This is a genomic window from Methanobacterium aggregans (genome assembly GCF_017874455.1).
Taxonomy (GTDB): Archaea; Methanobacteriota; Methanobacteria; order Methanobacteriales; family Methanobacteriaceae; genus Methanobacterium_C; species Methanobacterium_C aggregans.
In genome coordinates, this window is sequence record NZ_JAGGLN010000004.1 from 115,343 (window position 1) to 173,013 (window position 57,671).

The 57,671-nt window shown below is 39.7% G+C and carries 53 protein-coding genes (2 of these 53 running past the window's edge); 20 read left to right on the plus strand and 33 right to left on the minus strand.

Annotated elements, in window-relative coordinates:
* The 3 genes from cobS to upp all read left to right on the plus strand — a co-directional run.
* Positions 1-650 carry the 3' portion of an adenosylcobinamide-GDP ribazoletransferase gene (gene cobS, locus J2756_RS07280; RefSeq protein ID WP_209584167.1) on the plus strand. The gene continues 142 nt to the left of window position 1, outside the view, so only the last 650 of its 792 coding nucleotides appear in the window; its start codon lies beyond the left edge, outside the window; the stop codon is at positions 648-650.
* 201 nt (positions 651-851) lie between these two features.
* On the plus strand, positions 852-1,403 hold the full coding sequence (locus J2756_RS07285; RefSeq protein WP_209584168.1) for a tRNA (cytidine(56)-2'-O)-methyltransferase: 552 nt from the start codon (positions 852-854) through the stop codon (positions 1,401-1,403).
* A 315-nt stretch (positions 1,404-1,718) separates the two neighbouring features.
* Entirely contained in the window at positions 1,719-2,354 is a 636-nt protein-coding gene (gene upp, locus J2756_RS07290) for a uracil phosphoribosyltransferase (protein WP_209584170.1), read from the plus strand.
* A gap of 65 nt (positions 2,355-2,419) precedes the next feature.
* Here upp and J2756_RS07295 read toward each other — a convergent pair whose 3' ends face one another.
* The 4 genes from J2756_RS07295 to rplJ form a co-directional block, all read right to left on the minus strand.
* Positions 2,420-2,914 carry a fumarate hydratase C-terminal domain-containing protein gene (locus J2756_RS07295; RefSeq protein ID WP_209584542.1) on the minus strand — a complete coding sequence of 165 codons (495 nt, stop codon included), beginning with the start codon at positions 2,912-2,914 and terminating at the stop codon, positions 2,420-2,422.
* Between the two features lie 69 nt (positions 2,915-2,983).
* On the minus strand, positions 2,984-4,141 hold the full coding sequence (mfnA, locus tag J2756_RS07300) for a tyrosine decarboxylase MfnA (protein ID WP_209584172.1): 1,158 nt from the start codon (positions 4,139-4,141) through the stop codon (positions 2,984-2,986).
* 135 nt (positions 4,142-4,276) lie between these two features.
* Positions 4,277-6,574 carry a phosphoenolpyruvate synthase gene (gene ppsA / locus J2756_RS07305; protein WP_209584174.1) on the minus strand — a complete coding sequence of 766 codons (2,298 nt, stop codon included), beginning with the start codon at positions 6,572-6,574 and terminating at the stop codon, positions 4,277-4,279.
* A 20-nt stretch (positions 6,575-6,594) separates the two neighbouring features.
* Complete coding sequence (gene rplJ / locus J2756_RS07310; RefSeq protein ID WP_209584176.1) at positions 6,595-7,077, minus strand: 50S ribosomal protein L16; 483 nt, start codon at positions 7,075-7,077, stop codon at positions 6,595-6,597.
* Between the two features lie 121 nt (positions 7,078-7,198).
* Here rplJ and J2756_RS07315 point away from each other — a divergent pair, with 121 nt between their 5' ends.
* From J2756_RS07315 to J2756_RS07330, 4 genes are all read left to right on the plus strand, one after another.
* Positions 7,199-7,996 (plus strand): ATP-binding protein, encoded by a 798-nt coding sequence (locus J2756_RS07315; protein WP_209584178.1) that lies wholly within the window; start codon positions 7,199-7,201, stop codon positions 7,994-7,996.
* 117 nt (positions 7,997-8,113) lie between these two features.
* The gene (locus J2756_RS07320; protein WP_209584180.1) at positions 8,114-8,365 is read left to right on the plus strand and encodes a KEOPS complex subunit Pcc1; all 252 of its coding nucleotides are present in this window, start codon (positions 8,114-8,116) and stop codon (positions 8,363-8,365) included.
* Positions 8,366-8,525: 160 nt separating this feature from the next.
* Entirely contained in the window at positions 8,526-10,073 is a 1,548-nt protein-coding gene (gene serS / locus J2756_RS07325; RefSeq protein ID WP_209584182.1) for a serine--tRNA ligase, read from the plus strand.
* Between the two features lie 82 nt (positions 10,074-10,155).
* A complete protein-coding gene (locus J2756_RS07330) occupies positions 10,156-10,344 on the plus strand; it encodes a hypothetical protein (RefSeq protein ID WP_209584184.1) in 189 nt (62 codons plus the stop codon).
* 341 nt (positions 10,345-10,685) lie between these two features.
* Here J2756_RS07330 and J2756_RS07335 read toward each other — a convergent pair whose 3' ends face one another.
* A complete protein-coding gene (locus tag J2756_RS07335) occupies positions 10,686-11,450 on the minus strand; it encodes a peptidylprolyl isomerase (protein ID WP_209584186.1) in 765 nt (254 codons plus the stop codon).
* Positions 11,441-12,565 carry a nucleotidyltransferase family protein gene (locus J2756_RS07340; protein WP_209584543.1) on the minus strand — a complete coding sequence of 375 codons (1,125 nt, stop codon included), beginning with the start codon at positions 12,563-12,565 and terminating at the stop codon, positions 11,441-11,443. The genes J2756_RS07335 and J2756_RS07340 overlap by 10 nt, the downstream gene beginning before the upstream one ends.
* 245 nt (positions 12,566-12,810) lie before the next feature.
* Between J2756_RS07340 and J2756_RS07345 the strand changes: the two genes are divergently transcribed.
* Positions 12,811-14,139, plus strand: coding sequence for a dihydroorotase (locus tag J2756_RS07345; RefSeq protein ID WP_209584188.1), 1,329 nt, complete (start codon positions 12,811-12,813; stop codon positions 14,137-14,139).
* A 269-nt stretch (positions 14,140-14,408) separates the two neighbouring features.
* Here the strand turns inward: J2756_RS07345 and J2756_RS07350 are convergent, their stop codons facing one another.
* Positions 14,409-22,895 carry an isopeptide-forming domain-containing fimbrial protein gene (locus J2756_RS07350; RefSeq protein WP_209584189.1) on the minus strand — a complete coding sequence of 2,829 codons (8,487 nt, stop codon included), beginning with the start codon at positions 22,893-22,895 and terminating at the stop codon, positions 14,409-14,411.
* Between the two features lie 363 nt (positions 22,896-23,258).
* Here J2756_RS07350 and J2756_RS07355 point away from each other — a divergent pair, with 363 nt between their 5' ends.
* Positions 23,259-23,438 carry a CooT family nickel-binding protein gene (locus J2756_RS07355; protein WP_209584191.1) on the plus strand — a complete coding sequence of 60 codons (180 nt, stop codon included), beginning with the start codon at positions 23,259-23,261 and terminating at the stop codon, positions 23,436-23,438.
* A 388-nt stretch (positions 23,439-23,826) separates the two neighbouring features.
* On the opposite strand, the gene J2756_RS07360 is transcribed toward J2756_RS07355, so the two are convergent.
* From J2756_RS07360 to J2756_RS07375, 4 genes are read right to left on the minus strand one after another with little or no spacing between them, the layout of a single operon-like run.
* Positions 23,827-25,062: a 4Fe-4S binding protein gene (locus J2756_RS07360; RefSeq protein WP_209584192.1), complete on the minus strand. Its 1,236-nt coding sequence runs from the start codon at positions 25,060-25,062 to the stop codon at positions 23,827-23,829.
* Positions 25,063-25,080: 18 nt separating this feature from the next.
* The gene (gene mvhA, locus J2756_RS07365; protein ID WP_209584193.1) at positions 25,081-26,499 is read right to left on the minus strand and encodes a F420-non-reducing hydrogenase subunit MvhA; all 1,419 of its coding nucleotides are present in this window, start codon (positions 26,497-26,499) and stop codon (positions 25,081-25,083) included.
* On the minus strand, positions 26,500-27,429 hold the full coding sequence (locus J2756_RS07370; protein WP_209584194.1) for an NADH-quinone oxidoreductase subunit B family protein: 930 nt from the start codon (positions 27,427-27,429) through the stop codon (positions 26,500-26,502). It lies immediately after the preceding gene.
* Between the two features lie 16 nt (positions 27,430-27,445).
* Positions 27,446-27,874 carry a hydrogenase iron-sulfur subunit gene (locus tag J2756_RS07375; protein WP_209584195.1) on the minus strand — a complete coding sequence of 143 codons (429 nt, stop codon included), beginning with the start codon at positions 27,872-27,874 and terminating at the stop codon, positions 27,446-27,448.
* Between the two features lie 584 nt (positions 27,875-28,458).
* On the opposite strand from J2756_RS07375, the gene sufC reads away from it, so the two are divergent.
* From sufC to fae, 3 genes are all read left to right on the plus strand, one after another.
* Positions 28,459-29,226 carry a Fe-S cluster assembly ATPase SufC gene (gene sufC / locus J2756_RS07380; RefSeq protein ID WP_209584544.1) on the plus strand — a complete coding sequence of 256 codons (768 nt, stop codon included), beginning with the start codon at positions 28,459-28,461 and terminating at the stop codon, positions 29,224-29,226.
* Complete coding sequence (locus J2756_RS07385; RefSeq protein ID WP_209584196.1) at positions 29,208-30,428, plus strand: SufB/SufD family protein; 1,221 nt, start codon at positions 29,208-29,210, stop codon at positions 30,426-30,428. The genes sufC and J2756_RS07385 overlap by 19 nt, the downstream gene beginning before the upstream one ends.
* 177 nt (positions 30,429-30,605) lie before the next feature.
* On the plus strand, positions 30,606-31,100 hold the full coding sequence (gene fae, locus J2756_RS07390) for a formaldehyde-activating enzyme (RefSeq protein ID WP_209584197.1): 495 nt from the start codon (positions 30,606-30,608) through the stop codon (positions 31,098-31,100).
* 206 nt (positions 31,101-31,306) lie between these two features.
* On the opposite strand, the gene J2756_RS07395 is transcribed toward fae, so the two are convergent.
* Both J2756_RS07395 and J2756_RS07400 read right to left on the minus strand, forming a co-directional pair.
* On the minus strand, positions 31,307-31,579 hold the full coding sequence (locus tag J2756_RS07395; RefSeq protein ID WP_209584198.1) for a PRC-barrel domain-containing protein: 273 nt from the start codon (positions 31,577-31,579) through the stop codon (positions 31,307-31,309).
* A gap of 18 nt (positions 31,580-31,597) precedes the next feature.
* On the minus strand, positions 31,598-32,200 hold the full coding sequence (locus J2756_RS07400; RefSeq protein WP_209584199.1) for an NTP transferase domain-containing protein: 603 nt from the start codon (positions 32,198-32,200) through the stop codon (positions 31,598-31,600).
* Between the two features lie 236 nt (positions 32,201-32,436).
* On the opposite strand from J2756_RS07400, the gene J2756_RS07405 reads away from it, so the two are divergent.
* A complete protein-coding gene (locus J2756_RS07405) occupies positions 32,437-33,288 on the plus strand; it encodes a zinc metalloprotease HtpX (RefSeq protein ID WP_209584201.1) in 852 nt (283 codons plus the stop codon).
* 356 nt (positions 33,289-33,644) lie between these two features.
* On the opposite strand, the gene J2756_RS07410 is transcribed toward J2756_RS07405, so the two are convergent.
* The 14 genes from J2756_RS07410 to mcrB all read right to left on the minus strand — a co-directional run bounded on the left by J2756_RS07410 (position 33,645) and on the right by mcrB (position 45,342).
* Positions 33,645-35,111, minus strand: coding sequence for a methanogenesis marker 14 protein (locus tag J2756_RS07410; protein ID WP_394357545.1), 1,467 nt, complete (start codon positions 35,109-35,111; stop codon positions 33,645-33,647).
* A 449-nt stretch (positions 35,112-35,560) separates the two neighbouring features.
* The gene (gene mtrH, locus J2756_RS07415; RefSeq protein WP_209584205.1) at positions 35,561-36,493 is read right to left on the minus strand and encodes a tetrahydromethanopterin S-methyltransferase subunit H; all 933 of its coding nucleotides are present in this window, start codon (positions 36,491-36,493) and stop codon (positions 35,561-35,563) included.
* A gap of 19 nt (positions 36,494-36,512) precedes the next feature.
* A complete protein-coding gene (gene mtrG, locus J2756_RS07420) occupies positions 36,513-36,764 on the minus strand; it encodes a tetrahydromethanopterin S-methyltransferase subunit MtrG (RefSeq protein ID WP_209584207.1) in 252 nt (83 codons plus the stop codon).
* A gap of 3 nt (positions 36,765-36,767) precedes the next feature.
* Entirely contained in the window at positions 36,768-36,971 is a 204-nt protein-coding gene (gene mtrF, locus J2756_RS07425; RefSeq protein WP_209584209.1) for a tetrahydromethanopterin S-methyltransferase subunit F, read from the minus strand.
* A gap of 12 nt (positions 36,972-36,983) precedes the next feature.
* Positions 36,984-37,706 carry a tetrahydromethanopterin S-methyltransferase subunit A gene (mtrA, locus tag J2756_RS07430; RefSeq protein WP_209584211.1) on the minus strand — a complete coding sequence of 241 codons (723 nt, stop codon included), beginning with the start codon at positions 37,704-37,706 and terminating at the stop codon, positions 36,984-36,986.
* A 12-nt stretch (positions 37,707-37,718) separates the two neighbouring features.
* On the minus strand, positions 37,719-38,024 hold the full coding sequence (gene mtrB, locus J2756_RS07435) for a tetrahydromethanopterin S-methyltransferase subunit MtrB (RefSeq protein ID WP_209584213.1): 306 nt from the start codon (positions 38,022-38,024) through the stop codon (positions 37,719-37,721).
* A 12-nt stretch (positions 38,025-38,036) separates the two neighbouring features.
* On the minus strand, positions 38,037-38,855 hold the full coding sequence (mtrC, locus tag J2756_RS07440; protein WP_209584215.1) for a tetrahydromethanopterin S-methyltransferase subunit MtrC: 819 nt from the start codon (positions 38,853-38,855) through the stop codon (positions 38,037-38,039).
* Complete coding sequence (gene mtrD / locus J2756_RS07445) at positions 38,855-39,562, minus strand: tetrahydromethanopterin S-methyltransferase subunit D (RefSeq protein ID WP_209584217.1); 708 nt, start codon at positions 39,560-39,562, stop codon at positions 38,855-38,857. The genes mtrC and mtrD overlap by 1 nt, the downstream gene beginning before the upstream one ends.
* Before the next feature lie 20 nt (positions 39,563-39,582).
* Positions 39,583-40,464: a tetrahydromethanopterin S-methyltransferase subunit E gene (mtrE, locus tag J2756_RS07450; RefSeq protein WP_209584219.1), complete on the minus strand. Its 882-nt coding sequence runs from the start codon at positions 40,462-40,464 to the stop codon at positions 39,583-39,585.
* Between the two features lie 56 nt (positions 40,465-40,520).
* Positions 40,521-42,176 (minus strand): coenzyme-B sulfoethylthiotransferase subunit alpha, encoded by a 1,656-nt coding sequence (gene mcrA, locus J2756_RS07455; RefSeq protein WP_209584221.1) that lies wholly within the window; start codon positions 42,174-42,176, stop codon positions 40,521-40,523.
* Between the two features lie 15 nt (positions 42,177-42,191).
* The gene (mcrG, locus tag J2756_RS07460; protein WP_209584223.1) at positions 42,192-42,941 is read right to left on the minus strand and encodes a coenzyme-B sulfoethylthiotransferase subunit gamma; all 750 of its coding nucleotides are present in this window, start codon (positions 42,939-42,941) and stop codon (positions 42,192-42,194) included.
* 2 nt (positions 42,942-42,943) lie between these two features.
* Positions 42,944-43,540: a methyl-coenzyme M reductase I operon protein C gene (mcrC, locus tag J2756_RS07465; RefSeq protein ID WP_209584224.1), complete on the minus strand. Its 597-nt coding sequence runs from the start codon at positions 43,538-43,540 to the stop codon at positions 42,944-42,946.
* A 2-nt stretch (positions 43,541-43,542) separates the two neighbouring features.
* The gene (gene mcrD / locus J2756_RS07470; protein WP_209584226.1) at positions 43,543-43,977 is read right to left on the minus strand and encodes a methyl-coenzyme M reductase operon protein D; all 435 of its coding nucleotides are present in this window, start codon (positions 43,975-43,977) and stop codon (positions 43,543-43,545) included.
* 33 nt (positions 43,978-44,010) lie between these two features.
* Positions 44,011-45,342, minus strand: coding sequence for a coenzyme-B sulfoethylthiotransferase subunit beta (gene mcrB, locus J2756_RS07475; RefSeq protein ID WP_209584228.1), 1,332 nt, complete (start codon positions 45,340-45,342; stop codon positions 44,011-44,013).
* A 324-nt stretch (positions 45,343-45,666) separates the two neighbouring features.
* On the opposite strand from mcrB, the gene mmp10 reads away from it, so the two are divergent.
* Both mmp10 and J2756_RS07485 read left to right on the plus strand, forming a co-directional pair.
* Positions 45,667-46,917 (plus strand): methyl coenzyme M reductase-arginine methyltransferase Mmp10, encoded by a 1,251-nt coding sequence (gene mmp10 / locus J2756_RS07480; RefSeq protein ID WP_209584230.1) that lies wholly within the window; start codon positions 45,667-45,669, stop codon positions 46,915-46,917.
* Positions 46,918-47,054: 137 nt separating this feature from the next.
* Complete coding sequence (locus tag J2756_RS07485) at positions 47,055-48,377, plus strand: methyl-coenzyme M reductase glutamine C-methyltransferase (protein ID WP_209584232.1); 1,323 nt, start codon at positions 47,055-47,057, stop codon at positions 48,375-48,377.
* 159 nt (positions 48,378-48,536) lie between these two features.
* On the opposite strand, the gene J2756_RS07490 is transcribed toward J2756_RS07485, so the two are convergent.
* From J2756_RS07490 to J2756_RS07515, 6 genes are all read right to left on the minus strand, one after another.
* Complete coding sequence (locus J2756_RS07490) at positions 48,537-49,349, minus strand: Mrp/NBP35 family ATP-binding protein (RefSeq protein ID WP_209584235.1); 813 nt, start codon at positions 49,347-49,349, stop codon at positions 48,537-48,539.
* Between the two features lie 109 nt (positions 49,350-49,458).
* Positions 49,459-49,836: a NifB/NifX family molybdenum-iron cluster-binding protein gene (locus J2756_RS07495; protein ID WP_209584237.1), complete on the minus strand. Its 378-nt coding sequence runs from the start codon at positions 49,834-49,836 to the stop codon at positions 49,459-49,461.
* Positions 49,837-49,879: 43 nt separating this feature from the next.
* Positions 49,880-50,464: a DUF134 domain-containing protein gene (locus tag J2756_RS07500; RefSeq protein WP_209584239.1), complete on the minus strand. Its 585-nt coding sequence runs from the start codon at positions 50,462-50,464 to the stop codon at positions 49,880-49,882.
* A gap of 203 nt (positions 50,465-50,667) precedes the next feature.
* Positions 50,668-51,750, minus strand: a complete 1,083-nt coding sequence (locus tag J2756_RS07505; protein WP_209584241.1) for a metallophosphoesterase — start codon at positions 51,748-51,750, stop codon at positions 50,668-50,670.
* Between the two features lie 111 nt (positions 51,751-51,861).
* Positions 51,862-52,773, minus strand: coding sequence for a methanogenesis marker 7 protein (locus J2756_RS07510; protein WP_209584242.1), 912 nt, complete (start codon positions 52,771-52,773; stop codon positions 51,862-51,864).
* Positions 52,758-53,291 carry a hypothetical protein gene (locus J2756_RS07515; RefSeq protein ID WP_209584244.1) on the minus strand — a complete coding sequence of 178 codons (534 nt, stop codon included), beginning with the start codon at positions 53,289-53,291 and terminating at the stop codon, positions 52,758-52,760. Before J2756_RS07515 ends, J2756_RS07510 begins: the two co-directional genes overlap by 16 nt.
* Before the next feature lie 439 nt (positions 53,292-53,730).
* Between J2756_RS07515 and J2756_RS07520 the strand changes: the two genes are divergently transcribed.
* From J2756_RS07520 to J2756_RS07540, 5 genes are all read left to right on the plus strand, one after another.
* Positions 53,731-53,943, plus strand: a complete 213-nt coding sequence (locus J2756_RS07520) for a TRAM domain-containing protein (protein ID WP_209584245.1) — start codon at positions 53,731-53,733, stop codon at positions 53,941-53,943.
* A 52-nt stretch (positions 53,944-53,995) separates the two neighbouring features.
* Complete coding sequence (gene comB / locus J2756_RS07525; RefSeq protein ID WP_209584246.1) at positions 53,996-54,664, plus strand: 2-phosphosulfolactate phosphatase; 669 nt, start codon at positions 53,996-53,998, stop codon at positions 54,662-54,664.
* 192 nt (positions 54,665-54,856) lie between these two features.
* Positions 54,857-56,014, plus strand: a complete 1,158-nt coding sequence (locus tag J2756_RS07530; RefSeq protein WP_209584247.1) for a TraB/GumN family protein — start codon at positions 54,857-54,859, stop codon at positions 56,012-56,014.
* 158 nt (positions 56,015-56,172) lie between these two features.
* Positions 56,173-56,385 (plus strand): DUF1922 domain-containing protein, encoded by a 213-nt coding sequence (locus J2756_RS07535; protein WP_209584248.1) that lies wholly within the window; start codon positions 56,173-56,175, stop codon positions 56,383-56,385.
* 53 nt (positions 56,386-56,438) lie between these two features.
* Positions 56,439-57,671: the 5' portion of a GTPBP1 family GTP-binding protein gene (locus J2756_RS07540; RefSeq protein ID WP_209584249.1), read on the plus strand. The gene runs 369 nt beyond the window's last position; the window shows 1,233 of its 1,602 coding nt (coding positions 1-1,233); the start codon lies at positions 56,439-56,441; its stop codon lies off the right edge, out of view.

Genomic DNA, 57,671 nt, shown 5'->3' on the forward strand with positions numbered 1-57,671 from the left:
GGTTCTGGCCCGTAATTGGAGGGTTCATTGGAATAATTGCAGGAACCTTTGGATTCTTCCTTCTGAATATGGTACAGATACCCCAAATCATTGCAGCTGCACTGATCTACAGTTTCATGATATGGTTCAATGGATTCCACCACCTCGACGGCCTCATGGACTTTGGAGATGGGATGATGGTCCACGGAACCCCTGAAAAGAAGATAGAAGTAATGAGGGACACAAGAATAGGCACCGGTGGAATGGCTTACTTCGTAATGGTGGCTCTGGTCACATTTTCAAGCCTAGGATCAGCCCCTGCAGCTTTGATATTTCCTGTAATCCTTGTATCAGAAGTAGCGGCTAAAATGGGCATTGTAACATGTGCAACCTTTTCTGAAGCATTTCCAGACGGCACAGGAAGGTTTTTCATTGAATCCATGAACAAAAAATTCCTGCTGCTTTCACTGGTTTTAGCTTCAACCATTGGATTTTTAGCCCTAAACATTACTGGAATAATTGGAATAATTGGAGGGCTGTTGGGTGGAACATTGATTGCGTTTGTGGCTCGAAGAAACTTCAAATGGGCAACAGGAGATATTCTGGGAACATCCAATGAAATTGGGAGAATGCTATCCCTGATAATCATCACATGGATTTTACTGGTTTAGATAACAATTGAATTTGATCTTAATGATATTACACTGAATATAAAGTGCATAGAATAAAATTTTGACTCTGAAAAAGCAGATTTAAACTACTATAAATTAAATTAAACTATAAATTAGGATTTTTATTGATAAATTAAATAAAGGATTGTAACAGACCATAACCCTAGATAGGTCAATAATTTTGTAAGGTTGGATAAAAAAATGGATAACAGTAAAGTTAATGTTTTAAGGCTTGATCACAGAAGGGTGAGGGATGCAAGGATAACAACACATGTATGTCTTACATCACGAGCCTTTGGAGCAGATAAGGTCATATTAAGTGGAGATAATGATAAAAAGATCATTGAAAACGTAAGAGATGTTGTGAAACGTTGGGGTGGAGATTTTGAGGTGGATTACCGTAAGAACTGGGAAAACCTCCTTGATGAATGGAAAAACTCAGGCGGTGAAATAGTTCACCTCACCATGTACGGAGAACCTGTTCAGGAAGTAACAAAGAAGATAAAGGAGTCTCCAAAGGACAAGCTTGTTGTTGTTGGTGGTTCCAGAGTTCCAACCAAGGTTTACCATGAAGCAGATTGGAACGTTTCCGTGACAACACAACCCCACTCAGAGGTTGCAGCCCTTGCAATATTCCTTCACACCCTTTTTGATGGTGCAGAGTATGATAAGGACTTTGAAGGTGGAAAACTGGAAGTAGTGCCTACAGCCCATGGTAAAAAGGTACTGACCCATGATAAGAATGCTGAGTGAACAATTGATGTTTCCCTAATGGGAAACTTCTTAATTTCAATTCTTTTCTTTAATTATTCGTTTAGTATTTGTTAATTAGTTTATTTGAGATTTTAAATCTTGGATTACTCCTTCTTTTTCATAAATTCTTAAAATCCTGTTAAGATTGGATCTTCATGTTAATTTAAGAGCTTCAACTTTCAAATTAAACGAACCGAACCATGTGAATTTCCATCCAAATAAATAAAGGAGTGGACAATTAAATTAATAGTAGTTAAAAATTCTCAGGTTTGCTTGAAGTACTTTTGAATTAGGTTTGTGAAGGGGGTTTGTTGCTTGATAAAGGTTGTTTCACATCCACTGGTGCAGGAAGAACTCGCTAAGTTAAGGAGTTCAGGTATTGATGGTGCAGATTTCAGAAGGGGAATGATTAAAATAGGCAGATGGATAGGTTACGAATTTGCAGAAACACTCCCAACAGAAGAATTCGAGGTTGAAACACCATTAGGAATTTCTAAAGGAATTAGAATAAAAGATAAAAATAATTTTGTAGTTGTGAATGTTTTAAGAGCCGCAATTCCCCTTGTTGATGGAGTACTCAGGGTTTTCCCCGAGGCAAAATGTGGGGTGGTTGGTGCCTGGCGCAGGGATGAACCACCATTTCCTGTGGAGGTCAACTACATCAAGCTGCCTGAAATCAAGGGTAAGATCGTTGTTGTTGCAGACCCAATGCTTGCAACTGGAAACACCATGACCAAAATCCTTAAAAAAATTGAAGAAACTGAAATTCCATTAAGAATGGTTGTCTTCAGTGTCATAGCTGCAGAGGAAGGACTGAAAAAGGTTTCAGAAGAACACCCTGAAGTTGAAATATACACCTGCGCCGTTGAAAAAGAGCTTAATCCTGACGGATACATCATTCCAGGCCTTGGTGATGCAGGGGATAAAGCATTTGGAAAGCCTTGTGGATGAATAACTTAAAAAAATGAAACATTGAATAACAAAATTACTGATTCACCATTAACTTAAGAAATAATTTAATATACTGACTCACCATGGGCTGAAGCAACTATTCCTGGAATTCCACAGACATTCAGGCGGTGAATAGCCTCCATACCTTCTTCCGGAAATGCTACAACCTCTGAAGAGATCAATCTGCTTGTTAAAAGTGCTGCTGCAGGTGGAGTTACAACGAAGATGGATCCATATTTGTCCAGAGATTCAACAGTTTCAGGACTTAACGCACCCTTTCCAATGTGCATTCTAACACCCATCCTGGATAAAAAGGGTAAGCTTTCTTCTATTTCTTCTTTGTTACTTGTTGTGGGCGATATTCCTGCAGGACTCATTGCAGTGTGCATAACAACTGCACCCTCAGTATCAAAGAGTTTCTCACCATTTTTTATGGATTCAACAAGTTTTGGAAGGGCAGCATCACGCCCCGTAAAAATTGTACCGTACAACTCTATTTTATCCCCTATTTTAAGATTCTGAATTGTTTCAGATATTATTGGGGTTTGAATCTTCTTTATAAACCATTTATCCTTATTCATGGTGATAAACCTCAAATCCAGTTTTAACCATAGTTTCTGTAAGATTCATTATTTTAGTTCTTTAAGGTCTTTAAGGAATGATTTAACATGTTCTTCCTTTACATGAGGCATGACTATGATTCTAACAGCCCTTGGATGGGATGATATTGAAACTGCCCATCCTTTATCCTTTAATTTTGCAGAAATATCTTCAGAAGACATTTTATCTGATTTAAAGGCAACCACGTTAAGTTGAGGTTCTGTAACCAGCTTGAAGTCTGATTCTCTGATTCCCTGTGCCAAAATGCCTGTAACTTCCATACAACGCCTTGCAACGTGAGTGTAACCCTTTCTTCCCATGTACTTCATGAGGGCCCATGTTGCTGCTGTGGATGCACCGGTTCTTGTACCAACTATTGTGGACTGCCTGTCCTCTGTCAGGTAAGGTGTTTCAACACTCATGGCTTCAAGGTACTTCTTTTCCCTGAAAAGAATTCCACCAGTGGGTATTGGTGCAAGACCCATTTTATGAGGATCTATGGTTATCGAAGATACCCCATCAAGTCTAAAATCAAATTCAGGAAAATCATAACCTGCTTCTTTAAGGAAAGGTATTGAAAATCCTCCAAATGCAGCATCAACATGCAAGTAAATATCCTTTTCAAGGCAAAGCTCTGATAATTCTTCTATTGGATCGATTTTACCCAGTTCCGTTGTTCCTGCAACCCCCACAACTGCAACAGTGTTTTCTGTTATGAGTTCCTCAACTGAACCCATCTTCATGCGGTAGTTACCATCCAGCTCTGCTTCACGGAGTTTCAGGCACAGCATGTCTGCCGCCTTCTTAAATGAAAAATGTGCAGATGTTGGAACTATTACTTCAGGCTTTTCTATGTGTTTTTTTTGTTGAGCTAAATTTCTTGCAGCCCTCATTGCCATTATATTGGCCTCTGTTCCGCCTGTGATGATATGGCCTAAAACATCCCTTTTCCCAAGGAGTTCACCCAACATGGCTATTACTTCATCTTCCATCATCTGGGTTCCCTTGAAGAGTCCAGGATCCCCAAGGTTTGACTCCAGAAACATTTTGTAGGCTTCAACTCCAACTGGATGTGGGCAGGTGCACATTGAACCCAGTATTCTACCTGATTTATGGGTCATGTCCAGTTTTTTGAACTTCTTGAGTGATTGAAGCACTTCTTCGTGTGATATTCCCTTGTTTTCCATTTCAATCCCTGAAAAAATGAATGATCATAGTGATTTTATATTAACTGTCTAAATTACCATCTTTAAAATAAATATTCCAATTTAAAAAAATAAAATGAATGAGGATTTAAACCCCTATTATATATCAAGAATTATTTATTCCTGTACAAGTTTTCTTGCAGCTTTTAAGAGCAGTTTTTTCTCAACACGAGCAACTACTTCTCTTACAGTTGGTACTGCGTCTGTGTTTGCAGATACACTTGTTATACCGAGTTCAACGAGTTTTTCAACAATGTCAGGCATGCTTCCTGCCTGTCCACAGATACTGGTTTTAACTCCGGCCTTGTTACATTCCTTAATAACATGAGATATGAGTTTTAAAACTGCAGGATGCCTTTCAGAGTATAGTCCAGCTACATTTTCGTTGTTACGGTCAATTGCAAGTGTGTACTGTGTTAGGTCGTTGGTTCCAAAGCTTACGAAGTCTATACCTTCTGCTATGAAGTCTTCGATTGTTAGTGCTGCTGCTGGTGTTTCAACCATCATACCGAATTCAATGTTCTTTTGTGGTTTGAGTCCAACAGATTCTGCTATTTTCTTGGCCTCTTTCAGTTCGTCTGGGTGCTGTACAAGTGGTAACATGATTCCAATGTTGGTGTAACCCTCTTCGTGGAGTTTTTTGATTGCCCTGAATTCTGCTTTGAGTATCTCTGGTTCATCAAGTTCTCTGCGTATTCCTCTCCAACCGAGCATTGGATTGTGCTCGTATGGTTCATCTTCTCCACCTTCAAGTGACTGGAATTCATCTGTTGGTGCATCGAGTGTTCTGTACCATACTGTTTTTGGGTAAAAAGCATCTGCAACCTTTAAAATGTTCTCAACAAGTACCTTTATTAGTTCATCTTCTTTTCCTTCCCTTATGAACTTTTTAGGGTGAACACCAGTTGTGAGCATCATGTGTTCAGTTCTCAGAAGTCCAACACCATCAGCTCCTGTTTCTGAAGCTTTTTTAGCAGCTTCAGGCATACTGACGTTGACTTTAACTTCTGTTACCGTTAAGAATGAAGGTTGAACAACTGTTGTTGTTGCTGCAGTCTCTTTGGTTTCAGAGGATTCATCCTTAATTTTTCCTTCAAATACAAGGCCCTTCTTACCGTCAAGGGTTACGATTGAGTTTTCCTTGAGGATCTTGGTGGCATCTCCAGTTCCAACAACACATGGTATTCCAAGTTCCCTTGAAACGATTGCTGCGTGGCAGGTTACTCCACCCTCGTCTGTTATTATTCCGTCTGCACGTTTCATTGCAGGCACCATATCTGGTGTGGTCATAGGTGTAACGAGTATGTCTCCTTCCTCAATTTTATCAAGTTCATCAGTGTTTTGAACAGTTTTAACAGCACCAGAAGCCATTCCAGGGCTTGCCCCAAGTCCCCTAACTATTATTGTTCTTTCAACTTCATCAGATGATTCTTCACCAGATTCTTTGTTGTTTCCAAGGGTTGTAACTGGCCTTGATTGTAGCATGAAGATCCTACCTCCTTCTATTGCCCATTCAGTGTCCTGTGGGAACTGGTAATGTTCCTGAATTTTTTTACCAATTTCTGCAAGTTTAGCTATTTCATAGGTGCTTAAAACTCGTTTTTCACGGAGGTTTTCAGGTACTTCAACCTGTACAGTTCTTCCCTTTTCAGGGTCACGTTTGAACATGGTCTTTTTATCACTGACTCTGTAATCAAGGATTTCCCCGGTATTCTTGTCGTACCAGCAGGTGTCTGGAGTTACAGTTCCTGAAACAACACCTTCACCAAGTCCCCATGCACCTTCTATGAGAATTTTCTCCTCACCTGTTGAAGGATGGACCGTGAACATCACACCTGCTTTTTCGGCGTCAACCATTTCCTGAACAACAACAGCTATGTAAACTTTTGAGTGGTCGAAATCATTCTCTTCCCTGTAAAAAATAGCTCTGGATTCAAAAAGAGATGCCCAACATTTCTGAACATATTTTACAACATCTTCCACACCTTTGATGTTAAGGTATGTGTCCTGCTGTCCTGCAAATGATGCTTCAGGTAAATCTTCAGCTGTTGCAGAGGATCTTACTGCAACGTATACATCTTCTTTACCGATTCGAGTACACAATGCATTGTATGCTTCCACTATAATTGCCCTTATTTCATTTGGCATCGGAGTGTCTGTTATTATTTTTTTAATAACACGTGCAGATTCCTGAAGTTCTTTGTTGTTGTTGACGTCTAAAGCATCAAGAATGTCCATTATTTCATCGAAGATCCCTGTTTCTTTTATGAATTTATCGTAGGTGTAGGACGTTACAACAAAGCCCGGAGGTACCGGTATTCCTGCGTGAGTTAGTTCCCCAAGGTTTGCACCCTTTCCACCTGCAACATCGACATCTTCCTTTCTAAGTTCTTCAAAAAATTCGACATACTTCATGCTAACACTCTTTTTACTGTTTATTTAACCAATTCTGCGCCTTCATCAACCACGATTCTGCATGTAACTGGGAATTTCATGGCAGCTCTTTTCAGTGCTTCTTTTGCATCTTTGAAGTTTTTCTTGTTCGTACGTATTGTTAGGACCTTCTGGTCAGCTTTCACTACTGCTACGGAACTGACTGCTTTTCCAAAGGCTTTTCTCATGCCGTCCTGAACCCTGTCTGCTCCTGCACCTGTTGCCATTGGGTTTTCCCTTACTATGTGATGTGGGTACACTCTTATCTTAAGGTGGTAGCCCATCCTACCTGATTTTCTCTGCATGTATCTGTTTGAAGCAATCCTTGCTGCTTCAAGTGCATTGTGAGATAATTGTGCTGGCTCTTTGACTTCAAGAGTCACTTTTAAAGGAAATTCGCCGGAGAGGTTTCCCATATCGTACTGAACTATCCTTGAACCCGGAATTTTCCTTATATAATCTTTTCTAGTATATGCTCTAACCATTAAATAATCCTCCTTTGTCAGAAATTTAAGTCTATAACTTAATAAACATTACCCTCAAATATACTCCCATCACACAATATAAAAAACCATCGAATAACCCATGAACTAGGTGGTGATCTTCATGAAAATTGCAGTAACTGGAAAAGGAGGGGTTGGAAAAACAACCCTTTCGGGCACTATGGCATGTATATTGTCACGAACTTATAAAGTATTCGCTATCGATGCAGACCCGGATATGAACCTTGCATCCAGCCTTGGAATACACAGCAAAATAACCCCAATATCCCAGATGAAAGAACTTATAAAGGATAGAACCGGAGCAGAACCAGGATCATCCTTTGGAGAAGTTTTTAAGATAAATCCAAAGATATCAGATCTTCCAGAATCACTCTCAATAAACTACGACCCTGAAGGCAGATTGAAGCTTCTGGTGATGGGAACCGTTGATAAAGGAGGAGAAGGATGTGTATGTCCTGCATCTGTGCTTTTAAAGGCAATTATGCGCAATCTTATCCTCAAAAAGGATGAGATCGTTGTGCTGGATATGGAGGCAGGTGTGGAGCACCTGGGCAGGCGTACAGCTGAAGCCGTTGATATCATGATAATAGTTGTGGAACCCGGACTCAAGTCTCTTGAAACAGCAGAACGGATAAAAAGGCTTGGGGGAGACATAGGTATCAAAAATATGGCCTGCGTTATAAACAAAGCCTCAAATCCTGATGAAGAAGATTTTGTGGTTGAAAAACTTAAAGAAATGAATCTTGAAGTGATCGGAAGCATTCCACGAGATCATACTGTTGTTAAGGCAGATATGGAGGGCAAAGCACTTGTTGATTATCCTGAATCTCCTGCTTTAAGATCAATAGAGGAAATTGCAGAAAATATTTTAAATCGTTCAATGAAAGTAGATAATGTATAATATATCATGATCATTCCAGGACCAAAATGGAACTTGGAGATGCATAATTCAGAGCTAATGAACTCGATAATTTATTAAAAAGAGTTGATTAAAGACGATTATTTTAGGGATGTAAATATGGATGTGAAAGCCAGAATAAAATTCAACTACCACAAAAAAGAAGAAGCGGAAAACGCCTTTAAATCATTACAACCAGACAACATTGGTTTTATAGATTCTCATGTAGTTAAAAATAGTTTTATCTGTGATTTAAAAAGTTCTTCCATTGGAACTTTACTTGCAACAGCTGATGATCTTCTTTTTTGTGAGATGATGGTTGAAAGAATGGCAGAGTTTGCATGGGTAAAACCACCCTCTAAGTCGAAATAGTAGTTTTAAAAATTTAAAGAATAAATATTAAGATTTAAAATTTAAAAAAAAATTATAAAATTTATTGTAATAAAAAAATGTGTCAGAACAGAATATTCAGAATATAATTGGACACTGCAACAGAAGATAATCGATTAGAAATAAAAAAAAGGTGGCATTGATGAAATTTACATTAAAAGGAGAAATTGTATTCAGCAAAGAAGCAGATGAAGCCACAGAAGAGATTAAAAGTTTCATAGAAGATGCGAACAACGAAATATTCCGGAAGGGAGTTCCAGAATCCCAGAAAGATGATGCATCAAAGATAGTTGAGTGGAACCTGAGTGGAAACACCCTAAAAGTTGAAATCGTATCCGGAAGAAGAGGAAGGGCACACGATGCTATACTTCGTGTTAAAAAACCATTAACACAACTTTTAGGACGCAAATACCATATAGGTGTGCGTAAAATTCTTGTTAAAGATTATAAAATTGAAATACCATCCCAAGAACCAATAGAAGTTGGTGACATGCCCTACGTCCTTGAATCTGAGTTCAAGGATGGTGAGATGGTTGTGAAGTTTGAGGAGCTCAACGAAGGAGACCTCAGAAAACACGTGGTTGACAGGGTTTTGAAACACCTTGAAACTGAAACTGCATCATCCACCATGGATGAGGACAAACCTTCAGACATACTCACAAAACAGGTCACCAAGATAGAACCTGGAACCATAGTATCAAAGAGTCCTGATCAGAAGTTCTTCTTTGATGGTGACCCTACAGAGGAAGCTGCAAAACGTGGCTGGGTTAAGAAGTTCCCTGCAAAGGGCCAGTGGTTCTACGGCCCTGAGATCGTTGCACTGCAGCGTGCACTTGAGGAGATAATTCTTGAAAACATCGTTTACAACCTGGACTTCATGGAGTGTCTCTTCCCAAAACTCATACCTCTACCTGTGATGCATAAGATGCGCTACCTTGAAGGACTTCCAGAGGGAATGTACTACTGTTCAGCACCAAAAAGGGATCCTGAAATCTTTGAAAAATTCAGGAACGAACTGGTAATAACAAAGGAGGTTCCAATCGACCTTCTTAAAGAGGGGCTGAAGGATCCATCTTACGTTATAGCTCCAGCCCAGTGCGAACCATTCTACGAGTTCCTGAGCCATGAGGTTGTGGATGAAACAGAACTTCCAATAAAGTTCTTCGACAGAAGCGGCTGGACCTACAGATGGGAAGGCGGCGGTTCCAAGGGACTTGACCGTGTCCATGAATTCCAGAGAATAGAGCTCGTATGGCTTGGAACACCAGAACAGGTGGACGAGATAAGGGATGCAACAGTTGACATATCCCAGAAACTGGCAGATGAACTGGAACTCCAGTGGTACACAGAAGTTGGTGACGACCCATTCTACCTTGAAGGCAGGAAGGTTGAGGAACGTGGAATCGAATTCCCAGATGTCCCAAAATATGAGATGAGGCTCTCTGTACCTGGTCAGGATAAGGGTGTGGCTGTGGTTTCTGCAAACGTCCATGGAACCCACTTCGTTGAGGGTTTCTCAATTAAAGAAGCCCACAAACACAGAGTCTGGACCGGCTGTACAGGTATTGGAATAACCAGATGGGTTTTCGGTTTCCTTGCACAGAAAGGTTTCGATAAGGAGAACTGGCCTGAAGCTGTCAGGGATCGTGTTGAAAGCATGAAAGTGCCTAAGATATTGACCTGGCCTTGAATTTAGCAAGCAATCCACAAAAACAACTTTATTTTTTCCATTTTTTATTTTAAAGTTATATTTATTTTAGAAACCTTTCTTCATGAAGAATAGTAAGGGAAATCCTGAAATGCTCAACCTGAAAAACTACATCGTTGGTTTGACCTTCGTTTTAATGCTCACAATTTTTCTACTGAAGAAAATACATGATAGAAATGCGCAGAAAAATAAACAAATAATGGAACATAAGGAACGAAAAGAACGGTTTAAAAACAGAAAGAGCAGAAAATAATGAAAAATATTTATTAAAATAATCATCAGAGGAATAATTATTATTTTTAATTAAAATTTAATGATTTGAATGGATTATATTATCTAAAATAAATTTAAAATAAAAAATTATTATAAAGAGTTATTATTTTTATTATAAAAGAAGCCTATTATAAAAGAAGCCCAAAAATTATTTTTAGAATTTAAAATAAAAAAATTAGATATTATGATAGTTTTTTACTGCTTTTAATTGGATATCTGGGAAAAAATATTAGAAAAATGGTTCAGAAAATGGATGAATTTTTCTACTGAAGAATTTTTGCATCCATTTAATCCCATTTAAGGAGTGTTAAGGTTCCCAGTTTACTCTTCAGCTTTGTCTAAAACTTCAGGAATTTCTTCAGTTTCAGTTTCTTCTTCTGGAGCTTTTTTCTCGAAAACATCTACGAATTCAACTTTCTCGATGGTTTCGATGTTTTCCCATACATCCCTTGCTATTCTGAATCTGGCGAAAGTTATGTCCATGTAGGGTTTGTTGTCGAATTTTGCCATTTCATCCATGGATATTTTGGCAACTCCATCTTCGATTGTGATCTCTGTTTTCTCTAAGTCGATCTTTGGGTTCGGGTAGTGGAGTTCTATCATGCTTTTGATTTTGGCTTCATCTTCTGCTATGATCTCTGACACTTTAACATGGTACTGGAGGCTTTTGCCTGCAAGTTCGTGGTTGAAGTCAACCGTTACACGACCGCCGCTTACGCTCCTTATTTTACCGGAGGTTCCTTCAGCTGTGATCACCATTCCAACTTCAGGTTTCATCCCCTGTTTCTTGAACTCCTTCATTGGTATGAGCTGTACAAGTTTTGGGTCCCTTTCTCCAAATGCTTCTTCTGGAGTTAGGTCTATGGTTTTCTCATCTCCCTCTTCCAGGTCGATAAGTTCCTCGTCAAGCCCTTTTAAGAGGTGTCCTGCACCTACAATGATTGGTATTGCACCGTAAGATTTATTTTCTACAAATATTCCTGCTTCTTCTGCCACCTTTTCATCGGTTGTGTCAAAGACGTCACCTGTCTCCTGAACCTTTCCGGTGTACTCTAATTTTACAAATTCTCCATTTTTCACTGGCATATCTCTAGCCTCCTGTGTGGTATTCTTTTTCGAAATTCTTTTAGAACTTCTTTATTCTTATATTTTAATATGCGGATTACAGATGGATATCTGTCTATATAGTTATGTATCATCTCCTTAAAAACACCAGCCTCCAGTGAAGATAAAACACGCTGCCTGTGGTGCCTGCTGAAACCCTGTGAAATTGCAGTTTCAACTTCTCCAAGACTGTAAAACGGCCTGTTTTCTATTAAAGATTTAGATGTTTTATCATCCATGAGTGCAAGGGATCTGAGCTCATCCTGGGAACTTTCATTCACCCTCTGGAGTATGCCATCTGCATCACGCAGGTTATGAAGGGGTGCCCTTCCAGCATCAATCTCCCTCCGGAGTACTTGAATGGTTTCAGATGGTAACATGTCCTCTGCATCTTCAAGATGCCCTGAAAGAACAGCTTCCCTTATTTTGGTTCCACTCACTCCTTCAATACGTTCAATAAAAATGAATTTATCCTTGAAATCGAATCCTATTTTTTTAAGGGACTTTGAAAGGGACACGATAACGTAATTGTCCTCATCAAGTTTTCCCTCCATTAGGATTTCCTTTGTCTGCATGTCTACAAATTTGTAGGGTTTGGGTGCCACACCATGGCCGTTACTTATCCTTGATAAGATTTCCTTAAATTCTGCTTCAAATTCTGGGAATGGTTTGTAGCCTCGGGGTATGTGATCTGCATCCAGTGCCTGGAAGGTTTTTGCAAGGCAGAGGGAGTACTGTCCTGAGCCCATTATTCCCATTGGAGGGCCTTCAACCACAATATCTGCACCAACGGCTACTGCTGCTTCAGCCCTGGCTTGGCGAGTCATTATGTAGGGAAGACCCCGGCCGCTACGCTCAAAGAGTCCTGGTACAACTGCAACGAATAGGCCGTCTGGAACCTGCTTTTTTGCCTCCATCATACAGTGCCTATGGCCATTGTGGAGGGGTGAGTACTCTGTGAAGTCTGCTATTATCTTAACTTCGTCTTTAACATCATCCTCGGGTTCCCCATATTTTGGTTCTGTTTCTAAATCTTTTTTAAAGATTTTTTTATCCCTTGAAATGATGTTTTTAACGAATTCTTCCCTTTCAAGCATGTAACTCATCTTTGTAGTTCCAGTTTTATTAATTAATCCATGATTTTATTTAATCAATAACTCATTTTAACGCATTAACTGATAAATTAAAATAATTACAACTTTTTAATAGTTTTAAGTTCATATATACTTACAAATATTTTTATAAGGTTTATAATCGAAAATTTATTATAAAACATAAGTATCATAACTCCAATTCAATTAGATAATAATTAAAATATAATTAGAAATTTAAAGGTGTTCCAATGTCGGATCTCGCTCTCCTAAACTGCAACATTCCTGGAATAAATGAAAACTGCACTGTCGAAGTTGAAAATGGAAAAATAAAGTCCATAAAAAAGATAGGACCCAAATGTGATAAAATCATTGATTTAAAGGGTAAGATTCTGCTTCCAGGACTTATAGATGCCCATGTGCACATGAGAGACCCAGGTTTAACCTACAAGGAAGACTGGAAGACTGGAAGCCGTGCTGCTGCCTCTGGAGGTTTTACAACTGTTCTTGACATGCCCAACACAGACCCTAAAACCACCACGGCAGAAAGGTTCAAGGAAAAGATTCAAATTGCAGGTTCAAAGAGTGTTGTGGATTTTGGGCTTCATGCAGGGGTTGAAAAACTTGATGAAATCCCTAAGATTGCAAAGCTGCATCCATCATCCTTCAAGATATTCGCGGATATTGTTGACAACGGTTTTTTAATGGATGCATTCAATGAAGTGTCCAAACTTAAATACAATCCTTCAACACAAGGACAAAAAGCTGAAAAATATCCTTTCAAACCATTAATATCTCTTCACTGTGAAGATAAGGATATTGTAAGGCACTGCACAGATAAGCTGAAGTTTGGGGGGGTTTCAGATTCAAAGGTTTACTCCAGGGCAAGACCTGCCCTTGCAGAGGAAGTTTCAGTTTCAAATATAGTTACAATGGCTGAACACTCCAATATTCATGTTCACATATGTCACGTCAGCACCAGTAAGTCGCTTGAAATCATCAGGAGGGCGGAACTTGCAGGGTGCATGGTCACATGTGAAGCAACACCCCATCACTTACTTCTTGATTCATCATCATTTGAAGAATTTGGTACCCTTGCAAAAACCAATCCTCCACTGCGAGATGGGAAATACAGGATCAAAATCTCCGACCTTGACAGCATTGACATAGTTGGTACGGATCATGCCCCACATGAACTTCTGGAGAAGGGCAGAGATGTTTGGAATGCGCCTCCAGGAATTCCCGGACTTGAAACTGCATTGTCGCTCCTTTTAACCCAAATAAACAGGAAGGAACTTTCATTTAAAAGGTTGATAAAGCTGCTCTCAGAGAATCCGGCTAGAATCTTTAACATACCCAAGAAGGGATCCATAAAGGAAGGAATGGATGCAGATTTTGTTGTTGTGGATATGAAAAGGGAAGGAGTTGTAGACCCTAAAACCTTCCAGAGCAAAGCTGAATACAGTCCATTTGAAGGTTTCCAAGTTAAGGGGATGCCTGTTATGACCCTTGTCAGGGGTAACGTGGTTATGGATGAGGGAGAAGTGTTTGAGAAGAAGGGGAAGTTCATCCACAGTTGAATACATTTTAACATATTTTTTATTTTTTTATCCCTTTAAAAAACAATTTTACAAAAAAAATAATCTGAAATAGTGATTATTTGAACTTTTTTTCAATGAAATAGAACTTAAATATGAAAATAACGTATTGTAATCACATTATAATTATGAAGATTTTTTTTATTAAATTTTCATTATAAAAAAATAATATTAAAAGGGAAACGCAAAAAAAGTATTCTAAACTTTTTTTACACTTCTTTTACCTTTTGTAACTCTTTTACCCTACATTTTTACCGTTTTTTAAATCCAAACCCCGCAACAATCATGAGCACGGCCAGTAAAAGTGCTGCAAGTGGTACAGCTGTTGGTTTCATTGGAACTGTTTTTCCATTTTTATCGGGATTATTTGGCACTGGCTGGGGAGTTACAATGACTCCTGCTACAGATGAAGTGGGATAAAGACTTGGGTCGTATGTTTCCGAATAAGCATGTGCATGGTTCTCTAAAGACCCTAAAACTTCAACACCACATTTGATTGTTAAAACTGCTGTTGTACCATTGGGAAGATCTCCAATTGTCCATATTCCAGTGTTTGGATCGTATGATCCATAGTTAGCAGTTGAAGATAAATATTTTAATCCCTTTGGAAGTTTATCCTCAACGTAAACCTTCACAGCTGTGTCAGGACCATGATTCTGCACTATTAAAGTGAAAATCACTGTTTCATGGATGTGAAGTTTTAGTGGACTGGCTGTTTTGGTTATTGAAAGCGCTGCGGCTGCAGGCACGTTCAGAGTCTTTGAATCGTTGTTATTTTCAGGGTTAGGATCGTACTCATTTTCTGCAGTTTTATTGACAACATTGGTTAAGTTTCCTGTTTTAAAAACCTGAGCAAGTATGGTTAAAGTTGAATTGAGCCCATTTCCGAGTGTTCCAACTGTCCAAACACCACTTGTTGAGTTGTAGAATCCCTGATCAACAGATGAAGATATAAATTTCAGACCATCTGGAAGTAAATCAGTTACAGCAACTCCTGTAGCTTCATCAGGACCGTAGTTGGTCACAGTAATTGTGAAGGTCACATTCTGAGTGTAGTTAGGTGTTGAGTTACTTGCATCTTTTTTAACCTCTATATCAGCTGTTTTAACCCTTATTTCATAGGAAGATGTTTTATCTTCTGTGTTGGGATCAGTTGTCTGGGATGAAACTGTTGCAGTGTTCGTGAAGTTGTCATGATTGGTTGCATTCTCAGTTCCCCTTAAAAGTACTGTTAAATTCTGGTTGGGTTCCATATTACCCAGTAAAATACTTCCAATCCACTGGTTCCATGTTATTCCATTGTCGAGGCTGAATTCGGGATTAAGAATAACTGATGGAACATTATCATTTAAAGTTACTCCAAATGCTGTTGAAGGTCCTCTGTTACCTAAGTTTATGGTGTAAGTTACAATGCCTCCAGGAATAACCGGGTTTGGTGTTCCTGTTTTCTCAACAAAAACATCAACCTGAGCCACTACTGTGGTGTTCCACTCATCAGAACTGCCTGCAGGATCCGTTGGGGAAGTTACATTCGCAGTGTTTGTAGCCACTATGCTGTTTAACTCCTCACCTGATGATGATGTGGCATTTGGAAGAATATATCCTCTTATCTGTATTACAAGGTCTTGGCCTGCTGTTAAAGGCTGTAACCATAGTAAATGATTGTTCCATTCAGTCCAAACTGTGCTGTATCCCACAACAAAGTACTCAACATTGGTGAGCACTCCTGGAACGTTGTCGGATATTGTCAGCTGTGATGAGTCAGATGGGCCATTGTTGTGTATGGTCAGTGTGTAGGTTATGCTATCTTTTCCAGCGGTTAAAGGTCCTGAAGGTCCTGTTTTTGTAATTATAAGAGAATCTTTGTTTCCAACGTCTGTTAAAACCGTACTCGTGTTATCCGATGGTAAGGGATCTGCAGTTGTTGATGTTACAGTTGCTGTGTTGTTTATCTGTCCTGAAGGTGCTGAGGAAGTAAGCGTTGATCTTACAGCGATTGTTACATTGTTTTCTGCACCAGGCATTATGTCTCCCAAGTTTAAGATCCATGAACCTGAAGGTATGTTGATCCATGATCCTCCATTAATGGAGTACTGTGGGTTAACAAGACGGTTAAACCATGGTACTAGGAAAGTATCATTTAACACTGCATTTACAGCTGTGTCTGGCCCTTTATTTATCACAGTTATTGTGTAGTTCAATGGTTCACCAGCATTCAAACTGGAGGGTCCAACCTTCTTAACTACGAGATCAGCACCTAAAACATGCACCTGAACATTTCCAGTTGTGTAATAATCATTTAGAACTCCAGGTCCTGAAGGCCCATCACTTCCCGTTCTTCTATTAGGATTATCTGAAGGTCCTGATGCGTAGGTTAAAACTGCAGTGTTTGTAAGGTTCATTCCTGCAAGGTTGTAGCCATTGTTCACGCTACAGTTGAATGTGAAAATTGCAGTTCCATCAAACAATGTCAGTAATGGTGACGAGAAAGTTAAAGTGTTGCCTGAAACTGTTAAGCTCCATGTTGGAGGTAAAACCTCTGAACCTGGGACGTAGGTTAAGCCTGATGGAAGTGTGTCCACCACTTGTACGTCGTATGCATCTGCTGTGCTTGCTGCTGTGTGTTTAACAGTTACTGTGTATGTGAACTGTTCTCCTGTGTTCAAATTGGTTTTACTGGCTGTTTTTGTTACCTGAAGGTTTGGTTCCACCACTGTGGCTGTTGCCTGAGATGACCCTCCATTCAAGTAATTTCCGGGATTCTGAGGGTCTGCAAAGTACATGTTAGCAGTGTTTGTGAGTGTGACCCCGTTCTGGTTTGAGAGAACATTTCCCACAAGTCCGTAGTAATCCAAATAAAGGGTTCCGGATTGGGTTGCATTGATCCAGCCAATGCTGAAGTTCAGTGTGCCAGTTCCAGAAACTTGAGGAACAGTGAACTCTGTTAAAACACCTGTTGAAGGAGTTAGAGTTGCACTTCCAGTTACATATGAGGTTCCAGTGGCCATTACATCGGTTAAATACATGTCCTCAGTAACCCCTGCTGGAAGGGTTATGGTTATCCTGTAATGTACCTGACCCCCTACAGAGGACTGGCTGCTGCCAACGATTACCTTGGAAATCGTTGGTTTCCTTGCAGTTACAGTTGCTGTTGAATTTGAGTATAAGTTGTTAAGAGCTCCTTGGAATGGATCGCCAGTTCTTTTACCATCATCTGCACCAGGATTTCCTGGTGTGGCGTTGTTTGTACCATGATCACCGGGTAATGTTGTTCCTGTGAAATTAACCGTGTTTGTAACGTTCTGGTCACCGTATTTAACATTTGGATTTACAGTGGCGTTGTAGGTGATATTCAGATATTCACCTGGCATCAACCTGTCAACTGTGATGTTAAGAACTCCTGCAGTTGAAAAGTCATGGAAAACAATTCCTGCATTGCTTGGAGTGATTATAAGGTGGTTGTAATCAAGTCCTGTGTAATCTGGAAGTAAAAGATCCAGAACCTGAAGGTTGTATGCTGGTGCTCCATTGGTTATATTGTTGTTTTGAACCTGAACCCTGAAAGTCACATTCTGTCCACCCTCAACAGAAGCTGATGGAACTGGACTTAAAACCTGTTTTGATGAGAATAACTGTGGCACAATCACATTTAGAGCAGGAGAACTGGTTGTGCTTGAACTGGTCTGTCCAGTAGCATTTTGATACGTGAATGTTAAACTGTTGGGTATGGTGTCCCCCCTCTGATTCTGACTGTTCAAAACAACTGCATTGAATATAATGGTTATAGTGCCATTATGAAGTCCATCAGTACCAGTATAAGTGATGTTTCCCAGATTAAATACAATATTTGAAGCTGTTGTTGGATCTATACTTTCAAATACGTTTACCTGGCTGAAGTTGAATCCTGTTGCAGTTATATTACCCGTGCTTCTTTTTATCTGGGCAGAACCATTCAAATATTTTAATTTAGAACTTAAAATATCATTTAAGTTAACATTTATTGTTTTTCCCTCAGGAACAGTTAAATTAAGTTGGTAGGTTACAACTTCGCCTATCATAACATTTGTTCCGGTGGAATCTGGTTCTGAAGTTGAATTTATTGTTTTAGAGGCACTTGGAGCAACCGTACTTATAGTTACATTGTTGGAAGTCACTGCAGGATAAATCCTGCTTTCACTGTAGCTTGAAGGTAGCGACCTGAAGCTCTGGATCGTTGCATTGTTGATGAAAGATGAATTGGATGGCACATCTTTCATTGCGTTGACCGTAAAGATGAATTGTAAGGTTTGACCAGGGTTGATAACTGTTGTATCATCGGCTGCAACTATGTTAACAGTATTACCTGTTATGGATATGTTAAATCCGGTTACTGGGGTGTAGCTGAATTTAGTTAGGTCGAAGAGTGTTGAATTCAAGACATCCGTGAGTTTAAGATTGTAGGCAGGTGATCCTCCATTGTTGGTCACGTTAAGGGTTACGGTCATCTTATCACCCCCATCAACTGTTGTTGGTGTGACTGATTTAGATACTGAAAGTTTTGGTTCAACGATTGTTGCAGTTTTTGTAGCTGTAAATGGTGATGCTGTGTTTTCATTCCATGTGAGGCTCACTGTGTTGGTTTTTGTTGGAACTGTGGCGTTGTTAATTGTTTGATTTAAAACCAGTGCCTGTAGATCTATATAAAATGGGTTGTTTGAAGTTGTACTGTTTGTTAAACCTGAAAACAGGAAGGTTATGGATTGTCCTGAAACTGTTACAGTTGGAATTGGAATTACTCCACTGAAGTTTGTGGTGTTAACAACATAAACTCCCGCGTACTGGAAACCATTTGGAAGAGTGTCAACAATTTTAAGGTTGTTAAAGACACCTGTTGGCATTGTTACAGGTATCCTGTATGTTACGTATTCCCCAACCGTAAGGTTGCCTGTTGTTCCGTGTATACTTGAGGTTAAGATGTTTTTGCCTATTGTGGGGTTTCCAGTTCGAAGTACAGCCGAACCTGAGTCAGTGTACTGCCTGCTGCTTGTATCAGGGTTTGTTCCATCCCAAGGCAGTGAATAATAGTTTGCTGTTGCAGTGTTGGTGTACCTTGGTCCAATCACAAGATCAGGCAAAATTTTAACCGTGAAGGTGAAGGTTTTTGTCTGTCCAACAGCTATGTCCCCACCAGTGTAAGTTACAACACCATTAGAATAGTTGTAAATAAACCCGGAAGCTGTTGTTCCTTCCGCAACACTTGTTAGATCGAATATCTGACTTCCGTTTGTTCCGTTTAATGGATCCGTTATAACCGTATTGTAGGCAGTTGAACTACCCGTATTTTTAACTGTGATCGTTACGGTTACAGTTTGTCCTCCCTGAACCGGATTCGGGCTGAAGGATTTAGTAACACTCAGTTGAGGTTCCACAACATTCACTGAAGCCGTCTTTGTTATTGGTGAGTTTCCAGGGTCTGTCCAGCTAAGTGTTGCACTGTTGGTTTTTGGGTTTCCAGGGTTGTGTGCAGGGTTTGAAGTGCTGTTTGCAACAATAAAGTCAAGATCTATGTAGAATATATTGTTGGAACCTGATGTTGTGTTGGATGTTCCTGAAAATAGGAATGTTAACACATTACCACTTTGGCTTAAACTTATGGGGGCTAAAGATCCTACATAAACTGGACCTGTTGTGTTTAAATAGTAACCAAGATATGTTAAGCCATTTGGAAGTGTGTCAACAATTTTCAGATTAGTTATCTGCCCTCCAGGAAGGGTTACAGCAAGTCTGAACCTTCCCTTTTCCCCGATTGTTAAATTATTTCCTGTGCTGATTCCAGTAATAGAACCAAGATATGATTTGGTGAATTGAGGTTTTGGAGTTGTTACTGTTGCTGTTGAACTGTAATCTGCAGGATTTGTCACATAATTTGGGCTTCCGGTTAGGGGTGATGATGTGTAATTGGTAACATTTGCCGTGTTTGTTAAGCTTTGATTTGGATATACATTGCCCAGCAGCGCTTGGTAAGTGATGATTATGGTGTCCATGTTGACATGAGCTGAATCATTTGCAGCGTAAATTGGATATAGAGTCCCAAAGTTTAAACCAGTTCCAAATAGGTCGCCTAATCCAGTAATATCTATAGATTGGCCGTTTTGGTATGTTGCAGTTACACCGGTTATGGACTGGACGTAGTTAGGGAAGAAAAGGTTCTTGAAGTTGTCAATTACATTAACGTTGTATGCAGTTGCATGCCCATCATTTTGAACTTTTATTGTGTAGGTTACAGTGTCTCCACCTTGGGCTGTGGTTGTGTTTGCAGTTTTTGTGATTGTTATATGAGGCTCCTGAGTTTTTAATGAAACAATTTTGTTGTCTGCGAATGTCTCCATGAAAGTGTTGTTGTACTGGATGTTCATCAAATTCGTGAGGTAAAGTGAATCTGCCATTGGTTCATTTGTAGCTGTTACAGTGAATAAAATGTGAACTAAACTCATTGGCTGTGTTGCATTGTAAGCATTTCCATAAATAAAGCTTAATGTGTTCTGAACAGGATCAACAACAAGGGTAGGAATTTTTCCTGTAAGAGCACTGAATGTGTCATCACCTGCAAGACTCCACTGACCCGTAGATGGCAAAGTTCCCTGGGCTACAGGTGCCTGACCATTTGAAAATCCGATTGTCCATAAAAATGGGAGCGGCAGGTAATCTGTTATGCTGAAATTTTCAAGGTTGGTTGTTGGTACAGAAACTGTGAGTGAAAATGTGACTGTGTCACCGGGTTTAACATGATTTCCCGCAATAGGATCTGAACCGTTGATCTTGTAAATAGATTTTTCTGCAGTTGGAGAAACTATCTGTATTCGAGTCCCACTTCCATCGGATACAGAACTGTTATTTTCAATAAGTTTTGCAGAACCTGTTACTGAATTTTTTATGTAATCATTTGAAACTATTGGATGGTTAGACGGATTTTCATAGTTCACATTTATCTGGGACCAGAAGTTAATTGAACCCTGTGTTGCTCCGTTGTTAACTCCAGTGTAATTACCCCCCTCCAGTACACCATCAACAAATCCATTGTTTATCAACAATTGGGATACATTGAATACAAGATAGGTTTCACCAGTTGTGCTGTTGTGGATCATCTGGAAAACCGATGAATCAAGAAGGTTGAAGTTCAGGTTGTAGGTTCCACTTGGAAGGTGTAACGTCAGGGTTGGTGTGTGTGATGCATCCTGAAGGAATGTTTGACCGTCACCAAGTGTATCATTTATCACGAGTTCTTTGAGTGAAAAGAAATCTGATACTTGGAAGTTGACTGTGTACTTCAGAATGTCCAGGGGTTTGTGGTTAGTTGAATTCGTTGTATCAGTAACACCCTTCTGCACTGCAAGTGATTTCAATTTTAGTGTATAACTGTCACTTGAGGAAACTGTGTTTGAAAGGTAGGTTCCATTGACTGTCGCGTTGTTGGTTGCATTGCTTGTTGCACCGGTCAATGGATCAAGTACATAATTTGATGTGTTGTCAAATTTTGGTGCGAAGACTGTGTACTTCACAACCCTATCTGGGCCAAGCACTCCAGTTATGGATCCAAAGTTGATTATGATTTTTCCACCAGGGGTTGTTTTTGATGGCTGCTGGATTACTGTTCCACCTGCCGGATCAACTATCTGAACAAACTGGAGGTTTCCAGGAATATTATCAACAAGGGTTACGTTGTTAACTGTTTGTCCATTTGCAATATCAACAGTTAACGTGTAGATCACAGGGTAGTTGGATCCTGTGGCTGTTTCCTGTTCATGGGCATCGCTGGTCTTTGTGAGTTTTATAACCGTTGGTGTTACAGGTGCTGTTGAACTTACACCCCGAAGTGGTGTGGTTCCTGTTGGTGTTGCACCGTAACGGAACACTGGGTATGCCGTTATGTTTAGAGGGACACCAAGTGTTGCATTTCCATCTATGGTTGCATTGAGGCTGAGTACTGCTTCAGGTTCCAGAGTTGTGAAACTTCCGAGGGGGTACTGGATTATCAATAGGTGTGAGCCAGGAGTTCCTGTAACAGTCAGCCCAGTAAGTGCATCAACCAATATTCCAGATGCTGGGAAGATCCCGTTATCTGTAACAGTCACACTTGATCCAAGGTAGGTCACAGTTGATGGGTTTAAGGTTACACCGGAAGGTGTTATGAGTTCAATGTAAGGACCGTAACCTGTAACATCTCCACCATCTTTGAAGCTCACCTGAAAGTTAAAGGTCTCATTTATAAATGTTGAATTTGGTGCTGTTACAGTTGCAACTGGTATTGGTCCCAGTTTGAAGTTTGCAATACCTACAAGATTTTCTGAAGAATTATTTGTTTCCGGTGTCACAGCAACATCTTTTGTTTCAGGTACGTGTCCTGTGTGGCTTGCTGTGACCATGAAATTTCTTTCATCACTTGAAAAGTTCAGTGTGTAAACTCCAGAAGCATCTGTGGTTGTGGTTCCAATGAAGTTACCGTTTAAAGAGTTAGCAGTAATTGTGACTCCGCTGAAAGGCAGTCCGTTGTCGCAACGAGTGACGTTACCTGAAATGGTTATGTTATCTGTTGAAACATTAGAAATATTATTATTTGTTTGATCATTAAAACTAGAATTGGTTAAATTAGCACTGGAATTAAAATTTGTGTTATTATTTGGCGTATCTGCAGCTGCTGCTGTTCCGCAGAGTGCCATTATTAATAAGAAAGTTGTGAACAGTAATATTTTAGTTTTCACAGATTTTATCCTCCTTAATATGAAACAGCTTGAAATTAATGCATTTTAAATATTATACTTGTTTTATAGCCGTAATATATGTTTAAATTTCCATGAAGTCTGTGAATGAAATTATTATACATCGTGCAATTAAGTAGGCCTATAAAACAACTATATTGTTTCTTTCATCATATTTAAAAGTAGTTACTTGTTCTACAGTCACCAAAAGCAGTTAAACATACACAAAGATAAAATAAGTATTAAATTATGATTAATAATGAAAATAAAATTAATATGAAGACATAATTTTAGAAAGGAAGTTACTATTTTGGAAAAATTATATCTACCCTTTAAAATATAATAGAATAAAATAAGGTGATAAAAATGTGTGAATCAACAGTTTACAGTACAGACGGCGAGAAAATCATGGAAGATGTGCTCCACATAAAAATTGAAGGGGAAAAAATTCATCTTGCAGATGTTCTGAACCAGGCAAAGGATATTAAAGGCAAAATCGTTGAGATAGACCTGGACAAACATGGAATATACATTGAACTAATTTAATTTAACTTTTTTTAAAATACATTGAATGAATCTATTGATCCTTTTTATTAACCATCCGGATATTCTCATTAAAAATATTATTTTTAAGTTTAACTTCTTTAAATCCAATTTCTGAACTTTTTAAATCATTATTTTTTTTAGTGTTCTTTAATTAAAGATTATTAATCCGCATTTTTCTAAAATAAATATCAATAGGACTTAAAATAAGATATTAAACAAATTTTATGTAATTAAATAAATTTTGGATAAATTATTCTTCTAAGATAAATTATGATAAAATAAGCAGTATATGATGATTAAGCTTAAAAAGATTTGACTCTTACAATGATTTCGTTTTAAAAATAAAAAAAATAGGTTTTGGTGGATGTTCCACCCTTTAAAACCATGTTTATTTGATGGATAATGCGTTTTTCGGACATGCAGGTATGCACTGGTCACAGAGTATGCAGAACCCTTTGAGGGGTACTTTTTCATCTTCTGTGAGTTTGAGCATGTTGTATGGACAAACTTCAACACAGTCTCCACATTGGGTACATTTGTCAGGGCTGTACTCTATCCTGCTTCGTTTGACGGTTTCACCATCAACGACTTTTTCTATCTCTGAAATTGAGAGTGCTCCTTCAGGACATGCAGTTGTACATGCACCGCAACGGGTACACATAGCAAATGCTGGTTCTCCATCGACTTTTGTCTGGGATGGAACTTCCATTCCTGTTTGGGTAACTACCCTCATTGCATCGTTAGGACAGGTGTTTGCACATGCACCTATGAAGTCACATTTGCTCTCGTCCCATACAAGTCCTTCTTCAGAAGCAGGTTTTGCTGGTCCGAGTTCAACTTCAAGGTCTATTGCATCCACAGGACACAATTTTTCGCACAGTCCACATGCTGTACATACTTCTGGGAGCTCCACTGATAATGAAGCTGGTTTTGGTGTTATGAAGTCTCCTGGACATTCTTCAACACATACGTTACAACCTATACAGGTGTCATCGTCCACTTCAAATTTGAGCATTTCCTTTGCACGTTTCACTGGCTTTTTAGCTGAGATGTAAACTGCATTCCATGGGCAGGTCTGTGCACAGACACCACATTTTATACAGGTTTCCTCATCTATTGAAATGCTTTCTCCAATTTCTGGAAGGGTTATTGCATCAACTGGACATTCTTCAACACACATTCCACATCCAACACAATCGATGATGTCTATAGGTCCTTCAAGTTCCACATCCATAGTTTTAGGCTCTTTAACGCCTTCAATTCCTATGACTTCAACAGGACATATGTCAGCACATTTCTGGCACATAACACAGTATCCTTCGAGTGGAATCTTTTCCCCTTCTTCAAGTTTCAGTGTTTTTGGTGGACAAATATCCACACAGTCTCCACATTCATTGCACAGATTTGGGTTGAACACTATACGAGTTTGGTTTTTACCGCTCTCATCAATTGCAAGTTCGTCAGTTTTCAATGCACCGGTTGGGCAGATATCCACACATTTTGGTTCATCACCACAGACATTGCAGTAAGCCACATCTTCAGGTGACACTACTATGGCTGCTGTTGGACATGTGCCTTGACATGCCCCGCATCTAATGCAGTCTTCCTTATTGACTACTATCATTTTTCTCACCTTAATCGGTTAGATTTTATTTATGAGGTGTCCCTCACTGTCGAATACTTCTACTGTTGCGAGTTTCATCTGTGTGTCAATTGTGTGGGTTGCACATGATAGACATGGGTCGTATGCCCTTATTACCATCTCCATTAAGTTGAAGATTTTGTCGTCTACTTCTACTCCCGGTTTTATGTAGTCTTTTGCAACTTTCTGAATACCCATTTCCATTGCAGGGTTGTTCTGGATTGTTGCAACAACTATGTTTGCTTTGGTTATTAATCCGTTCTCATCAGTCTGGTAGTGGTGGGTTAAGGTTCCCCTTGCTGCTTCCACTATTCCTACACCTTCACCTTCACCTGTAGGTCTTTCGATAGCATCTGGGAATTTCTGTCCGGATAAGTCTCCTTCTAATGTGTCAGCAGCAGATTCTGCAGCAGCTAAAAGTTCTATGAGCCTTGCCCAGTGGAACAGTAATGGTTCCTGTGCGTATCCAAAGTTTTCCCTGAATTCATTCAGGTATTCATTTGCCTTTGGTGTTGGCATTTTGTCTGCAACGTTGATCCTTGATAATGGAGCAACCCTGTAGATACCGTCTGGGTATCCTAAGTCTTTTATGTATGGGAATTTGAGCCAGGAGTATGGTTTAACATGTTCTGCCATGTAGTCGAGGTATTTCTCGCTTCCAAATTCAGCGTACATCTTACCTTCTTTGTCTTTCATCCTGACGTCACCGTTGTAAACATCCCATACACCGTTGTTAACCAGACCGCAGTGGTAGGTTTCTACGTAACCTAAGTCTTTAACAAGGTCTATGTTTTCCATGAAGATTGGTTTTGCTGTTTCAAGCGTTGCTTCAGCCAGTTCAATGTTCCTCTGTGCCTTTTTGAGGAGGTCTGCCTGGGTTTCTTCGTCGAGTTCTGTGGAGATACCACCGATTGTGGATGATGTTGGGTGAATTGGCCTTCCACCAACTGCTTTAACTATGTCTAAAGCATTTCTCCTGAGTTCTATTGCCTGTAATGCAAGTTCTGGTGCGTCTTTTATGATCTGGAAGACGTTCCTTGTTTTGTGATCTTTTCCTGCTATGAAGTCAGGTGCTGATAAGAAGTAGAAGCTGAGTGCGTGGGAGTGCATGAATGAACCCCAGTTCATCAGTTCCCTCATTTTGTATGCATCTGGTAAAATCTCATCATCTTTGAAACCAAAGCACTGATCTGCTGCTTTTGCAGCTGCAAGGTGGTGCTGTACATCACAGATACCACATATCCTTGGTACGATCCTTGATGCTTCCTCCACTGGCCTTCCCTGCAGGAATTTTTCGAATCCACGGAACTCCATAACGTGGAGTCTAGTTTCTTCAACATTTCCAGCATCATCGAGATGTACCGTGATTTTTGCGTGACCTTCAATTCTTGTCACAGGTTCCATTGTTAATTTAACCATTTATTTTCCCTCCTTTTGCATCTTCATTGGTATTAATGCAGCTGGGAGTGTGAATGTATAGAATGTTCCTACAATATCCTCTAACTCGTTTGCAACTTCTTCTGGGTCAACAGTTTTGTCTTCTTCAACACCGAAGTCAGATCCTATTGCACTTATCATTTTTGCGCCTTGATCAATGACTTTTCCGGTTGGTCCGTAGCATCCCCTACATGGAATACCTATTGAAGGACATTCTGCACCACATAGTGACATTGTTGCAGGTCCCATACATACCAGTCCCTGTGGTACAAGACAAAGTTCTTCTTCTGGTTTACCCAGTTGGAACTGCCTTATGATTTTGTCCATAGCCATTCCTTCTGGTGGCTTTTCTCTTGGACATACTTCACAAAGGTTTGTTGTTGGTACTGATATTTCTTCACCTTTGAGTAATGCTAAAACTATTTCAGCGACTACATCTGACCTTGGTGGGCATCCAGGTAAAGTTAAATCCACATCTATTGCTTCTGCAAGTGGCCTTACCCTGCTTTCAAGGTGTGGTACATCCTCTGAAGGGATTACTCCTTCATCGTTGTATGTACTTGGTGAGTTTATGTAAGCTTCTTCTATGAGTTCTTCAGTTGTGGAGAGGTTTCCAAGTCCTGGAATTCCTCCGTAAGCAGCACATGTACCGTATGATATAACGAATTTTGCCTTTCCCCTTAACATTTCTGCAAGTTCACGGTTTTCTTCGTTACGAATTCCACCTTCTACTATTAAAACGTCGATGTCATCTGGAACTTCGTCGTACTTTACGTCCATGAGCACTGGGCTGAATTCAAATTCTGCCAGTTCTAACACATCTAAAAGTGACTCGTGTAAGTCAGCAATAGATAAGTGACAGCCGGAACATCCGCCCAACCACATTGTTGCTATTTTAGCTTTTTCTGCCATTCTTTAAGCCTCCGTTTTATGCTTCAGCCGCTAACTGTTCTTTCAGTGGGGACTTACCCAGTCCCTTTATGCGGTTTACCATCATTGTAACGGTTTTTGCGAATTTTTCTCCTTCAGATGCTGAAATCCAGTCGTGGTGTATTCTTTCCCTTCCAATTCCTAGGTCATCTGCGAGTTTGTAGATTAATCTCATTCTTCTGTCTAATTTGTAGTTTCCTGCGTCGTAGTGACAGTCGCCCATGTGGCATCCTGCTACTAACACACCATCTGCTCCTTCCTTGAATGCTTTAAAAACAAACTGTGGTTCGATACGTCCAGAGCACATTACCCTGATAACTCGAACGTTTGGAGGATATTGCATCCTTGCGGTACCAGCAGTGTCGGCTCCCCCGTAGGAGCACCAGTTACAACAAAACATAACGATTTTTACATCATCCTCAGCCATAGAGTTTCCTCCTCGATTTAATTGATGTACTATCAATGTACGAATATTGTTGTACCATCAATGTACAGTATATGAATATAAAAAGAGTTATTATAAAGGTTACTTATAAAACAAAGTCGAAAAGGTTATATATTAGAATACCAATGGCATTGTTTTTAATACACATTAAAGAGGATATTATTTTCATCTGATATACATATGCGCAGCCCATTTTATTTAAAATCATTTTTAAATCCAATTTTGAGACTTATTGTGATTTAAGATGAAAAATTTTTCAATTCTTTCACTGCATTGGAAATTGATATTGATATTTGATTATCTGATGAAAGGGTATCCTATTAAAAATTTTAGATGAATGAATTTTTTTTAAAAGAAATATTTATACTATCATTTTGTTATCATCAACTCCATGAAATTGGCCAAAACCTACAAATAATACAGATCAGATCTAAAGCTGGATGACTTAAATCAAATTATTTATCTTAATAAAAACATAAAATAAGGTACTTTCAGTGTTTTTATTTTTTCAATAAATCTAAATTTAAAAAACACTCCAAGTTAAACCAAAAATGGTGGTGGTTGAACTGCTGCTTGAAATAACCGATCTAGCGGTTGAAGTTAATGGAAAAGAAATTTTAAGTGATATAGATTTGTATATCGAAAAGGGAGAAACCCATGTCCTTTTAGGACCAAACGGAACAGGTAAAAGTACTCTATTCATGAGCATCCTTGGATTTCCTAAGTACAACGTGACAAGAGGTGAGATAATCTTCAAGGGGGAGGACATAACCCACCTCACAACAACTGAGCGTGTTGAACTTGGTGTTGGTGTGAGTTTCCAGAACCCTCCAGCAATAAGGGGTGTCAGGCTCAAAGACCTTTTAAGGCTTGAAAGCAGGAAAAAGGGTATTGAAACAGATGAAGATGAACTGGATCCTGAAACACTGGCCCTTGCAAGAACACTCAAATTCGATGAGAAGTTCCTTGAACGTGACGTGAACCTTGGATTTTCAGGTGGAGAAGTTAAACGATCAGAGATACTTCAACTCCTTGCACAGAAACCAGATTTCATAATGTTCGATGAACCAGACTCTGGTGTGGACATTGAAAATGTGGAGCTTCTTGCAAGTGAGATAAACACTCTCCTTGAAAAGGATAAAAAACCTGGTCTCCGACAAAAATCAGGACTTTTGATAACCCATTTAGGTTACATCCTGAACTTCGTTGGTGCCAACAGGGCACACGTTCTCATGGACGGCAGAATAGCATGTTCAGGAGATCCAAATGAAATATTAGATGACATAAGAAAAGAAGGATTTAAAGGGTGTGTGAAATGTTGCCAAACACATTAGAACGTGCTGAAAAAGCTAAAAAGAAAAAAGCTGCCCTTGGAGAAGATGTAAACATCGAAGAGTTTGAAAGGGAAAATCCAGAGGAACATGAAAAAATAGACTCCCTTGAAGACCTTCCAAAAAAGGCCCAGGAAACACTCCTGAAGGTTGGTGTAGACCCATCAGGTGAGGGAAGAAGCGGTTCATTCCTCCAGATGGATCAATCAAACGTCTGCACAAACTGTCAGTCTGAATCAGTTGAACTCATGGGAATGAAACAGGCACTAGACAAGTACGACTGGCTTCAGGATTACATGTGGAAGGCAGTACAGGTTGATGCAGATAAATACACAGCCCAGACAGCTCTTGGAGAGACAAGTGGATACTTCATCCGGTCATTACCTGGATCCAAGGAAGTGTTCCCAATCCAGGCATGCATGTTCATAGGTGATGAGAACGTTGCACAAACTGCCCACAACATCATCATTGCAGAGGAAAATTCAGAACTTCACATAATAACAGGATGTTCAACAGGTTCAGATGTTCTGTCTGCAATGCACGTTGGTGTTTCAGAGTTCTACCTCAAGAAGGGAGCTAAGATCACCTTCACAATGGTACACAACTGGGCTGAGCAGGTGGAAGTCAGACCACGTACTGGTATTATAATGGGTGATGACTCAACCTACATCTCAAACTACATACTCACAAGTCCCGTTCGAACCATACAAGCTTATCCAACAGCTTACTGCCAGGGAGAAAACTCAAAGGTGCTCTTCCAGTCCATACTCAGCGGTAAGAAAGATTCCGTATTGGATCAGGGATCCAGGGCCATTTTAACGGGCAAAAATTCCAGTGCTGAGATGGTTACCCGTGCAGTTTCCAATGATGAATCCCAAATATACACAAGGGGACATCTTGCAGGAAGATCTCCTGATGTTAAAGGCCATTTAGAGTGTATGGGTCTCGTGTTATCAGATGATTCAATGATTTACTCCGTTCCAGAGCTTGAAGGTGCTGCAACAGACATGGAACTTTCCCACGAAGCAGCTGTTGGTAAAATAGCTGAAGAAGAAGTTTTATACCTCATGTCCAGGGGTTTAACTGAAGAGGAAGCAGCTTCCATGATCGTCAGGGGATTCCTGAGCATGGATATAACGGGTCTGCCACCAGAGCTTGCATCTGAAACCAAGAAGATGATAGACTTGAGTGTCAAGGGAATGTAAAAAAAATCAGATCCAACTGATTAACAAAACTTTTCATTCCGATTTTTTTTCTTTTTTTTAGAATTTCAAATTTTATGCATTAATTCACCTGGTAATTCAGTTACATGATCATTCAAAGACTTGAGTTATTTAAAAAATGATTTGAAAAGATTAAATGAAAAAGAGAGGTGTTTTGATATGTACATAAATGGTGAAGCTCTTATTGGAGATGGAAACGAAGTTGCACATATAGATTTGTTAATAGGTGACAAAGAAGGTCCTATAGGTCAGGCATTTGCAAATGCACTGGCAAATCCTGTGGAAAAACACACACCACTTTTTGCTGTTGTTGCACCAAACATGGTGTGTAAACCAATAACCATGCTCCTGCCTAAAGTCAGCATTCAAAACCTGGACGATACAACCAAAATATTCGGACCCGCCCAGAGAGCCGTTGCAATGGCAGTTTCAGACTGTGTTGAAGACGGAACAATCATGAAAGAAATGGTTGAAGATATATGTATACTCTGCGGTGTTTTTATTCATCCAGAAGCCGAAGATCCAGACAAGATCTATGAGTACAACTACGAAGCAACAAAGCTGGCAATAAAACGTGCTTTTGCAGATGAACCATCTATAGAAGAAATATTAGCTAAAAAAGATTCTTTAAAACATCCATTCTTCTACAGATAACTGTTTTGAACTTTTGAAATAAATTTTAATAAGATTTCTACACTTTTTTAAAATAGTTAATTCCTTTAATTTTTGATTAAATCTTTAATTTTAATTTTTAATTAAATTTATTTTTGATTATAAACTTGCAAAAATAGAGCTGTGTTACTTATGACATTATTTAAAGTATCTATCTGAAAATTTTCAGAAAAAATAAGGGTGAAAATTTATTCTGATATTATTATGAACTCCCCTACCTTCTCAACCTTACCAAAGGGCACTAAAAGATTGTCCCCTTTTTTCTTTGCACCTTTAACGTTGACGTTGCGACCTTTTTCCACTTTTATAACAACATCAGTTATTTTACCGGTTTTACCGTTTATTATGAGTTCTTCAAGTTCGCCCAGTATTCTTGCATTGTTCGTTGCAACCTGGTATCCTCTGATTTCACTCCATACCTTTTCTTCCCCTTTTATGAGTTTCCTCTCTTCAACAACCATACTATCACCTGCAAGTTTTCATTTATGAGTTTGCCTTAAAAGTTCCTCTAAAATTATTATGTCACTACAGCTATTAATATTTAAGGCCAACTCAACCTTCCCCATTATAAGAACTTCCTCATCTTGTTGCTTGTTGGTACTTCTTAATATATTTAATCCCGATGGAACCATATCTCCCATTATTATACTTGGTTTTAGACCATTTTCCCTGAAAATTTCAAGTGGAACTGCAACACACATTGCAGGTTTACCACATAATTCATAGTCAATGATCACTTCATCAATTGTTTCACCATCAATTAGAGGTAAATCCGATGTTATTGTAACTATAACCTCATTTTCATCTTCAGGATATCTTTTTGATATGAAGAATGCGAGGTCTTCAATGTAACCGTCTCCAGGTGTTTCAAAGACATCTACCCCAATTTTTTGGGCAAATTTTGAGGTTTTTGGTGTGTTTGGGCTGGTTGCAACAATGATCCTGTCCAGTTTGCTGGAGTTTCTCGCAGCTTCAATCACATGTTGGATCATGGGTTTTCCTGCAATTTTTATGAGGGGTTTTTCACCTTCAAGTATCATTCTACTGCCTTTTCCACCGGCCATTATCAAAGCTGTTATCATGTGATCCTCCAATTATTTCGGCACAATTTTGCAGAACTCTGCATCATCCAATTTTTCAAGTTACTGTAATGGTAAGATTTATATAACTCCTACCCTTAATATAACATTCCTTAGAGAAATTAGCTAAAGAGGGTATTCAAAGGATTATGTTCAGAAAGAAATTTTTTTTGGAATTATTTACTAAATTAACCACATATAACCCCTTAAAACTGAAAAAAATCACGTGGTGATATTTAATGTTTGAAAATTTAAAGACTGTTTTCTTACTCACGGTGCTCACCCTTATTCTCGTGGGTATAGGATACTTTATAGGATCATTATTTGGAATTGGACAATTCGGGGCACTCATAGCCCTTTTAATAGCTGCAGTTATGAACTTCACATCCTACTTCTTCTCAGACAGAATAGTTCTGAGGATGTACAGGGCAAAGGAAGTTTCAGAGGCAGAAGCACCTGTTCTTCATCAGATAGTTTCTGAACTTTCAATGAACGCTGGAATACCAAAACCAAGAATTGCGATCATTGAAACTGCAACACCCAACGCATTTGCAACGGGTAGAAGTCCAAGTAATGCAGTTGTAGCTGTTACAACTGGTATTTTGAACCTTCTGGACAGGGATGAACTTGAAGGTGTGATAGCCCACGAACTAAGCCATGTTAAACACAGGGACATCCTTATAAGTGCCGTTGTGGCAACTGTAGCCGGTGCAATAGCATGGATAGCCAACTTCGCCCAGTTCTTTGCATTCTTCGGCGGTGATGGGGATGATGCTGGTGGAATCCTTGGACTGATACTCATGAGCATATTCGCACCAATCGCTGCAATGTTAATCCAGCTTGCAATCAGCAGGTCCAGGGAGTTCAAGGCAGATGAAGGCGGAGCTAAAGTTTCAGGAAAACCATGGGCACTTGCAAATGCACTTAGAAAACTTGAAATGGGAATAAATGCTCGCCCTATGGATGCTAATCCCTCAACAGCCCACATGTTCATAGCAAACCCATTTGGAGGAAGGGGCAGTAGATTCGTCAAGCTTTTTTCAACCCACCCACCAATGGAAGAGAGGATACACAAGTTAATGGAGATGTGAATCCCTTAACACTCCCCTATTTTTTAAGTTTTTTGAAATCTTTTTTAATAAAAATTTTTTATAAAAAATAGTTATTTTTACAGAGTTTTACCCATTATAAGAAATTTTATGATGAAATGAGAATTTCATAGAAATATTTTAGTTCCAGTGCATCATCTTTTTTTTTAATGGAGAGTTTAAAACTAAAAAAATCAATTTATTAGTGAATTATTAATTCTGAAGTGTTAAACTAAATCTAAAAAATTAGAATGAATAAAAAAAATAGTGTGAAATAGGTTTTAAATTAAAAATAGATAATTTGAGTGTAAACTTGGCGAAAATATTACTAAAATCACTCTTTTTAAACTCAAATGAACCTATTTCTTCTGAAGCTTCCTTCTCTGACCCAATATACAAGGACCACCATGTCTTCCACCTACAGGAACCTTTGGAGTTCCTATTGAGTTCATACACCTTGCCATCATGGCAGATCCCATTCCAAGAGCATCAGAAACGAATATCACATCTTCAAAGTATTTTTTGGAATATTCAAGGATGAGTTCAGGTTTTTTGCCTGTGATCCCTGCCCTTCCAGTCACACCCAGTACAGAACCTTCTTCCACAACTCCTTCCTCAAAGGCTTCTTCTATGAGCCTTTTAACCACCATTGCACTCACATGGTCCAGGGTTGCAAAGAGGGTGTGTATCCCTGAAGCTTCGTAGATCTCATGTCCAAAACTGGTTAGTTCAGATATTTCATCCCCATTCTTTCCAACGTCACAGCCTATCAGGGTTGTACCTGCTGCATATGCTGCTTTAGGATCTACAGGTACAGTTCCAAACCTTTCACGACCCTCAGGCACCTTTCTTATGTCAACGTGTTCATGGGCTTCTTCAGCATATTTTTTGGCGGTTTTCCAATCTGCACCTTTTATTATTCCCTTTTTGTAGAGGTCCAGGGCTGCACCTCCTCTTTTATCCACCTTTTCTGTTCCACGGATTATTGAGTCGGATATTGCTCCTGCAAGTCCGCAGAAGTTGCCCACTGTCCTTGAGTAGGGTTCCTGGCTGTTGGTGATACGGCCTGCGAGTGTGGTTCCAAAGTCCATTGAAACACATGGATCCCTGAAGTCAACCTCAGTCCATTTTGCACCCAGCTTTATTCCTGCTGTAACTAATTCCCCTTCCATCTCATTTGCTACAACTGCCCTTCCAGTTGGTGGTAAAACACTCACAACTGCACCATCGAACATCACCTGATCTATGTAGGTGTATTCCTGGAGGCGTTCAGGGAAGTTTTCCTTACTCATTGCAGGGGACATCTTCCTTGGAGGTATTCCTGCTTCAAGACATCCATTTGCAAGGGCTATTATTAGGTCTCCAACCTCATCCGGTGAGGCAAATCCCGCTGTAACACCTGTTGATCTGACAACGAAGTCCAGATCTTTATTTATATCAACATGGGCCTTCTTCAGGGATTCAAGTATGGTGTTCTTTACCATTTCAGATACTGATTCCTTGGTGAGTTCAACCTTCCACACTGTTTCCCCAAAAACCTTTTCCCCTTTTTTTGGTGGGCGGATGTCACGCGTCATCTTCACTGTCTTATCAAGAAGGTAAGTTCTACTTGTTCTGAGGTTCGTGGCAGTTAATATGCATTTTGTGGTGGTGTTTCCAAGTTCAACCGATGCAACCACATAGTACGTATCCGGTTTCATTAAAAGACCGGATCCCGCTGTTTTTTTCATGTAAGACGTTGATTTGATATCTTCAATTCTTATGTAATTACTTTTGGCCATTATGGGTTTTGGACCCAATCCCAGTAGTTTAGCAAAACGTGACAAATGATACCCCCTAAAAAAATTAATATTTAAACTCTTTCTAAGGTATAAATTCATTTTAATGGTAATATAAATCTTGTGAAAAAATTTTTCATTCGATGCTCAATGAAGTCTCCTTGAAAACTCTCTCTAAAATATCATCTGGCAGATATTTCAATAGTTAAAACCCATCTTTATCCATTGGAAATCTAAAAAATTAATAAAAACTATTCTTTAATAAAAATAAAATATATCTGCAGGTTATCAGCGTGTACTTCCCTTCTCAGGCTTGTGACTCTTTTACGGCAATTTTGAATGGTTTCTTTGAAATTTTTTTAGAAAAAGGGGGATTGTGATTTTTATAGATTTTAATTAAAAATAGTACAAAAAAAATATAAAAATAGGTTATTTGACGACCTGAGTCATCAATTCACCTTTACTCCTATTTAACTCAACAATATTTTGTTACAGTTTTATAAGAGTTTGAACATTGGGTGTCCTTCAACTGCTTCAGTGCCTAAATCTTTGGCAGCTTCTGCTATGAAGATATCAGCCATTGCACATGCTGGGAAAGCAAGTTTTGCGTTTTCTATAGGTCCAAAGAGAACGAAGTCTCCACCTGCCATCTGCTGGACAAGGTTGGAACCTATGTCACAAACAGGCCATGCTTCTTTGTGTTCTTTTTTGTAGCCCCTGAGCCAATCCCATGCTGAAGGCACGTTGTGGATACCGCTTCCAACAGGGAATCCCCATTTGCTTTTCTCAACAAAGGAAGTTCTGACTGCTACACCTGCACCCTGTCCGAGTGGGGTAACTGCAGTGTCCATGAGTGGTTTATCGATTCCGCACTCTTCAGCCATCTGCATAAGACCTTTGTCTAATGTACTTCCACCATCTTCCCATATACTTACTTTACCATCTACTGTTGGTTCCATAGGGTTGAATCCTAGAACTATGGATGCTGTAAGGTCAGATTCTTTAACTGCTTCAAGTTCAGCAGCATCTGCAGCCATGTTTATGGAGTTGTATATAGCCCTGTCAGCTAAACCAACTTCTGTAGCATAGTTTGCACCTGCAACTCTTGCATCACCAGAGGTAGAGTCTATCAGGAATGGTGCGTCTGTGAAGTCACCTACAAATTCCAAATATTTAACAAGAGCTTCAGAAGTAGCTCCAAATACCTGTACTAAACAAGGGTTTCCTGTTACGTCAGACATTTCTTCCATGGTTTTTATTAATTCTTCAGCTTTCGCTTTGTCGAAAATTCCTGCTTTTTCATCTTCAATGATTTTGTGCCCACCGTAAAAGATGGTTCCTGCTAAAACAGTTGGATATTCACCTGGCTGTCCACCGACTTTAACACCAGCTATATCTAAAACAACTTGTTCTTTGTCAAATCTAAACATACGTAATCCTCCTATTAAATTAGACTCCACCAAATGCGGATAGGATTGCTCCTACTTTTACAACTTTGAATGCGATAAACAGGATTATGAGACCTATCATAATACCGTATAGGATTCCTATATCCCTGCCTATTTGTTGACCCATTCTCTGGGAGATTTCGCCGTAGTTGAACTCAACTTTTTCTTCAACATCGTCTAATCTCTCGTTTGCTTTGTTGAACTCGTCTGAAGGGACGATGACACGCGGTACAACATTTTTATCATCTGTCATAACTTATGCCCCCCTGATGATGACCCATACTACTGGTAAGCCTACAAGAAGCATTGCGAATACAAATCCTATGGCCATACCATAGATCCTTGTGTTTATTAAACCTGCAAACAACCTCTGGTCCCTACCAATCAACTGGGTACGAATTTTTATATCTTCTACAGTTTTTTTAATTCCTCTAACGTTAGGTTTGTTTGATATTAACATGTTTAACCCCCGTTATTTCAAGAGTAAGATGGTTCCAAGAGTTAAGATGAATGCTAAACCTATAACAAGTCCCTGAACTTTTCCAGCGTACATACCTGCAAAAATCCTCTGGTTTGCACCGATCCCTTTGATCTGTGTCTGTATGTTACGGATTCTTGCATCAATTAATGCTGTTTCAGGTGTTACTGGTTTAACTTCTTCACCTTCTTCCTCTTCACCTTCTTCCTCTGAGATCTCTATGACCATTGCTTCTTCTTCAAAGGCACCTGGATCTTTTTCTATGCACTCTTTTACTTTAGACTGGATAGATGCAGCGTCCTCAACATCTATGAGGTCCACTAATTCCAGCTGCTGCTGGAATCTTTCTATTCCTTCATCAGGTACGTTTTCAACGTATGGTATAGCTCCAGTTGCACCTAAGATGCTTCTCTTTTCTGGGTCAACACCATTTTCGTGTAGCGCCTGTATACTCTGACCGGTGATGTGTCCCTGCACCTCTGATCCACAGAGTATGAGGAACCTTATGTTCGGGTTGGATATTATGTTAGCTATGACCTTCTCGACTCCGAGGTTTTCGGTTTTGCATGGTCCTGCTATTGCTGCGCCTGCATCTGCTGGCACATCTTCAATGTGAGAAGCTAGTGTAACTGCTGCAACAGGGCTTTCTGGGTCTCCGACCACGTAGTCACCGTTTACGACAGGCCATCCTTCTGCGGGTGATTTTTTATCAGCCATTCTTTATACCTCCTATAATAATAGGGCGACCAGCAGTACAAGCCCTAATACAAATCCATAAACCATGTTGGTTAGTTTACCTGCTGTTACGTAAACTCCTTCCCTTCCAGGATAAGCACCGGGAGATACGGTTGTTGGATCAAGAGCGTGTTCAATATCGTCTGCCGCAATCTCTAATTCAGCTATTTGTTCATTTATAGTGTCTAATGATACTAATACGACGTCTCTGCCTAGTGCTGCTCCCACGATACCTGTGGAAGGGTCAAGAGTCAAGTTTGATTCAGGAGCTATTTTTATTAAAGGTAACATTTCTACCATTCTTATTCCTCCTTACTGCTCTTCCTCTTTTGGCCATAGTCCCGTCCATTTGACGGATGCTGCTTCATTCAATGATGCCTGTATAAAGGATCTGATTGAAATGAACCATGCTAAAGCACCAACAACAGATATTGTCACAGGTGCCCACAAGGTACTGGACGTTCCAATTGCAAGTAAACCTACTATTGCCATTGCCATAAATCCTGTGGTTGATGCGAGTTTTAAGGTTCTTATCTGGTTCTCGTTTGGTCCGAGACATGCGTTGAATGGGTGCTGTATTGCCATTGTGTTTAATATAAACAGAAGTCCTATGAATCCTGTTGATATGACTGCTGTAAGTATTGCTGACATGGAGTAACTTCCAGCTATTGCTGCTGAAAAACCGAATATGGATAATGCAGCTGCACCTGAAAGCTCAATTGTGCACCTTACAAGTATTGGTATTTTCATTTTAATGACTTTTTTACCAATTCCTGAAACTACTGCTCCAAGTACCATTGCAAGTACGAATCCGAATAGTGGTCCGAGTATTGTTGGTATTCCAGATATTAAAGCGCCTGCCATACCTGCAACTGCACCTATGATACCTATAGCTAGGGACATGTAACCTATTGAAGGCACACCTGTACCTAAACCGTAGCTTGCAACTCTTCTTATAGCGTCAGCTCCCCATACTATTGCACAAACTGCACCTAATGATGCAAAGAGTGGTCCAAGTACTGGGTTGATTGGAGTTGCGTAAATTCCTAAAAGGCCGCCTATTACTCCAAGTGCCAATGTTTTAGTTGGGGAAACACCTATTTCAGGTGCGCCTCCTGCTGCTGCTGACATTAGAAGACACCTCCTTTAATTAGTAGAACTGAAAAGATTCCTATTACAAGGGATGCTATAAGGCATGCTAATGCTCCACGTCCAAGCCTCTTGAATTTAGGGTCGTGGAATCCTTCAATTGTACCTCCTATGTTGTAGGAAGCTAAAACTGCGTTAACGAAGAACATGCCCACAGCGAATATTCCTGCAACTGTGGCAGCACTTAATGATGAGTATGATAGTCCTGCTGTGGTTAATGCACTGTTTAAAGCCCAATAAACCAGCCCACCACCGATTCCACCTAGGGCTGCTCCAATTAAACCGCTTACAAAACATACTGTTGGGATTCCGTGCCCTTCAGTACCTGGTGTTATGTATTTTTCCTGTTCGTATTTTGTTATTGGGTCGACTGCAACTTTTGCAGATGCAGGTACAACTCCAACACCCCATACGTAGATGAGGTTACCAATTAACATGGTTATACCTATCATGATCATTGAACCTACAGCACCTGCTGCTAGGATGAGCCATAGTGGTGATCCTGTCATTGATGCTGCGGCTATGAGACCTGTCATACCTGAACCTGCTGCAAGCATTGCAGTACCGGTTCCGACACCTGTAGCCGTTGCTATAGCTGCTGGAGCACCACCCACTGGTATGAAGTGTACACCTCCACCAATGAGAACGCCTCCAACTGTCATAGCGCCTATTAATAATAATGGGTCCATCATAAAACCTCCTTATATCCTCATTCTTTGTAGGGTCCGTATTTGGTTCTTGCAAAGACTTCTATTCTGTTGTTTAGTATGATCAGTAGTAAGATTATCACAAAGCTTGCGACTACTCCACCTGCTGCACCGAAAACAATGGTTGTCCAGAAACTGAAGAACACAATTGCTCCAAAACAGAAACCTGTTAAAGGTCCACCGTATTTTGCACAGAAGTTTACAACATCCAGTGAGTTCCTTGCACCGAGTTCTGCCTTAGTTGTTATGTCACCGTGGATAGCCACTGGTATACCTCCACCGAATGGGTAGGTCTGGTATTCCCTTTCTGCACCGTAGTGAACATCTCCTGTTGATGAGCCTATAGCACCTATTGTTATACCCCATAGCACTGCCAAGAGTGGTAGTGGGAACGGGTGGTTAAATCCTACTATATTTAACGTCATCATGTAGGATAATCCTACTATACAAAATGTTGTTATAAATCCATGGGCAGCTATTGGTCCTAATGTCTGTGTTATGACATCAAGGTAAACTGGCTGGTTGAACTGTGCTTCACTTACTATCCTTCCTAAGTAAGATGTTGCAGCATATGCTGTGTGTACTAAAGCTGCTATGAATCCTCCTGCAGCTATTGACATTATAACGGGTAAGCCTATTGCGCCCATTAGGACAAATGCTACAGAACCTGCTACACCTGCAAGTACACCCATTTGTACTGGTTCACCGGAAACAGCTTTGTTGAAGATCCTGTGTAGGTGTCCCATCTGGGGTGCGAGCTGAACCTGTGAGTTTGGGTTACTCATTGAACCTACGTCAGATTCTAAGTCCTCTGCAGCGCCTGCAATGGTTGCGGCAGCACCCATAAGAGCAACAACACCTAATCCTGTTATCATAGGGTCCATTTTATTTCCTCCTAAATTATCGTTAATAAAAAAAATAGGTGTTAAGTAACACCTATTTATTTAGCTGGAGAGATAAGAGCTCTTTCTCCTGCTGGTTCGAATTCTCTTAATGCACCTTTAGCGAATCCTGCACGTACTTCTGAGAAGTCAAATGCTAGGCTGTCGTCAGCAAATGCGATTTTAACCAGTGGGTTAAATACAAATGCGTCTTTACGTGCTGCGTGTGCAGATTGAGCTATACCTGCGTATTCTCCCTGGTGGCCCACGTTCATTGCGTAGTTTGGATAGTTTGGTCCTCTGAGTTCAAGTGGTAATCCTTCGTCTCCTCTGATGGAGAATACGTTGGATGCACCACACTGATCCTGAAGGTCGTATCCGTAGAAACCAAGACGTGAGTGCTGTTCTTTGTGTAAGTACATGGATAAGTACCATGCGCTTAAACCTGTCTGAGCGTTACCAGTTGCGAATCCTGTGGAACATCCTGCTGCAGCTGCTGCAACTGCGGCCCTCTGTGATCCACCGAACTGGGTCTCGAGAAGTGCTGGGTATTCTTCGTACTGTTCAAGTGAGTAGAAGGTTACTTCAGAACCTACGTCCAGTACTGTGTCCATGTCGTTTGGAGCTTCACATAGTCCACCGAATTTGTCTTCGACGTACTCTTTACCGTAGTAACAGAAGTCGTCAAGGATGTTGTCAGTGTAAGCAGCTGTTGCGTACTGTGTGAATCCAACACCACCGGACATGTATGAACCTAACCAGATCTGGTCGTATAACATTGCACCGGATGCAACAACGTCCAGACTTACCCTTACTGGGTCATCCATGTATTTCCTTGAGGACTGACAGATGTCAGCCAGGTAACCGAATGGAATTCCACCAGGTTCGTTTTCTCCCCTTGCTCTCCTCTGTGGTAGAGCTGTACCCATGTGTATAACTTCTGCGTGTTTTGCAGCAAATGCGAAGTCACCGGTTGCGGCTTCTCCTGCACACTGTTTGTAAGCAGAGATCATGGACATACCGATCTGCATAGCAGACCACCTGGAGGTTGTACCTCCATCACAGGTCCTTGAAACTATTGTTGGGATCCTGACAGCCTGCCAGATACCGTCGCCAACTTCAGCTTTAAGAACTTCTGCCTGGTCATCTGGGAACATTTTGTTGATGTCTATGACGTATGCAGAGTCTATTTCATCTGCTACTTCGTCGTTACCTGTGAATATTTTCACGTAACTGTCTGCAACAAGTGCAGGGTGGGTTTCCACCATGTGTTCCTGAACAACTGCTGCACCAGGCATTGAGTGGTTGACAGTTTCCAGGTAGTTTGTGATTGTTTCAGGGGAAACTTCTTTACCTAACCTTTTTTCGATAACACTGTGAGCTGTTCCTAATCCAACGATAACAGTTCTCCTGATATCGTCCCAGAACTGCTGCATTGCAGCGTTGTTTACGAAGTGGAGGTCGTCACCTTCAACAAATGTGTCTGTGGTTGAAACCTGGTAAGGCATGAGAACCCTCTGACCGAGTGGAGAACCAACATCTGGGTTGTACTGAGGAATTCCACGTTTAGCTGCTACTTCTTTACCAGCTTCTGCGAATTCCCTTTTCCTCTCGGATTGTTTCCATCCACCGAATGAGTAGAAGGTTGTTTTCTTTTCTTCTGGGGCTTCTTTGAATTTCTTATTTAAAGCTTCCATAAATTTTTTATCAGCCATAATTCCACCTCCTGATTATTCAGGACTGTATCCACCGTTTGATCTGGTTACGTGTATCCTGTGGAGTACTTCTACTGCGTCTTTGTCGTCTTTGTATGCTTCACCATCCATCCTGTAGATGGTTGTTTTTGATCTAAGGGTTGCTTCGTCGAGTGGTTCACCTAAAACAACAGGTTCGTCCAGTTCTTCACCGATCTGATTCTTTATAGCTTCAACTTTTCCGGTTTCTTTGTTCAAGACCTGTCTTCTTAACATGTCGAACATGAGACCGTCTTCGTCAAGCCTTAATGAGTGACCGTGCACACTTGCGCCCCTTATGCCTGTACGGGCTGGGTCAAAGAATTCTGTTTCCAGGAGTTCCTTGGAGATTTTCTCAAGGTCCCTTTCCCTTGCCTCTATGATCTGCCTTCCTGATAGTGTACCTGCGTCAGCACCTCGGTACCTGCATAGGTAAGCCCTTGATCTTGCGTATGGTTGAGCTGGTGCGAAGTACATTGAGTCAACAAACTGAATGTATCGTACCCTGTCACCGGCTTTTGCACCGTCGACTGGCTCGACCATTTCTCTTATAACATCATCTGGTTCGTCCATTTCTTCTAGTGGTGGGTGTACGCTGGGGTATTCCTCACCAGGAGCTCTGTGACCTAAGACTTTTACAACATCTTCGTCTGAGATTTCTCTAAATTTTTCAAGTTCGTAATCAGGGTTGCATAAATTCCTTCGATTCTGAGCAACCTGACTAGTTCCGGGATAAAATTGTGCCATATTCATGCACCTCCTAATGCTAATCTTACTTTTCTAATAATTTCATCCAACTTCTCTTGGGGACAGGTTTCTCCTCTGATAACGCCGCTTATGATATCCTTGATTTCACCTTTGGTTTTAGGTTCATCAGGCATAACGGCCCTTGTTTTGACACCTATCTTTGCAAAATCCTCAAAGTCAACGGGATATTCACATATTATAACGCATGGCCTGTTAACGTTCCTTAGAATCAGCCTAGCCTTGTAAATGATGTGATGTTTCACACCTCCAAGGTGTACAACAACAAGCCTGTGCCGTTTTATCTGCTCGATCTCCTTTGGAGTGAGTCCGAAAAGGCTTCCATGACCTGCTGATGGAGCGTCCTGTGGAACACCGCCGCCTGCATTTAAAACAAGTGTACTTGTCTGTATGTTAGCTTCCCTTAGAGCAAAGGTAATTTCACAAACAGGTTTAGTTATGTGCCTCCTTCCAGGAGACATTGCTATTGCCAAAACTTCACTTCCACACTGTGCAAATGTTCCTCTCTGGGCAATTCCTCCTCCTTCGCCCATTCCCATGGTTTCTCTGCAGTCTACAACATGTGTGGATTTTCCTATCATGGCTATTCTTTCCTTTTTAGTACTTTGGCTCTTTCACTGAGTTTTGCGTTCTGATCTGTTAAACCGATCATTTCATCTGGAACTTCGTCCAGTTTGTCTCCGTATTTTATCTGATCTGTCACTGTTTTCTGTTTCCTTATGAACAAACCCATGTGTATGTTGTATCCAAATGGCAGAAGTTCTTCGCATATCTCTTTTACTTCATCAATCGTTTCTTCACTGTTGATTTCCATTAGAATTCGTCCAGTTTTAATCTGTAAGTCAACTTCCTCACCATCAATCATTATGGTTCGGCGATCTGGGTTATCGGAGCCCTGAGGAAGTCTCTGTCCCTGAAGAACCATTCTTTTAACGCCTTCAATTTTTTCAAGATCATTTAACAATCTTTCTGTTGTATCCGCGCTTAACAACCTGTGTGGAAATATTTCAATGTCCATTTACTGTCTTACCCCCAAGTTTTGGATTTCAATTTAGATTTTGTCCTTTATGTCGACTGCTGCCTCCACGACATATTTAAGTGGTTCTCGGAATGCATCAACTTGGCTGAATACCTCTTTTATTAATCCGGAGGTTGCTTCTGGGGAGAACATCTGTGTACCTGCGTCTAATGCCATTGATGCTGCAACGCATGGTATAGCAAATCCTTTACTGTGTCTTGTAACGATGTGGTTACCGTTGAAGATACCTGGACCTCCACCACCATATATGGAGTGGCTGAAGAAGGAGAATCCTACAGCTGTACCTTCTACTCTACCAAAGTCTACACCTGGTAATCCAGTCTCAAATTCTATTATATCGTTGTAGTATAGAAGTGCTGAAGCAACACTCTGACAAGCTCTTGCAGCACCGGTACTGACCATTGTAGCGGCCATCATACCAGCGGAAGCATATGCATTCCATTTTGCTACATCGTCTGTGCCGTATAATTTGAATCCGTTGAGGTCTTTGTCTACTTTGATTACACCGTCAGCTTCTGCCCTTTCAACAAGGTCTGCTACGACTGAACCAACTGTACCTTCTTTACCGTTTGCTTTTACGAGATCGAACACTAAGTTGTCAGCGTTGAATCCCTGGTATGCAAGTCCTAAAAGGTGCATTCTTTCAAATGCTCCTACTGCATCACCCATCTCAAACATTGCAGCCTGTTCTAATATACTGGATAGAGCAGATGACTGCATGGTGTTTTTGAGGGTTGTTGCAACAACGTGGTTAACCATGATGTTCCTTAATGCGTAACCTGCACCTTCAAGTTTCTGAGGCACGTCAAGCATGGTTGCTAAGTTTCCACCCATGAAATCAACTGTCTGTGGGTATCTACCGAGTACTGCTGCTTTAACCATGTTTGCATCGTACATGTTAACGTCACAAACATCAATTATAGCCTGGATGAATGCGGATGCTGTTACTAATGGAGCTGCTGAGTATTCAGCTGCTGCTTCGAACCTTGCGGTTGGTATCTGTACAAGTATCCTTTTTCCACCTGCGAGTAACTGAACATTTGTGTTGTCGCCTGCTTCAACTTGTATCATTTCTTTTGCTTTTTCTGCTATGGCTTCTGCATTTCCCACTAGGTCAAGATCTAGTTCCCTTCCTAGGATTTTACATGCTTTTCCACCAATAGTTGCATTTCTTAAAGCTTTTTCGGTACCTTCTAAGTTTACAGCTACAGTCCTTTTAACTCCCTGAACGATTGCTTTAATTGCAGGGTTCTTTAATGGACTGAGGGCCTCGAGCGGTACTTGTTCTTCAACAAGATTGCCTCTGTCGTCGTACAAGTCGATCTTATCTTCAAACTTTGCCATTTTTTCCCTCCTGAGAATTCTGTACACCATTATCCGTACCAGTTTTCTAAAGACCATATGGTCATTTTACATTGAAAATCTTTCCAGGAAAAATCAGGGTGTGAGTTCACAACACTAATTTTAATCCATTGCAGATTCCCATGGTACAACTTTGATATACGAAACTCCATTTATTGCTTTATCTATTATTAAACTTTCTTCTTGATTCATATAGAAAGATTTATAAGGAAGTATAGCCTAAAATTTTTATAGTGCTTTTAATATTTCTTTTTGTTACTTTAAAATCCAAAATTACTTATTTTATATACTGAAAAAGTGAATATTATGCAGATAATAGCAGATGTGGGCGGAATACCCGGGAAAGATTGTAGAGGGTTCTGTAAATACTGTTACTTCCGAAAAGTAAAAGGAAATGAACCTCTTGGATGTAAAAACTGCTCACCCGGAAGAGTAGGATGTGAAAGCTGTACTACCGGGGTTAGGGAAACAAAGAACGAATTTATACCCCCATTTATGGTTTTAGGTTCAGTACAGAATTCCCTGATGATGGGAAATTACCATGACGCTGATCTGAAGGTAAATGTGAGTGGGGGTGGAGATGTAAGCTGTTACCCTCATCTAATGGAACTTACAAGTGGATTGAATCAATGGGACCTCCCAATACACTTAGGTTACACCAGCGGGAAGGGTATAGATGATTCAAAAATCGCAGCAGATTTAATTTCACTCGGTGTTAATGAGGTTACCTTCACTGTTTTCTCAACGGATCCCCATCTTAGAAGGGAATGGGTGTTGGACGATAAGCCTGAAGAGTCCATGAAGGCACTGGAGATATTCTGCCAGAACAGTGAAGTTCATGCCGCATCAGTTATCGTTCCAGGTGTTAACGACGGCGAGAAATTATTTGAAACTTGTGCCAAACTCGAAGAATGGGGTGCAAAGGCATTCATACTTATGAGATTTGCAAATAACCGTAATCAGGGGCTTGTACTTGGAAATGAACCCATAATTGAAGGTGTGGAATCTCACAGCATAGATGAGTTTGATGCGCTCGTGAGAAGTGTTAACAAAGAGTTCAACTTCAAGGTTACAGGTACTCCAGTTTGTGACCCTGAAAATGACACACCATTTGCAATTTCAAAGGATAAAAACAAGGAATATCTGGAAATACTCTCTGAAGTAACATCTGAAGCCACTATTCTTACAAGTAACGTTTCAGCACCATTCATTAAAAAAATAATTAAAAATATTGGGGCTGAAGACCTTGTAAACGTTGTTGCAGCAGAACAGGACATAGGCTGTCTCATAACCCATGAAGATCTTGAAAAAATCGACCTGGGGGATCTGACTGAAACTGTCCTGCTCCCAGGAAGGGCGTACGTCCATAATAAAAGGGCCCAGGAAATATTGAGCCGCGACGGTGTGGACAGAATCATTGCAAGGGGTCCTGACAAACTCTCAGTTGACGGGGAAATGAGTGGAACCCTTACACGTGAAGAGGTCCTGAAAAAAGAACTTATAGCCTTTGAGGATTTGATTGAAGCTATAAACTTCTTTGGAGTGAGAAAAAGTTGATAAAAGGATTAATTGAAGGGGCATTAATATTTTTTTAATCCTTATTTTTTATCTTAATACACTCAGAGATCATTCGTTACAGGAATTTAAGTATATGCTTGCTTTGGTACATTTATAAAGGTTACAGGTAGTCCAAAATGAATAAAAAAAAGCTTAAAATAACTGTTCTGACACCTGAATTCTACAATTATGGTGCCATGTTAATTGCTGGAATTTTAAAGGAAGCAGGTTATGATGTAACATTAAAAAAGGGTTTCAGCCAACCCATCCATGCAGATATTGTTTTTTTAAGCTTTCACTCCACGATACACCTCCTTAAGTACAAACATGACGTGGAGAATATAAAGGCAATGAAAGTCGTTGGGGGTCCTGTGAGCAGAGTTCCTGAGCTTGTTTTCCAAAATTTGTCTGTTGATATTGTTATGGTTGGAGAAGCTGAAGGAAATATTCTTAAACTTATGGCTGCACTCGAAGATGGTTTTAACGTTGAAAAATTGCGCCTTGTGAAAGGCCTGGCATTTGAGGATGCTGGAAATATTCAACAAACAGATCATGGTGAAAGAGTTTCAATGAAACGGCCTTTACCATTCATACCTCATGATATTTCTTCAGAAGACATAAGAGGGGCCAACGTTTACATTGAAACCCACAGGGGCTGTCCTGGAAGCTGTGCATTCTGTCAGGTTCCCTGTTTTTTTGGAAGGGAAGTCCGAAGCCGACCCCATGAAGATGTTATAAATGAGGTCAAGGCATTCTTAAAGGCAGGCGCAAAAAGAATTGCAGTGAGTGGTGGTACTGGAACACTTTATGGCAGCAATAAATTCCGAAACCTTGATGAACATGCTTTCACCCACCTTTTAAAGGATATAAGCAGTTTAACACGCCCTAAAAATCTTACAATACCTGATATAAGGGTGGATCTTATAAGTCCAGATATTTTAGAGGCCCTTCGTAACTACACAAACGGCTGGGTTTACTTCGGAATAGAATCTGGAAGTCCCCGCATTCTCAGGAGTATGAAGAAGGGAATAAAGCTGGATGATGTACGTGAAGCTGTTGAATTGGCCAGGAAGGAGGGACTTAAAATTGCAGGTTCATTTATAGTAGGATATCCTGGTGAGGAAGAAGAGGATTTCCAGGCAACAGTTGACCTTTCAGATGAACTGATGTTGGATGATTACTTCGTGAGCATAGCTGAACCCCTACCTGGAACAGTTCTTGCAGAGGAAATAAAGAAACTTCCAGATGAAAAAAACGCTCTTTTTCAGGATGCTGAAGAGTACAAAAGACAGGGTTTGAGTCTTGCAGAGGAGCGGGCCCTTAAGCTCATGATGGATTCCTTCGTTTTCAGGAGCATGCCTGTGCCCATGACTGAAAATCTATTCAAAGCCCTGTTAGATGAAGTAAAATCTCAGGGAGAACATATAAAAACTGTTACACCCTTAATAAAAGGATTATGAATAGTTAAAATAATTTTTATAAATTAATTTTTTTAAGGTATAATTTTTTCTAATGATCCAGATCGTGCAAAAATTTGTTTAATATTAATTTTAATGTTAAATAAAAAAATATAAAAAAATGAGAAAATGTGGAAAGGATTTGAATTCTTTTTGAAATCCTTAGTTCTCAAGGACTTCAACTATTTTATCAACGATTTTGGAAAAATTCTCAAGGAATTCCGGATTTTTGAGTCCTCCTTCATCTTCATTTTGATAGAGAGGTAAGGTTCCAAGGAGGGGTATGTTCAGTTCTTCTGCTAATTTTTTTCCACCATCCTTTCCAAATATGTGGATTTCTTCGCTGCAGTGGGGACATTTGAAGATTGACATGTTCTCCACAATACCGATCACAGGGATCTTTAGTGCCTGAACCATCTTAATGGATCGTTCCACATCATCCAGGGCCACTGAATGGGGAGTTGTGACCACAATAACACCATCAAGGGAAGGAATGGACTGCAAAACAGTTAAAGGCTCGTCACCGGTTCCTGGAGGACAATCAATTACTAAAACATCCAGATCACCCCATAGAACATCTGACAGGAACTGCCTTATTGCACCTGTTTTTTTGGGTCCCCTCCATATGAGGGGTTCGTTGGAGGGTAGAAGTATCTCAGTTGACATCACCTTAACACCATCATCTGTTTCAAGGGGTTTTATACCTTCTTCAGTGCATTGAAGTTCTGATATTCCCATTCCAAACATCTGCGGTATGTTGGGTCCGTGGAGGTCCGAATCCAGTATGCCTGTTTTAAACTTGCTCCCTGCAAAGGCGGATGCAAGACTGGCAGATACTGTGGATTTTCCCACACCACCCTTACCACTCATAACTGCAACCTTATGTTTGATCCGGCCCATGTTCTTGGTGATCTTAATTTCCTGTTCCATAACTGCCAATTTCTGTTTTTCTTCTTCACTGAGATTTTTTACCATGTTGAATCCTTCTTTAATAATTCATGTCCATTAAATCCATTTTGTTATTAAAATTATTATTCCTTATTAGTTAATTATGGTTTTTTTTAATTTAAACTTTCAATTAAGTTTAATCATGACTTGCTGTGCATGGTTCAAGTGATCCTGGCTTCAGATCTCCATTTTTCCACTGTTGAAAAGCTTGATTCACAGTTCCAGTAGCTCCCGAAAATACCTGAACACCTCCATTACTGAGCATTTCAACAGCTTTAGCTCCTAGATTCCCACAAACCACTATATCTCCATCGTTGACCAGTATGACTTCTGCAGCAGTTGCATGACCACCAGAATGTCTTCCATGAGTTTCAAAGGCTTCTAAGTCCATTACAATATCATCTTCAATTTTAAGAATTGTTAAGTAGGGGGTTTTACCAAAATGGGGACAAATTGGTGAATTTAACCCTTTTTCATCTTCTGTTGGAAAACATAGATTTTTAATTTTGAACATCTCCCATTGAATTTTTGAATCATCTCAATATTTTTTTTATATTTCAATCAGCACCACAGAGTGGTGCTCCACATTTAGGACATTTATTTTCCCTGCATGGTATTCCTGGAGTTTTTTCGGTTTCATATCCACATTTGGTACATTTACAAACCCTTGGCGGTCCTGCCATTCTTCCGGGGCCTCCAAAGGATCTTCTCATCCCCATTCCAGGCTGTCCCAGGTTCTGAACTTCTTCACTTTTGAGGGCTACTATTTCTTCAGAGCCACAGTCAGGACAGGTATCATATTCCTTGGTGGGACTGTGCCATTCAAAACCACATTTACTGCATCTATACCTTTTTTCGTCTGTCATACAGATTCCTCCTTTAATTTTTATAATTTTACCTTCCACAATGGCCTTTGCTATTTTTTCCCGCGCGGAGCTAAGGGTTCTGTGGAAGGTGGGCTGTGATATCCCCATGAGTTCGGCTGCTTTTTTCTGCTGGATTTTCTGATAATCCTTCAATCTTACAGATTCAAATTCATCCAGTGTGATTAAAATCGGCTCAACATCTGTGCCTTCCTCTGGTTTGAAGCATCGAAACTGGGGTTCACCAAATACTCGTCTTGATCTTCTCGGCCTAGGCATGTTATGAATATATATTCATAATTCTATTTAAAGGTTTTCTAAAAAGTAGGATCAGGAAAAATGAAGGTTCCAAAAAACTCCATATTAAATCATTTGAAAACTATTAGAAGTCTAAGGTGATTTTACGCCTGAATTTAATACCTAAAATACTCTTCAAAGTAAAAAAATTAAAAATTAAAGAAAAATGAAAATAAATAATAATTTTAAGGCCGTTTGGCTGGTTTTAAATGAATGGAAGTGATCTCACACCTCGATCCCAACCTCATTGGAGGCCCCCATGTCCCCGTACCCTGAGAAACGTAAAGTTTAGTGTCTTTGTAACTGTAAAGGCCTCTGAGATATGGAAACATAATTTTAACAAAAAGGTTAACGGGAATCATCTGTCCTGCATGGGTGTGGCCTGAAAGCTGGAGTTCTATTCCTGCATCATTTGCTGCTTCAACTTCCCTTGGAATATGGTAGAGGAGTACAGAAGGTTTTTCAGGGTTTATATCTATCTTCGAAAGTGATTTTTCAAGATTTTTGGTTTGGTAAGAATATTCCACACCAATGACTTGAATCCCCATACATTCAACCAATTCGTTTCGGAGAATTCTGAGGTTTATTCCCTCAAGAACCCTAAAAATCTCATCCATTCCCTCATAAAAATCATGGTTACCTGTTGCAAAAAATACTGGTGCTTTCAAATCGTTTATTGACTTAAATGTATGTTTATGAAGTCTTGCACTCCCATCAACCATATCACCAGTTATAAAAACCATTTCAGGATTCAATTTATTTGTTTCATGAACTATACGTTCCATATAACCCGAATTTCTTATTGAACCAATGTGAATATCACTGAGTTGAACCACGTTTAAATCGTTCTTCAGTCCATTTAAAGATATTTCAACCCTTTTTATTTCTAAATCCGAACTTTTTGATATGGAATAAACACTTACAACAGCTGTCAGAAAACCTATTATAATTCCTGCTTTTTCATGAGGTATTTTAATGAAAAATGATGTTAATCCATAGATCGCAAGAAAGGATATAAGATAAAATGAGATCCCCATCCATGCAGAGGCTGCTGTGTAGAACACACGGGTTAAATTATTTGAAACAGTTCTTTCAATTAATGCCGCTGCAGGGTAGGAAATAGATGCTATGACCATTAAAATGTAGAAGGTTGCATTATGGGAAAATCCTAATAGAAAGGCCATTGAATAAAAAATACCGTAGTTCAAGGCCAGAAACCCTAAAAAGAATACTGATATGAATGCCATGTACTGGAAGATGCTTCTCATTTTAGACCCCAATATTGATAATTTGGATGATGGTTGGACTATTTCTTAAAATCTTGTAAAAATAAAAAAGTTTAGGTTCATTTTCAGATCATGGGCGATTTAAGTGATGAATTAAATTATAGATGTTTCTGGAAGGAGTTTCACCATTGTGTAATCGTACATGAAGGATTTTTTTATCTCTGAAATATCTCCAAGTCTGTAATCGCTTACAACAACATCTGCAATATCCTCATGGAATTTTTCATAATCCAGTTTGACCCTTACACCATCAAGCTGACTTACAACAGGTACTGGAGAGTAAACCTCTTGTATTGCAGGTACCTGGTTTTCTATCTCAGTCTTAACGAGTATTGAGGGCACTATTGGTGGGTCATCTGCCATTTCCCTTCGTTTATTGTCCAAAATTTCTTCAACAACCTCAACAAGCTTTCTGAGGGCCCTTATGTTTTCTCCCCTTTTGAGTCTTCGAGGTATCCTTCCAAGACCTCCAACATATGCATCTGCACCGGGCAGTTCAGACACATCAAGGTCTGGAGCTCCTGTTACAACTATTGGTATGTCTATATCATCAAATAGATGAGTTTTGTTGGTTATGCACTCCCTGAAGCTTCCAAGGGCGAAGACTGCAAGGTCATGCTCTGCTATGAGGTTTTTTTCATCCTCAGATATTCTTGATATTTCCTTTCCAGCCCCCCTTGCGAGTCCTATCATGTTGTCCTTTGCACCGTAACGGCGCAGGTACTCCGAAATATCACAGGCAGAGTGTGGAAGGTGCTGCCTTGCAAGGGTTGGGGCAACTATGGCTATTTCTGTACCTGCCATTGGGGCTATTTTAACCTTTCCAAGAAGTTCCTTTGCCTTGGATTCAACCATTTTCACGTCTTCAATTGGAACGGCCAGTGTTAGGACAAGATCCATCTGACTCGTGGTTTCTTGAAGAATAAAACCTCCCAGATCTTCTATAAGCTCGTTCATTTCTTCGTGCTTGTGAATTCCACCCGTGTAAGTTAAAGTTTCATACATAATCTTTTCTCCAAGATGTTGTATCGTAATTTAGCCCTTTCTACAGGGTTTAATGGTGCATTTTTGTGGGAGGGTAGTTCAACAGCCCTATCTCCCATGGTACTTATTTCATCAACCAGTTCATCCTTCATATAATCTGGGTAAACCAAATAATCCTGATGTACAGATACTGTCATGAATCCCATATCTTCAACAATTTCCCCTAAGAAGTTTGAGTATACCTTAACTTTCATGTTTTCATTATCGGATGGATCCACTGAAGTGCCTGCCGTAGATTCACAGCCCACATCCTTAACAAGGGGTTTTGTTCCAAATACCTTTGAAATTTCTTTTAAACTTTCATTTATCTGTGAAAATGTGTTCACCTTGATCTTCAAAGATTTCATATTGGTATCTGTCTCTGAAAGTACAACTGCAATATCTGCATCTGTAGAATCTGGATGCTTCGTGACTTCAAAGTCCTGAACTCCTGCAAGTCTAAGTATCTCCTGACACATGGGAGTCGTAACAATCTTCATTTAACTTTAACCTCGATTAAACTCATGTATTCTGAATAAGTTTTAAATTCCTAGATGTTTTAAAAGGATTTATTTTATCCCAATTCTATCCATTGATTGATTAAGGTTTTATTAAAGTTCCTTTTATTATGTTTTGTGTTTAATGTTCAATTCAGATTCATCCCTCAAATCATCACAACGAATTCAAATCTGGATTTGAATGAACTGATTATGGTTTATCTATTGATTGCTTACTATGAAACTGAAATATATATTTATTTAATGGAAGGATTTAGGAATCTCTTTTCTGATTATCTAGTGGGACTGAGATAAAATCAAAACCAGCCCATGAAAGAGATTCTGTTGAGAACATGTGTTCTGCAAAATATTTATATAATTGGTGAAACAAAAAAAAATATGTATAAAGACTGTTTTAAGTTGGTCTGAGGATGTGAAGGAATTGTTTAGGGTAGATGAAAGTCCAAGTACAGCTCCAATTAAAGAAGGGGAAGAATACGAAGTTAAAATTGAAGATGTAGGTAAAGAAGGCGATGGAATAACTCGCGTTGAAGGTTTCGTCGTGTTCGTGCCGGACACTAAGGTCGGGGAAGAGGTCAAAGTTAGAATAACTTCTGTAAGAAGACGTTTTGCCTTTGCCGAGAAAGTCGAGTAATTATCAAGAGATCAAACTTTTTTTTAAACTTTTTACTATTTTTGGTGTTTAAATGAAGATTTCTTTAAGTTTAGAGAATTCAAATTCTAAGGATGTTACAATAATGGTTGATGCTCTACGCGCCAGCACCACCATGATCACTGCCCTTGAAAATTTTCAAACCATAATACCCGTTAAAAACATAGAAGACGCGGAAAAACTTGCCTCAAAGTACTGTGCTGTACTAGCAGGAGAAAGGGGAGGTGCAGCAGTGAAAGGTTTTGACACTGGAAATTCTCCAGTTGAAATTCAAAATTTCAAAGGGGAAATTCTCGTTCTCACAACCACCAATGGAACTCGGATACTTGAAGGACTGAAATCAAAAGCACTGGTAGGTTCCTTTGTAAATGCTGAATCCGTTGCAAAAAAGGCTCTTGATATCGCAGAAAACCATATCGATGTTGTTATGGCTGGTGTGAATGGAAGATTCGCAATTGAAGATTTTCTGGGTGCTGGAGCAATAATATCCAACTTGCAGGATCATGCCCTTGATGAAATGGCACTTGCATCTGTCATGGCTTCACAGAACAAAAATTGGGTAAATATTGCAGTTAAAACTTCAAAATCAGCTCAAGGACTTTATGAACTGGGATTGGGTGATGATGTTGACTTCTGTCTGAAATACAACATATACGACACCGTCCCAATGTACAAAAACGGGAAAATAAAGAGAAATTTATGAACCATACAAGAGCTTCAGTTTAAAATCCATGATGAAACGAAATTAAATATTCATAAATAATAATATATATTGGATCAATTGTATTGATAGTGTTGGTTGATGAAAAGTTTTTGGTTCAATCAACTTAACTCATTTTAATAAAAATTAATAGTGTAAACTCTTCAGAATTTAAAAGATCAAAGTGAGAAACAAATGGCACCAGAAAACCTTAAAATAATAGGTACAGCACATGTATCAGAAAAAAGTGTTGAAGAAGTCAGAGACACCATAATAAACGAAAATCCAGATGTTGTGGCCATAGAACTCTGTCCAAATCGTTACTACAACATGCTGGCCGAGAAGAAAGGGGAAACAAAAAAAGACCCATCAATACGTGAAATTATTAAGGGAGATAATTTAGGACTTTTTCTTGTGAGCAGTTTTTTATCATATTTCCAACGAAAAATTGGGGATGATCTGGGGGTTAAACCAGGTTCAGAAATGATGGCAGCCATAAAAGCTGCAGAAGAAACTGGTGCAAAAATAGCTCTTATAGACAGGGACATCCAGGTAACCCTCAAAAGGGCAATGAACCAAATGAGCATCTGGGAAAAGATGAAATTTTTCTATGGATTTATAGCCTCATTTTTTGCTAAAGATGATGAAATAGAAGATGTTGAGAGTATAAAAGAGGGAGACATGCTTGAAGAGGTTATGGAGTACTTCAAGGAAATGTCACCTAAAGCTTACCATGTTCTGGTCACAGAAAGAAATGCCTACATGGCCCAGAGACTTCTGGATATTGATGCAGAGAATGTTGTTGCAGTTGTTGGAGCAGGACATAAAGAGGGCATAGTTGAGTGCATGGAACATCCAGCAAACATTCCACCTCTCCAAGAGTTGATGACACTCAAGGAGTCAAGAATCTCATTGGGAAAGGTTTTACTCTTCTCAATACCTGCAATATTCATTCTGATATTCATAGGAGCATTTTTAAGTGGTATAAACATTAAAACAAGCCTTTTTCAGTATGTTATGCTTACGGGAGGACTTGCATTTCTTGGATCGCTTCTGGCAGGATCTAAGATATACTCTGCAGTAACTGCATTTCTTGTAGCACCTGTAACTGCAATACACCCTCTTCTTGCTGCAGGATGGTTTGCAGGAATAGTTGAAGCCAAATTCAGACACGTTTCAATGGAAGATATGCACAACATCACCAAATGCGAGAGTTTCAGGGAGCTTCTTCAGAACAATCTTTTCAGGGTGCTCCTCGTTGTGGTTGGAGCCAACATTGGATGTTCCATAGGCACCTTCATATCCATACCAGACGTTATATACCCCCTGTTCAGCAAGATAATTGGACTTTGAAGAACATAGTCAATGCTAATTGCTTTTTATTATTCAAAACTTTTTATTATTCAAAAAAAACAAGGTTATTCAATTAAAAAAAATATCTCATTACCATGGAACATTATATAAATGAAGATCAACTACTACCTAAGTAACTGAGACGAGAAGTGATCTTAATGTATTTAGTGTTTAGATGTGATTGTGGCCGTGCAATATACGCTAAGGAGGGTACGGCACGTAAAAAATGTGTTTGCGGTAAAAACCTTAAGGTTAAAGAACGCAGAATATTTGCTAAAACAGAAACAGCGGAAGATGCCTCTGAAATGGTCAGAAAGCTTCAGGAAGAAAAATATGGAGGCGCAGTCTTCACAACAGCAGATAAAATTTAAAAATTAATATTAAATTCCCCCTAATAAAACCAAAAAATCTAATCTGAGTTCCCATGACTGATAATATCTACGATATTACAAAAAAGGGCGAAAGGCAAAACATAGAATTTAAGGAAAACCTTAATAGAGATTATCATCTCAAAAAAGAAAGGAAACAACAGCTTGCAAGCCAGATGAAATATCGGATGGAGCTGGGAGATGGTGAAGCAGTTTATTTTATAGGTGTTCATGATGATGGACATCTAATTGGTCTCTCCAGAGAAGATTTTGAAGAAACTCTTTTTGTACTGAAATCACTGGCAGAGGAAGTTGATGCTGAAGTTTTAGACATGGAAAAACATCCAGCAGAACATGGAGATGTTGCAAAGGTTCTGATCAGCAGATCCCACGATCCAAAAAATGAGCATATGCTGGTTGGGGTTGCAGGACACGTGGACCATGGGAAAAGCACACTTGTTGGGACATTAACCACAGGAACACTTGACACTGGCTCCGGAGGAACCAGAATATTCCTGGACGTTCAGAAACATGAAATAGAACGAGGACTTTCTGCAGACCTTTCATTTGCAGTTTATGGATTCTGCAATGAAAAGCCTGTACGCCTTAAAAATCCACTTAACAACAGGGAAAAATCCAAGATCGTTGAAAAATGCGAGAAAGTGGTTTCATTCGTGGACACTGTTGGACATGAACCCTGGCTTCGAACCACAATAAGGGGTATCGTTGGTCAGAAGCTCAACTACGGCCTTCTGGTTGTTGATGCATCCCAAGGACCCACACACATCACAAAGGAACATCTTGGAATTATACTGGCAATGGAAGTTCCTGTGATCGTTGCAGTGACCAAGATCGACACTGCAACTGACGAGAGAGTTCTTGAAGTTAAAAATGAAGTTTTCAAGCTTCTGAAACTGGTTGGAAGAATTCCCTACATGGTAAAATCATTTGAAGATGCAGATTTCGTTGCAGAAAACATGAACCAACACATCGTACCTGTTTTAAAGGTTTCAGCAGTTACAGGTGATGGTCTGAAACTCCTGGACGAACTTTTTTTAAGGTTGAAAATATCTTCAAAGGATGAAGATCTGAAAAAACCGTTTATGATGTACATAGATAGGATATATTCAGTTACTGGTGTTGGAACAGTTGTAAGCGGCACGGTGCGGCAGGGAAAAGTTAAAAAAGGAGATAAAATTCTTCTTGGACCAAGTGGAACTGGTGAATTCATGGAGATCAGTGCAAAATCCATTGAAATGCACCACTACAAAAAGGAAACTGGTGAATCC

Bases quoted from the DNA above. Each gene is read 5' to 3' on its own strand.
- mcrC (WP_209584224.1), bottom strand. From the start codon at position 43,540: ATGATAGGAAAATCCACACATGTTGTAGACTGCAGAGAAACCATGGGA.
- mtrG (WP_209584207.1), bottom strand. From the start codon at position 36,764: ATGACAGATGATAAAAATGTTGTACCGCGTGTCATCGTCCCTTCAGAC.
- J2756_RS07360 (WP_209584192.1), bottom strand. From the start codon at position 25,062: ATGATAGTAGTCAATAAGGAAGACTGCATTAGATGCGGGGCATGTCAA.
- mcrG (WP_209584223.1), bottom strand. From the start codon at position 42,941: ATGGCACAATTTTATCCCGGAACTAGTCAGGTTGCTCAGAATCGAAGG.
- J2756_RS07500 (WP_209584239.1), bottom strand. From the start codon at position 50,464: ATGCCTAGGCCGAGAAGATCAAGACGAGTATTTGGTGAACCCCAGTTT.
- J2756_RS07345 (WP_209584188.1), top strand. From the start codon at position 12,811: ATGTCGGATCTCGCTCTCCTAAACTGCAACATTCCTGGAATAAATGAA.
- fae (WP_209584197.1), top strand. From the start codon at position 30,606: ATGTACATAAATGGTGAAGCTCTTATTGGAGATGGAAACGAAGTTGCA.
- J2756_RS07535 (WP_209584248.1), top strand. From the start codon at position 56,173: ATGTATTTAGTGTTTAGATGTGATTGTGGCCGTGCAATATACGCTAAG.
- J2756_RS07515 (WP_209584244.1), bottom strand. From the start codon at position 53,291: ATGAAGATTGTTACGACTCCCATGTGTCAGGAGATACTTAGACTTGCA.
- J2756_RS07320 (WP_209584180.1), top strand. From the start codon at position 8,114: ATGGATGTGAAAGCCAGAATAAAATTCAACTACCACAAAAAAGAAGAA.
- J2756_RS07355 (WP_209584191.1), top strand. From the start codon at position 23,259: ATGTGTGAATCAACAGTTTACAGTACAGACGGCGAGAAAATCATGGAA.
- J2756_RS07330 (WP_209584184.1), top strand. From the start codon at position 10,156: ATGAAGAATAGTAAGGGAAATCCTGAAATGCTCAACCTGAAAAACTAC.
- J2756_RS07510 (WP_209584242.1), bottom strand. From the start codon at position 52,773: ATGTATGAAACTTTAACTTACACGGGTGGAATTCACAAGCACGAAGAA.
- mtrC (WP_209584215.1), bottom strand. From the start codon at position 38,855: ATGTCAGCAGCAGCAGGAGGCGCACCTGAAATAGGTGTTTCCCCAACT.
- serS (WP_209584182.1), top strand. From the start codon at position 8,526: ATGAAATTTACATTAAAAGGAGAAATTGTATTCAGCAAAGAAGCAGAT.
- mmp10 (WP_209584230.1), top strand. From the start codon at position 45,667: ATGCAGATAATAGCAGATGTGGGCGGAATACCCGGGAAAGATTGTAGA.
- J2756_RS07370 (WP_209584194.1), bottom strand. From the start codon at position 27,429: ATGGCAGAAAAAGCTAAAATAGCAACAATGTGGTTGGGCGGATGTTCC.
- J2756_RS07400 (WP_209584199.1), bottom strand. From the start codon at position 32,200: ATGATAACAGCTTTGATAATGGCCGGTGGAAAAGGCAGTAGAATGATA.
- rplJ (WP_209584176.1), bottom strand. From the start codon at position 7,077: ATGGTTAGAGCATATACTAGAAAAGATTATATAAGGAAAATTCCGGGT.
- J2756_RS07495 (WP_209584237.1), bottom strand. From the start codon at position 49,836: ATGTTCAAAATTAAAAATCTATGTTTTCCAACAGAAGATGAAAAAGGG.
- J2756_RS07385 (WP_209584196.1), top strand. From the start codon at position 29,208: ATGTTGCCAAACACATTAGAACGTGCTGAAAAAGCTAAAAAGAAAAAA.
- J2756_RS07285 (WP_209584168.1), top strand. From the start codon at position 852: ATGGATAACAGTAAAGTTAATGTTTTAAGGCTTGATCACAGAAGGGTG.
- mtrH (WP_209584205.1), bottom strand. From the start codon at position 36,493: ATGTTTAGATTTGACAAAGAACAAGTTGTTTTAGATATAGCTGGTGTT.
- J2756_RS07505 (WP_209584241.1), bottom strand. From the start codon at position 51,750: ATGAGAAGCATCTTCCAGTACATGGCATTCATATCAGTATTCTTTTTA.
- mtrE (WP_209584219.1), bottom strand. From the start codon at position 40,464: ATGGACCCTATGATAACAGGATTAGGTGTTGTTGCTCTTATGGGTGCT.
- J2756_RS07340 (WP_209584543.1), bottom strand. From the start codon at position 12,565: ATGCTTGAAAGGGAAGAATTCGTTAAAAACATCATTTCAAGGGATAAA.
- J2756_RS07335 (WP_209584186.1), bottom strand. From the start codon at position 11,450: ATGCCAGTGAAAAATGGAGAATTTGTAAAATTAGAGTACACCGGAAAG.
- J2756_RS07405 (WP_209584201.1), top strand. From the start codon at position 32,437: ATGTTTGAAAATTTAAAGACTGTTTTCTTACTCACGGTGCTCACCCTT.
- comB (WP_209584246.1), top strand. From the start codon at position 53,996: ATGAAGATTTCTTTAAGTTTAGAGAATTCAAATTCTAAGGATGTTACA.
- mtrD (WP_209584217.1), bottom strand. From the start codon at position 39,562: ATGGACCCATTATTATTAATAGGCGCTATGACAGTTGGAGGCGTTCTC.
- mvhA (WP_209584193.1), bottom strand. From the start codon at position 26,499: ATGGTTAAATTAACAATGGAACCTGTGACAAGAATTGAAGGTCACGCA.
- mtrA (WP_209584211.1), bottom strand. From the start codon at position 37,706: ATGGCTGATAAAAAATCACCCGCAGAAGGATGGCCTGTCGTAAACGGT.
- mtrF (WP_209584209.1), bottom strand. From the start codon at position 36,971: ATGTTAATATCAAACAAACCTAACGTTAGAGGAATTAAAAAAACTGTA.
- J2756_RS07530 (WP_209584247.1), top strand. From the start codon at position 54,857: ATGGCACCAGAAAACCTTAAAATAATAGGTACAGCACATGTATCAGAA.
- J2756_RS07315 (WP_209584178.1), top strand. From the start codon at position 7,199: ATGAAAATTGCAGTAACTGGAAAAGGAGGGGTTGGAAAAACAACCCTT.
- J2756_RS07395 (WP_209584198.1), bottom strand. From the start codon at position 31,579: ATGGTTGTTGAAGAGAGGAAACTCATAAAAGGGGAAGAAAAGGTATGG.
- mcrD (WP_209584226.1), bottom strand. From the start codon at position 43,977: ATGGACATTGAAATATTTCCACACAGGTTGTTAAGCGCGGATACAACA.
- mcrB (WP_209584228.1), bottom strand. From the start codon at position 45,342: ATGGCAAAGTTTGAAGATAAGATCGACTTGTACGACGACAGAGGCAAT.
- J2756_RS07375 (WP_209584195.1), bottom strand. From the start codon at position 27,874: ATGGCTGAGGATGATGTAAAAATCGTTATGTTTTGTTGTAACTGGTGC.
- J2756_RS07490 (WP_209584235.1), bottom strand. From the start codon at position 49,349: ATGGTAAAAAATCTCAGTGAAGAAGAAAAACAGAAATTGGCAGTTATG.
- mfnA (WP_209584172.1), bottom strand. From the start codon at position 4,141: ATGGAAAACAAGGGAATATCACACGAAGAAGTGCTTCAATCACTCAAG.
- mcrA (WP_209584221.1), bottom strand. From the start codon at position 42,176: ATGGCTGATAAAAAATTTATGGAAGCTTTAAATAAGAAATTCAAAGAA.
- J2756_RS07485 (WP_209584232.1), top strand. From the start codon at position 47,055: ATGAATAAAAAAAAGCTTAAAATAACTGTTCTGACACCTGAATTCTAC.
- mtrB (WP_209584213.1), bottom strand. From the start codon at position 38,024: ATGGTAGAAATGTTACCTTTAATAAAAATAGCTCCTGAATCAAACTTG.
- ppsA (WP_209584174.1), bottom strand. From the start codon at position 6,574: ATGAAGTATGTCGAATTTTTTGAAGAACTTAGAAAGGAAGATGTCGAT.